The sequence below is a fragment of the Streptosporangium sp. NPDC002607 genome (assembly GCF_053592655.1).
The window spans coordinates 1-56,398 of record NZ_JBSFWD010000043.1 but is presented as its reverse complement, the minus strand read 5'-3'; the positions used below and the strand labels follow the sequence as shown (position 1 = coordinate 56,398).

52 protein-coding genes (1 of these 52 cut by a window edge) are annotated in these 56,398 nt (G+C 70.3%); 18 read left to right on the top strand and 34 right to left on the bottom strand.

Annotation, left to right across the window (positions count from 1 at the left end):
- The 6 genes from ACWD3H_RS35745 to ACWD3H_RS35720 form a co-directional block, all read right to left on the bottom strand.
- On the bottom strand, positions 1-718 hold the 5' portion of the coding sequence (locus ACWD3H_RS35745) for a sulfite exporter TauE/SafE family protein (protein ID WP_451958152.1). 47 nt of this gene lie to the left of the window's left edge; only the first 718 of its 765 coding nucleotides appear in the window; it begins with the start codon at positions 716-718; the stop codon falls past the left edge of the window.
- Positions 715-1,317 carry a rhodanese-like domain-containing protein gene (locus ACWD3H_RS35740; RefSeq protein ID WP_451958151.1) on the bottom strand — a complete coding sequence of 201 codons (603 nt, stop codon included), beginning with the start codon at positions 1,315-1,317 and terminating at the stop codon, positions 715-717. The genes ACWD3H_RS35745 and ACWD3H_RS35740 overlap by 4 nt, the downstream gene beginning before the upstream one ends.
- Complete coding sequence (locus tag ACWD3H_RS35735; RefSeq protein ID WP_451958150.1) at positions 1,314-2,711, bottom strand: MBL fold metallo-hydrolase; 1,398 nt, start codon at positions 2,709-2,711, stop codon at positions 1,314-1,316. Before ACWD3H_RS35735 ends, ACWD3H_RS35740 begins: the two co-directional genes overlap by 4 nt.
- A 266-nt stretch (positions 2,712-2,977) precedes the next feature.
- The gene (locus ACWD3H_RS35730) at positions 2,978-3,247 is read right to left on the bottom strand and encodes a metal-sensitive transcriptional regulator (RefSeq protein ID WP_030914234.1); all 270 of its coding nucleotides are present in this window, start codon (positions 3,245-3,247) and stop codon (positions 2,978-2,980) included.
- 60 nt (positions 3,248-3,307) lie between these two features.
- Entirely contained in the window at positions 3,308-4,627 is a 1,320-nt protein-coding gene (locus ACWD3H_RS35725; protein ID WP_355569708.1) for a phosphoribosyltransferase, read from the bottom strand.
- A gap of 332 nt (positions 4,628-4,959) precedes the next feature.
- The gene (locus tag ACWD3H_RS35720) at positions 4,960-5,340 is read right to left on the bottom strand and encodes a hypothetical protein (RefSeq protein ID WP_451958149.1); all 381 of its coding nucleotides are present in this window, start codon (positions 5,338-5,340) and stop codon (positions 4,960-4,962) included.
- A gap of 200 nt (positions 5,341-5,540) precedes the next feature.
- On the opposite strand from ACWD3H_RS35720, the gene ACWD3H_RS35715 reads away from it, so the two are divergent.
- Positions 5,541-5,972 (top strand): pyridoxamine 5'-phosphate oxidase family protein, encoded by a 432-nt coding sequence (locus tag ACWD3H_RS35715; RefSeq protein ID WP_350926016.1) that lies wholly within the window; start codon positions 5,541-5,543, stop codon positions 5,970-5,972.
- Between the two features lie 4 nt (positions 5,973-5,976).
- Positions 5,977-6,150, top strand: coding sequence for a hypothetical protein (locus ACWD3H_RS35710; RefSeq protein ID WP_355569717.1), 174 nt, complete (start codon positions 5,977-5,979; stop codon positions 6,148-6,150).
- 119 nt (positions 6,151-6,269) lie between these two features.
- Here the strand turns inward: ACWD3H_RS35710 and ACWD3H_RS35705 are convergent, their stop codons facing one another.
- The 7 genes from ACWD3H_RS35705 to ACWD3H_RS35675 form a co-directional block, all read right to left on the bottom strand.
- Positions 6,270-7,874 (bottom strand): fatty acyl-CoA synthetase, encoded by a 1,605-nt coding sequence (locus ACWD3H_RS35705; protein WP_451958148.1) that lies wholly within the window; start codon positions 7,872-7,874, stop codon positions 6,270-6,272.
- A gap of 299 nt (positions 7,875-8,173) precedes the next feature.
- Entirely contained in the window at positions 8,174-9,871 is a 1,698-nt protein-coding gene (locus tag ACWD3H_RS35700; RefSeq protein WP_451958147.1) for a GAF domain-containing protein, read from the bottom strand.
- Between the two features lie 70 nt (positions 9,872-9,941).
- Complete coding sequence (locus tag ACWD3H_RS35695) at positions 9,942-10,496, bottom strand: hypothetical protein (RefSeq protein ID WP_451958146.1); 555 nt, start codon at positions 10,494-10,496, stop codon at positions 9,942-9,944.
- 185 nt (positions 10,497-10,681) lie between these two features.
- On the bottom strand, positions 10,682-11,533 hold the full coding sequence (locus tag ACWD3H_RS35690; RefSeq protein ID WP_355559485.1) for a universal stress protein: 852 nt from the start codon (positions 11,531-11,533) through the stop codon (positions 10,682-10,684).
- 182 nt (positions 11,534-11,715) lie between these two features.
- Positions 11,716-12,753 (bottom strand): zinc-dependent alcohol dehydrogenase family protein, encoded by a 1,038-nt coding sequence (locus tag ACWD3H_RS35685; RefSeq protein ID WP_451958145.1) that lies wholly within the window; start codon positions 12,751-12,753, stop codon positions 11,716-11,718.
- Positions 12,754-12,812: 59 nt separating this feature from the next.
- The gene (locus ACWD3H_RS35680) at positions 12,813-13,664 is read right to left on the bottom strand and encodes a universal stress protein (RefSeq protein ID WP_451958144.1); all 852 of its coding nucleotides are present in this window, start codon (positions 13,662-13,664) and stop codon (positions 12,813-12,815) included.
- Positions 13,665-13,739: 75 nt separating this feature from the next.
- A complete protein-coding gene (locus tag ACWD3H_RS35675) occupies positions 13,740-14,630 on the bottom strand; it encodes a universal stress protein (protein ID WP_451958143.1) in 891 nt (296 codons plus the stop codon).
- Positions 14,631-14,926: 296 nt separating this feature from the next.
- Between ACWD3H_RS35675 and ACWD3H_RS35670 the strand changes: the two genes are divergently transcribed.
- Together ACWD3H_RS35670 and ACWD3H_RS35665 are read left to right on the top strand one after the other, a co-directional pair.
- Positions 14,927-17,029 (top strand): glycoside hydrolase family 65 protein, encoded by a 2,103-nt coding sequence (locus ACWD3H_RS35670; protein WP_451958142.1) that lies wholly within the window; start codon positions 14,927-14,929, stop codon positions 17,027-17,029.
- Positions 17,030-17,140: 111 nt separating this feature from the next.
- Positions 17,141-17,782 (top strand): response regulator transcription factor, encoded by a 642-nt coding sequence (locus tag ACWD3H_RS35665; RefSeq protein WP_355559500.1) that lies wholly within the window; start codon positions 17,141-17,143, stop codon positions 17,780-17,782.
- A gap of 12 nt (positions 17,783-17,794) precedes the next feature.
- On the opposite strand, the gene ACWD3H_RS35660 is transcribed toward ACWD3H_RS35665, so the two are convergent.
- Positions 17,795-19,495: a sensor histidine kinase gene (locus ACWD3H_RS35660; protein ID WP_355559502.1), complete on the bottom strand. Its 1,701-nt coding sequence runs from the start codon at positions 19,493-19,495 to the stop codon at positions 17,795-17,797.
- 156 nt (positions 19,496-19,651) lie between these two features.
- Between ACWD3H_RS35660 and ACWD3H_RS35655 the strand changes: the two genes are divergently transcribed.
- Positions 19,652-20,515 carry a universal stress protein gene (locus ACWD3H_RS35655; RefSeq protein WP_451958141.1) on the top strand — a complete coding sequence of 288 codons (864 nt, stop codon included), beginning with the start codon at positions 19,652-19,654 and terminating at the stop codon, positions 20,513-20,515.
- Between the two features lie 196 nt (positions 20,516-20,711).
- Here ACWD3H_RS35655 and ACWD3H_RS35650 read toward each other — a convergent pair whose 3' ends face one another.
- Together ACWD3H_RS35650 and ACWD3H_RS35645 are read right to left on the bottom strand one after the other, a co-directional pair.
- Complete coding sequence (locus ACWD3H_RS35650; protein WP_355559508.1) at positions 20,712-21,260, bottom strand: dihydrofolate reductase family protein; 549 nt, start codon at positions 21,258-21,260, stop codon at positions 20,712-20,714.
- 103 nt (positions 21,261-21,363) lie between these two features.
- The gene (locus ACWD3H_RS35645) at positions 21,364-21,960 is read right to left on the bottom strand and encodes an NADPH-dependent FMN reductase (RefSeq protein ID WP_350925988.1); all 597 of its coding nucleotides are present in this window, start codon (positions 21,958-21,960) and stop codon (positions 21,364-21,366) included.
- Positions 21,961-22,110: 150 nt separating this feature from the next.
- On the opposite strand from ACWD3H_RS35645, the gene ACWD3H_RS35640 reads away from it, so the two are divergent.
- Entirely contained in the window at positions 22,111-25,419 is a 3,309-nt protein-coding gene (locus ACWD3H_RS35640) for a BTAD domain-containing putative transcriptional regulator (RefSeq protein ID WP_451958140.1), read from the top strand.
- A gap of 164 nt (positions 25,420-25,583) precedes the next feature.
- Here the strand turns inward: ACWD3H_RS35640 and ACWD3H_RS35635 are convergent, their stop codons facing one another.
- The 7 genes from ACWD3H_RS35635 to ACWD3H_RS35605 form a co-directional block, all read right to left on the bottom strand.
- Positions 25,584-26,678: a TIGR04500 family putative peptide maturation system protein gene (locus ACWD3H_RS35635; protein ID WP_451958139.1), complete on the bottom strand. Its 1,095-nt coding sequence runs from the start codon at positions 26,676-26,678 to the stop codon at positions 25,584-25,586.
- Positions 26,679-26,680: 2 nt separating this feature from the next.
- A complete protein-coding gene (locus tag ACWD3H_RS35630) occupies positions 26,681-27,667 on the bottom strand; it encodes an MvdC/MvdD family ATP grasp protein (RefSeq protein ID WP_451958138.1) in 987 nt (328 codons plus the stop codon).
- Between the two features lie 204 nt (positions 27,668-27,871).
- A complete protein-coding gene (locus tag ACWD3H_RS35625; protein ID WP_451958137.1) occupies positions 27,872-28,030 on the bottom strand; it encodes a hypothetical protein in 159 nt (52 codons plus the stop codon).
- Positions 28,031-28,401: 371 nt separating this feature from the next.
- Positions 28,402-29,688 (bottom strand): ArsB/NhaD family transporter, encoded by a 1,287-nt coding sequence (locus ACWD3H_RS35620; RefSeq protein WP_355559526.1) that lies wholly within the window; start codon positions 29,686-29,688, stop codon positions 28,402-28,404.
- Positions 29,685-30,146, bottom strand: a complete 462-nt coding sequence (locus ACWD3H_RS35615; RefSeq protein ID WP_355559529.1) for a CBS domain-containing protein — start codon at positions 30,144-30,146, stop codon at positions 29,685-29,687. The genes ACWD3H_RS35620 and ACWD3H_RS35615 overlap by 4 nt, the downstream gene beginning before the upstream one ends.
- Before the next feature lie 44 nt (positions 30,147-30,190).
- Positions 30,191-30,457 (bottom strand): hypothetical protein, encoded by a 267-nt coding sequence (locus tag ACWD3H_RS35610; RefSeq protein ID WP_350925982.1) that lies wholly within the window; start codon positions 30,455-30,457, stop codon positions 30,191-30,193.
- Positions 30,458-30,491: 34 nt separating this feature from the next.
- Positions 30,492-30,836, bottom strand: coding sequence for an SPFH domain-containing protein (locus ACWD3H_RS35605; protein WP_355559532.1), 345 nt, complete (start codon positions 30,834-30,836; stop codon positions 30,492-30,494).
- Positions 30,837-30,971: 135 nt separating this feature from the next.
- On the opposite strand from ACWD3H_RS35605, the gene ACWD3H_RS35600 reads away from it, so the two are divergent.
- Positions 30,972-32,009: a HAMP domain-containing sensor histidine kinase gene (locus tag ACWD3H_RS35600; RefSeq protein ID WP_355559535.1), complete on the top strand. Its 1,038-nt coding sequence runs from the start codon at positions 30,972-30,974 to the stop codon at positions 32,007-32,009.
- Positions 32,006-32,656, top strand: a complete 651-nt coding sequence (locus ACWD3H_RS35595; RefSeq protein ID WP_350925976.1) for a response regulator transcription factor — start codon at positions 32,006-32,008, stop codon at positions 32,654-32,656. Before ACWD3H_RS35600 ends, ACWD3H_RS35595 begins: the two co-directional genes overlap by 4 nt.
- Positions 32,657-32,705: 49 nt before the next feature.
- Here ACWD3H_RS35595 and ACWD3H_RS35590 read toward each other — a convergent pair whose 3' ends face one another.
- Positions 32,706-33,707: an Acg family FMN-binding oxidoreductase gene (locus ACWD3H_RS35590; protein WP_355559538.1), complete on the bottom strand. Its 1,002-nt coding sequence runs from the start codon at positions 33,705-33,707 to the stop codon at positions 32,706-32,708.
- Between the two features lie 3 nt (positions 33,708-33,710).
- Entirely contained in the window at positions 33,711-34,217 is a 507-nt protein-coding gene (locus ACWD3H_RS35585) for a CBS domain-containing protein (protein WP_451958136.1), read from the bottom strand.
- A 404-nt stretch (positions 34,218-34,621) separates the two neighbouring features.
- Between ACWD3H_RS35585 and ACWD3H_RS35580 the strand changes: the two genes are divergently transcribed.
- From ACWD3H_RS35580 to ACWD3H_RS35570, 3 genes are all read left to right on the top strand, one after another.
- Positions 34,622-35,293 carry a pyridoxamine 5'-phosphate oxidase family protein gene (locus tag ACWD3H_RS35580; RefSeq protein WP_451958135.1) on the top strand — a complete coding sequence of 224 codons (672 nt, stop codon included), beginning with the start codon at positions 34,622-34,624 and terminating at the stop codon, positions 35,291-35,293.
- Positions 35,294-35,472: 179 nt separating this feature from the next.
- The gene (locus tag ACWD3H_RS35575) at positions 35,473-37,482 is read left to right on the top strand and encodes a catalase (protein ID WP_355559546.1); all 2,010 of its coding nucleotides are present in this window, start codon (positions 35,473-35,475) and stop codon (positions 37,480-37,482) included.
- 83 nt (positions 37,483-37,565) lie between these two features.
- The gene (locus ACWD3H_RS35570) at positions 37,566-38,585 is read left to right on the top strand and encodes a sporulation protein (protein WP_355559549.1); all 1,020 of its coding nucleotides are present in this window, start codon (positions 37,566-37,568) and stop codon (positions 38,583-38,585) included.
- A gap of 89 nt (positions 38,586-38,674) precedes the next feature.
- On the opposite strand, the gene ACWD3H_RS35565 is transcribed toward ACWD3H_RS35570, so the two are convergent.
- Positions 38,675-40,174 carry an MDR family MFS transporter gene (locus tag ACWD3H_RS35565; protein ID WP_355559573.1) on the bottom strand — a complete coding sequence of 500 codons (1,500 nt, stop codon included), beginning with the start codon at positions 40,172-40,174 and terminating at the stop codon, positions 38,675-38,677.
- Between the two features lie 147 nt (positions 40,175-40,321).
- On the opposite strand from ACWD3H_RS35565, the gene ACWD3H_RS35560 reads away from it, so the two are divergent.
- Complete coding sequence (locus tag ACWD3H_RS35560; protein WP_355559551.1) at positions 40,322-40,918, top strand: TetR/AcrR family transcriptional regulator; 597 nt, start codon at positions 40,322-40,324, stop codon at positions 40,916-40,918.
- Positions 40,919-41,005: 87 nt separating this feature from the next.
- Here ACWD3H_RS35560 and crcB read toward each other — a convergent pair whose 3' ends face one another.
- From crcB to ACWD3H_RS35545, 3 genes are read right to left on the bottom strand one after another with little or no spacing between them, the layout of a single operon-like run.
- A complete protein-coding gene (gene crcB / locus ACWD3H_RS35555; RefSeq protein ID WP_355559554.1) occupies positions 41,006-41,380 on the bottom strand; it encodes a fluoride efflux transporter CrcB in 375 nt (124 codons plus the stop codon).
- A complete protein-coding gene (locus ACWD3H_RS35550; RefSeq protein WP_451958134.1) occupies positions 41,377-41,718 on the bottom strand; it encodes a DUF190 domain-containing protein in 342 nt (113 codons plus the stop codon). The genes crcB and ACWD3H_RS35550 overlap by 4 nt, the downstream gene beginning before the upstream one ends.
- Complete coding sequence (locus ACWD3H_RS35545) at positions 41,715-42,146, bottom strand: FluC/FEX family fluoride channel (protein ID WP_451958133.1); 432 nt, start codon at positions 42,144-42,146, stop codon at positions 41,715-41,717. Before ACWD3H_RS35545 ends, ACWD3H_RS35550 begins: the two co-directional genes overlap by 4 nt.
- Positions 42,147-42,432: 286 nt before the next feature.
- Here ACWD3H_RS35545 and ACWD3H_RS35540 point away from each other — a divergent pair, with 286 nt between their 5' ends.
- Positions 42,433-43,347, top strand: a complete 915-nt coding sequence (locus ACWD3H_RS35540; RefSeq protein ID WP_451958132.1) for a DMT family transporter — start codon at positions 42,433-42,435, stop codon at positions 43,345-43,347.
- Between the two features lie 38 nt (positions 43,348-43,385).
- Here the strand turns inward: ACWD3H_RS35540 and ACWD3H_RS35535 are convergent, their stop codons facing one another.
- Together ACWD3H_RS35535 and ACWD3H_RS35530 are read right to left on the bottom strand one after the other, a co-directional pair.
- Positions 43,386-44,822 carry a DJ-1/PfpI family protein gene (locus tag ACWD3H_RS35535; RefSeq protein ID WP_451958131.1) on the bottom strand — a complete coding sequence of 479 codons (1,437 nt, stop codon included), beginning with the start codon at positions 44,820-44,822 and terminating at the stop codon, positions 43,386-43,388.
- A 94-nt stretch (positions 44,823-44,916) separates the two neighbouring features.
- Entirely contained in the window at positions 44,917-45,888 is a 972-nt protein-coding gene (locus tag ACWD3H_RS35530) for a GlxA family transcriptional regulator (protein ID WP_451958130.1), read from the bottom strand.
- A 102-nt stretch (positions 45,889-45,990) separates the two neighbouring features.
- Between ACWD3H_RS35530 and ACWD3H_RS35525 the strand changes: the two genes are divergently transcribed.
- Positions 45,991-46,122: a hypothetical protein gene (locus ACWD3H_RS35525; RefSeq protein ID WP_451958129.1), complete on the top strand. Its 132-nt coding sequence runs from the start codon at positions 45,991-45,993 to the stop codon at positions 46,120-46,122.
- 42 nt (positions 46,123-46,164) lie between these two features.
- On the opposite strand, the gene ACWD3H_RS35520 is transcribed toward ACWD3H_RS35525, so the two are convergent.
- A complete protein-coding gene (locus tag ACWD3H_RS35520) occupies positions 46,165-46,347 on the bottom strand; it encodes a hypothetical protein (RefSeq protein ID WP_451958128.1) in 183 nt (60 codons plus the stop codon).
- Positions 46,348-47,013: 666 nt separating this feature from the next.
- Here ACWD3H_RS35520 and ACWD3H_RS35515 point away from each other — a divergent pair.
- A complete protein-coding gene (locus ACWD3H_RS35515) occupies positions 47,014-48,123 on the top strand; it encodes a hypothetical protein (RefSeq protein WP_451958127.1) in 1,110 nt (369 codons plus the stop codon).
- Between the two features lie 422 nt (positions 48,124-48,545).
- Here ACWD3H_RS35515 and ACWD3H_RS35510 read toward each other — a convergent pair whose 3' ends face one another.
- On the bottom strand, positions 48,546-51,443 hold the full coding sequence (locus tag ACWD3H_RS35510) for a BTAD domain-containing putative transcriptional regulator (protein ID WP_451958126.1): 2,898 nt from the start codon (positions 51,441-51,443) through the stop codon (positions 48,546-48,548).
- A 208-nt stretch (positions 51,444-51,651) separates the two neighbouring features.
- On the opposite strand from ACWD3H_RS35510, the gene ACWD3H_RS35505 reads away from it, so the two are divergent.
- Both ACWD3H_RS35505 and ACWD3H_RS35500 read left to right on the top strand, forming a co-directional pair.
- Positions 51,652-52,611 carry a M23 family metallopeptidase gene (locus ACWD3H_RS35505; protein WP_451958125.1) on the top strand — a complete coding sequence of 320 codons (960 nt, stop codon included), beginning with the start codon at positions 51,652-51,654 and terminating at the stop codon, positions 52,609-52,611.
- An 80-nt stretch (positions 52,612-52,691) separates the two neighbouring features.
- Positions 52,692-54,131 carry an N-acetylmuramoyl-L-alanine amidase gene (locus ACWD3H_RS35500; RefSeq protein WP_451958124.1) on the top strand — a complete coding sequence of 480 codons (1,440 nt, stop codon included), beginning with the start codon at positions 52,692-52,694 and terminating at the stop codon, positions 54,129-54,131.
- 84 nt (positions 54,132-54,215) lie between these two features.
- Here the strand turns inward: ACWD3H_RS35500 and ACWD3H_RS35495 are convergent, their stop codons facing one another.
- Entirely contained in the window at positions 54,216-55,100 is an 885-nt protein-coding gene (locus ACWD3H_RS35495; protein WP_451958123.1) for a hypothetical protein, read from the bottom strand.
- Between the two features lie 368 nt (positions 55,101-55,468).
- On the opposite strand from ACWD3H_RS35495, the gene ACWD3H_RS35490 reads away from it, so the two are divergent.
- Positions 55,469-56,293: a putative protein N(5)-glutamine methyltransferase gene (locus ACWD3H_RS35490; protein WP_451958122.1), complete on the top strand. Its 825-nt coding sequence runs from the start codon at positions 55,469-55,471 to the stop codon at positions 56,291-56,293.
- The last annotated feature ends 105 nt before the right edge of the window (positions 56,294-56,398 follow it).

The window sequence follows — 56,398 nt, the reverse complement described above, 5'->3', positions numbered from 1 at the left end:
CGAGGTAGGCGAACCAGCGGCGCAGGCGCTCGGCGTCCAGGTGACGGCCCAGGCGGGCGGCGGCCAGCGACCCGATCACCGCGGCCACCGTGAAGGCGCCGATGACCGTGCGGTCCAGGTCGGCGCCATCGGCGTGGGCGACGAACCCCGCCGCCGAGTTGACCACCACGATGAGCAGCGAGGTGCCGACCGCGGCCGTCATCGGCAATCCCAGCGCCAGCACCAGGGCCGGGATGATGAGGAACCCGCCGCCGACGCCGAACAGGCCGGTCAGCGCGCCCACGGCCGCGCCGGCGGCGACGGACCTGGGCAGGCAGCTGCGCCAGTTCACCCCGCCGCCGGGCAGCGCGCAGGCCCCGCCGGCCGGGGCGTCGCCGGCCAGCATCCGCCAGGCGGCCACCACCATGAGCGCGGCGAACCCGATCAGGATCGCCTGCGGGGGCAGCATCCTGTTGATCGCGGCGCCCCCGAACGCGGCCAGGGCCCCGGCGCCGCCGAACGCCACGGCAATGCGCCAGCGCACCTGTCCCGCCCGGATGCGAGGCAGCACGGCGGTGGCCGAGGAGACGCCCACCACCAGCAGCGAGGCCGGCACCGCCGAGGCCGGCGGCAGGCCCACCCCGTACACCAGGGCGGGCAGCGCCAGGATCGATCCGCCGCCGCCCAGCAACCCAAGCAGGATGCCGATCAGCGCGCCCAGGCCGAGCGCCGCCGTCAAGAGGTCGCCTCCCGTTGCGCCAATTGGCCCAGCACCGCCTCCAGGCCGGGCCGGCGGGGGCCCCGGTTGTAGGGGAGCCTGGCCAGCAGCATGCCCATCGCGCAGGTGTTGGAGAGCGCGGCGAAGGTCAGCCCGCCACCGATCGCGGCGGCGAGCCATTTGGCCGGTGGGAACAGCGTGCTGGCCAGGATCGAGGTCAGCACGAGGGATCCGGCCACCAGGCGCACCTGGCGTTCCAGCTCCCAGCGGGCCCGGCCGGTGCGGAGCGGCGCGCCGGCCCCCTGCCAGGCGAGGATGCCCCCTTCCAGGAGGCGCGGGGCCGCCTGTCCGGCTCCGGACAGGGCCGCCGCGGCCTGCGCGGCGCGCTGCCCGGAGCGGCAGACGAGCACCACCTGCTCCCACCGGGGGCCGTCGAGGTGGGCGCGCAGCCGTTCACGGTGCTCGCGCAGCAGATCCAGCGGCACGTTGACCGAGCCGGGGATGTGGGCGGTCTCGAACTCACCGGGGGTGCGCACGTCGATCAGCCGGGGCGCCTGCCCGGAGTCCATCAGCCGGCGCAGGGCGGCCGTATCCAGCGTGGCGGGTGTGTCGCCGGTCATGAGGTCTCCTCGATGCTCAGGCCGCTTTCGGCCGCCTGGGAGTAGTCGTCGTCGATGTGCACGACCCGGCGGCCGGCACGGGCCAGCAGGCTGCTCGCGGCGGCGGCCCGGTAGCCGGAGCCGCAGTGCACCCACACCGTCCCGTCCGGGATCTCGGCCAGGCGGTGCGGTAGTTCGGGCAGCGGAAGGTGCGTCGCGCCGTCGATGTGCCCGGCGCGCCATTCGTTGCGCAGCCGTACGTCCAGCACGACGTCGGGGGCGGGCAGATCGCGCACGTTACGGCCGTCGCGCACGGCGGCCAGTTCGGCGAACGTGGCGACGGTCAGCTCACCCAGCCTGGCGCCGTCGCCACCGGCCCACTGCTCGGGGGTACCGGTCGCGGCGGCGGCCGGACGGTCGATGCCGATGCGCGCCAGCTCGCGCTGGGCGGCGGCCACCTGCTCCGCCGATTCGCCCAGCAGCGTGATGGGCGCCCCCCAGGGGGCCATCCAGCCCAGCCAGGTCGACATCGGGCCGTCCAGGCCGAAGCTCAGCGTTCCGGCCAGGTGCCGCTGGGTGAACGCCTTGCGCGAGCGCAGGTCCACCACCCATTCACCGGCGTCGATACGCGCGCGCAGCCCGGCGGCGTCGGCCCGCCTCGCCGGGGTCAGGTCGACCAGCTCCGCACCGGCGGTGTTCCTGGCGCCCATGTGGGCGTAGTAGGCGGGGTAGGCGTCCAGCCCGGCGAGGGTCTGGGTGACGAAGTCGTCGGCCTCCAGCCGCAGCGCCGGGTTGGCGCCACGCTCGCGTCCTATCGTCGAGGATGAGGCGTCGGTCTGGGTGGCCGAGCAAAAGCTGCCGAACCCGTGGGTGGGCCAGACCTGCGTACCGTCGGGCAGCAGGTCGGCCAGCCGTCGCACCGAGGCGTGCTGGTGCTGGGCCAGGACGTGGGCGTGCCGGGCGCCGAGCAGGTCCGTGCGGCCGGTGGTGCCGAACAGCAGCGACCCTCCGGTGAACACTCCCGTCGGCCCGCCGGGACCGCCGAGCACGTAGGACAGGTGGTGGAAGGTGTGCCCGGGGGTGGCCACCGCGGAAAGGCGCATCGACGGTGACAGCGCCATCTCGTCGCCGTCGCTCACCGGCACCCGGTCGAAGGCGACCTCGTCGGCCGCCGCCACCAGGTAGGCCGCGCCCGTCAGCCTGGCCAGGGCCGGCCCGCCGGAGACGTAGTCGTTGTGCAGGTGGGTCTCGGCCACGTGGGTGACGCGCACGCCCAGCCGGCCGGCCAGGGCCAGGATCCGGTCGATGTCCCGTTGCGGGTCGACCACCAGCGCCACCCGCCCGTCGTGGGCCAGGTAGCTGCGGTCCCCCAGCGAGGAGGTCTCCACCACCACTGTCTCGATCGTCGTCATCATCGCCTCTCACTTCGTCGTTGTTGTCTTCGCCGGGTTGTTGTCTTCGCCGGCAGGTGAGGACCGGCCGGGCCCGGGTTTCAGGCCGGTCGGCGAGCTCCCGCCGGATGTGTGTCCGGCGTCGCCGCGGCGGCCCGCCCGGGGCCGCGTCACGGAGGGCGTTCACACCACTTCGGTGCGAATATACCCAGGGGGGTATCCTCCGGACAGAAAAATGGCACGCCTCCCGTCACGCCCCGCCCACCGCGCGACGGGCGGGGCGTGACGGGTCACGACAGAGCCAGGAACAGTTTCTCCAGCCGCTCCTGGCTGATCGGCGGCTGCTCGCCGCGCTCGCGCGCCATCTGGCACTGCTGCATGCCCGTCGATATGATCTTGAATCCGGCCCGGTCCAGCGCCTTGGAGACCGCCGCCAGCTGGGTCAGCACCCGCTCGCAGTCGTCCCCGTTCTCGATCATCGCGATCACTCCGCCCAGCTGCCCCTGGGCCCGCTTGAGTCGTGTCAGCGCGTCCGACAGGACCGTCGCGTCCATCTCCATCCCGCCTCACCTCCGCCCTCAATATACCCCCGGGGGTACATGGGCGCGGTGTGAAAGACCTCACGCCGGCGGTCCGAAGTGACCGATGAACCAGTCGCGGGCGAGGGCGGCGACGCTTTCGAGTGCCCCTGGCTCTTCGAACAGGTGGGTGGCGCCGGGGACGATCTGGAGCAGGCTCTCGCAGCGCAACCGTTCCTGCGCGGCCCGGTTGAGGTCGAGCACCATCCCGTCGGCACCTCCCACGATCAGCAGGGTCGCCGCCCGCACCTCGGGCAGCCGCGGCCCGGCCAGATCGGGCCGCCCGCCCCTGGAGACGACGGCGGCGACCTCGCAGCCCGGCTCCGCCGCCGCCCACAGCGCGGCCGCCGCTCCGGTACTCGCTCCGAAGTAGCCGACAGGAAGGCCCGCCGCCCAAGGTTGATCGCCCAGCCAGCCGGTCACCCGGACGAGCCTTTCGGCCAGCAGCCCGATGTCGAACACGTTGCCTCTGTCGGCCCCCTCCTCCAGGGTGAGCAGGTCGAACAGGAGCGTCCCCAGACCGGCGCCGTTGAGCACGCCGGCCACGTACCGGTTACGCGGGCTGTGCCGGCTGCTACCGCTGCCGTGCACGAACACCACCACTCCCCCGGCACCGTCCGGGACGACGAGCTGACCGGGCAACCCGACCTGCCCGGCGTCCACCAGGACCTCCTCGTCGAGGCCCGGCGCATCGGAGGTCGCGCTCCCGTCGCGCTCCCCCGCCGCGGACGCGGCCCTTCGGAGCAGCTCGGCCACCTGCTCATCGGTGGTCTGGGAAAAATTGATGTACCAGACGCCGACCGCCAGAAGGCGTTCCGGTGTCCGCAGGCAGACCACCTCGTCGGCGACCTCGCGCAGGCTCGCGATCGTCTCCGGTGACCCCACCGGCACCGCCAGCACCACCCGTGAGGCGCCCCGCGCCCGGGCGACCTGGCAGGCGACACGCGCCGTCCCCCCGGTGGCGACCCCGTCGTCCACCACGATCGCCGTGCGGCCCGTCAGGTCCACCGGAGCGCGGTCGCCGCGCAGTTGGCGCGCGCGGCGCAGGACCTCGGCCCGCTCGTACTCCTCCACCTCGGTCGTCTCCGCGTAGGTGAGCTCCGTGAGCAGCACGATGTCGTGATTGATGACGCGGACCCCGCCCTCCCCCACGGCACCGAACCCGAGTTCCGGCTGGAACGGCACCCCGAGCTTGCGGACCACGATCACGTCCAGTGGCGCGTCAAGGGCCCGCGCCACCTCGAACGCCACCGGCACGCCGCCCCTGGGCAGACCCAGAACGACCACTTCTTCATCAGCACCGACAGACCCGCGTAACCGCTCGGCCAGCCGCAGGCCCGCATCCTGACGATCGGCGAACACCACGCCCCCCTTCCGACGCCCCGCGCACCTCCGCTCACCTGCGGAGCCTCGAGATCACGTCCGCGCCCGGCTTCGCCGGGCAACCGGCCGCTCATCGGTCGCCGCGGCCCTTCTCACAGCCGACGGCGAGACCTCACCCCCAACAGCCAATGTCAGCCGCCGGGGCATCCCGGCGCCAGGGCTGAAGGCCCCGGTTCGCAAGGGCGAAAGGTCCCGGTTCGGAGTCCCATATAGGAGAACAACCGGCCAGGCGGACCCATTTCACGAGTATCGGCCCGCTTCCCAACCGCTGTTGGAGCGCCGCTCCCCCGGGGATCCACGGGGATGAAGGCTCAGGACACGATGCCGCCCTCGCGCTCTTCGAGCACGCGGCCGTTCTCGTCCACGATCAGGTATTCGAGCTGGCGGCAGCCGATGCCCACCTCGTCACAGGCGGCGATCAGAGCCCTCAGGCGGGCCTCCGCCTCGGCGACCGTCGCCGTGAGGGTGCCGGACAGCAGATAATAGGGCTCCTGATCACGGGCGTTCGGGAGGTGAACCCCGGGCTGGGCGTAGATCGAGAGGATCTCGCTGTCGTAGTCGATCTCCCAGCCGAAGAAGTGGAGCGCGACGCGGACCGGGCCACCCGCCCAGACCTCCAGAACGCGCGCCACGGTCATGTGGTCGTCACCGTCCAGAACCCCGGCGTACTCGACGTACTCGATGTCGGCCATGGTCACGATTATCACACTAGGGAGAGACCGGCCAGATGGAACCGGGACGCCGGCGAGAGCTCGGGCGGCCTGGAGACGAGGGCGCCGGGACGGCAACGGCGCCGGACGCGCACCGCGGACCTCCCCGAAGGCCGAACACCGCCAATGACAGGACTTTAGCCCCTAACGTCCCCGGTACGCCGACGGGCAGCCTGGGAGGCATGAAGCTCGACTCGGCAGGCCTTGAAGTGCTTTCCCGGCCGGAGTGCCTCGAACTCCTGGGCTCGGTCTCGATCGGACGGATCGTGTTCACCGACCGTGCCCTTCCGGCCGTGCAGCCGGTCAACTTCGTCCTCGACGGCGAGACGGTGGTGATCCGCACCACCATCGGCTCCAAGCTCGCCGCGGCGGCCCGCGACGCGATCGTCGCCTTCGAGGCCGACGACTTCGATCCGTCGGCGCGCACCGGCTGGTCGGTCACCGCGGTGGGGCCCGCGCGAGCCGTGTACGAGTCGCGGGAGATCGAACGCCTGGCCCGGCTGCCCCTGACCACCTGGGCACCGGCAAGCCGGGACCACTACATCCTGGTGCAGACGGGCCACCTCACCGGCCGCCGCATCTCGCCCAGGCCCGTCGACGACCAAGCCCGGTGAGGCCGTGTTCGACCGGCGTCCGGTGACCGTCACCGACGAGATGGCGATCGTCCAGGGGAGCACCGCCTACCCGGACCCCACATACAGCGACCTGTGGGTGATCCGGCTTGACGCCGATGACCGCTGCCGCGAGTTCACCGGGTGCCGGATGGAACACCCCGCCCCCACGGCAGGGTGAACCGGCCGGGCGCGGCCGGTCTTCCGAGGTGGCGGGCGCGCACCCGGCCGCGCCGGCGAGCAGCGCCGTACGGGCGGCCGGGTGCGTGCCGCCCGTACGGCGGATGACGTCCCGGGGTCTCAGCGTCTGGCGCCCGCGTCGGCGATCCGGTCCGCGAGCTCACCGTGCCGCTCCCGGAGTTCACGCTTGAGGATCTTGCCGCTCGGGTTCTTCGGGAGCGCGTCGACGAACGCGAACGCCTTGGGAACCTTGAACGGCGCCAGCCGCTCACGGGCGTGCGCCCGCAGCTCCTCCTCGGTGACGGCCGCACCGGCCTTGGCCACCACGATCGCGACGACCGCCTCGATCCAGCTCGGATGCCTGACCCCGACGACCGCCACCTCGGCGACGGCGGGGTGTTCGTAGATCGTCTCTTCGACCTCGCGGCTGGCGACGTTCTCCCCGCCGGTCTTGATCATGTCCTTGATCCGGTCGACGACCGTGAGGTAGCCCTCCTCGTCCATGGTCCCCAGATCGCCGGAGTGGAACCAGCCGCCGCGGAACGCCTCGGCGGTCTTCTCCGGGTCGTCGAGGTATTCGAGGATGGCGTGCGGGCTTCGGTGGACGATCTCCCCGATCTCGCCGGCGGGCACGTCCCTGCCCTCGGCGTCCACGACACGGGTCTCCACGTTCAGGGCGGCCTGACCGGCGGATCCGGCCTTGCGGATCTGGTCCTCGGGCTGGAGCATGACGGCGACGGGCGCCATCTCCGTCTGGCCGTAGAAGTTCCACAGGCGCACGCCGGGCAGCCGCTCGCCGATCTCCCTGAGCACCTCCACGGGCATGATCGCCGCTCCGTAGTAGCCCTTGCGCAGCGAGGAGAGGTCGCGCCTGTCGAAGTCCGGGTGGCGCAGCAGGGCGATCCAGACCGTGGGCGGCGCGAAGAACTTGGTCACCCGGTGGCTCTCGATCGCGGCGAGCACCGTGGCCGGGTCGGGTCCGGGCAGGATGACGCTGGAGGCTCCGAGCTGGATGTCGGGCACCAGGAAGCAGTGCTGCTGCGCGCAGTGGAACAGCGGCATCGAGTGCAGTTCGACGTCGTCGCGGTCCATTCCGCCGTCGATGACGCAGCTGCCGTACTGGGCGATCAGCGCGGCATGGGACAGCACCGCGCCCTTGGGGCGCGACTCGGTGCCCGAGGTGTAGAGGATCTGGGCCGGGTCGTCCGGCGCGATGGGCACCGCGGGCTCGCGGGAGTCCCGGTGGTCCAGCAGGGCCGAGAACGGCTCCCAGGCTCCGGTCGCCTCGCCGTACACGATCCGTGTCCGCAGGCGGTCCGTCGCCTTGATCGCCTCTTCGGCGACCGGGAGGAGCTCATCCTGCGCGATCAGGGCGACGGCGGAGGAGTGGCCGACGACATATCCGACCTCCTCGCCCCTGAGCATGAAGTTGATCGGCACCAGTACGGCACCCGCCCGGGCGACGGCGAAGATCGTCTGGACGTACGCGACGCTGTTGCGCGAGAGCACCGCCACCCGGTCGCCGGGGCCCACCCCTCTTTCCAGGAGCGCGTTGGCGATCCTGCCGGCGTCCTCGTCGAGCTGGGCGTAGGTACGGCTGCTCACGCCGTCCGACACGGCGAGCCGGTGGGGATGACGCCGGGCGGACCGGCGAAGCAGGTCGGCCAGCGATTGACGGCGGGCGAGCGCGACATCCGCCCGCTCCGAGGCTCCGGCAAGAGACATGGGCTTCTCCAGAGTGTCTGCTACAGACAAAACTTCTGGTAAGCGTAGCGATATCCGCCCTTTCGCGGCGCGCAGAGGGCTTTGACCGGCGACTACCACCCGGCAGACTCTTCGATCAGCGGACGGTTCAGCGCAGGTTGAACAGTCGGGCGCCGGTCTGCTTGAGGCGGTTGCCCTCGGCGTCCCAGGCTTCGACCTTCAGGCTGACCGCGCCCTTGGTTCTGACCGGCCGCGGCGGCTTTCCCGCAGGCGCGAGCCGAAGGACCGCAGGACGGGGCCCAGGGCGCCGTGGCGCGCGACTAGAGCGGTACGCTCCAGGTCAGGCTGGTGCCCCCGGTCTCCGGCGAGACGATCTCGAAGGAGCCGCCGAGCAGGGCCGCCCGCTCCTGCAGGTTGCGCAGGCCGCTGCGCCTGCCGTCGCCGGCCAGCCCGACGCCGTCGTCCCGCACGACGAGGGTGAGCCGGTCGTCCAGCGCCTCGACGGAGACGTCGATCCGCCCGGCCCTGGCGTGCCGTACCGCGTTGGACAGGGCCTCGCGCAGCACCGCCAGCAGATGGTCGGCGACCTCGGGCGGCACGCGGTTGTCAAGCTGCCCGTCCATCCGCAGGCCGGGCATGAAGCCCAGATGACCACGGGCGCCTTCCACCATCTCGACGATGCGGGCGCGCAGGCTGGGGGCGCCGTCCCCGCTGGGCGTCTGAAGGGCGAAGATGGTGGAGCGGATCTGGCGGATGGTCTCGTCGAGCTCGTCGATGGCGCCCTTCAGGCGGCCGGAGGCCTCCGGTCTCTCGACCAGCCGGACCGTGCTCATCAGCGTCATGGCGACGGCGAACAGCCGCTGGATGACCACGTCGTGCAGATCCTTGGCGATGCGGTCGCGGTCTTCGAGCAGGCCCAGCCGTTCGGCGTCCTTGCGGCTCTCGGCCAGCTCCAGCGCCACCGCCGCCTGGGCGGCGAAGGCGTGCAGGGTACGCAGCTCCGACCGGACGAACGGGGTGCGGCCCGAGCGCTTGCCGAGTGACAGCACGCCGCGCGCGACACCCGCCGCACCCAGCGGGACGGCCCCCACCGGGCCCATCGGCAGATGATCGGAGAACACGCTCCGCAGTCCGGCCTCGTCCAGATCGTTGACCATGAGGGGCTCGCCACCGGCGAAGGCCCGTCCGGCCAGGGAGCCGGCGACCTGGATCTCCACCTGCTCCAGTTGCCCGGCGTTCTCGCCGTCGGCGATCGCCACCCGTAGCAGTTGCCCGCCCGCCTCCGGCAGCAGGATCGCCACGACGTCCGCGCCGGTCATCTGACGGGCGCGCCTGGCCATCAGGGTGAGGACCTCCTGGGGGTCCGCGCCGGACAGCAGGCTGGTGGTGATCTCCGAGGACGCGGCCAGCCACGTCTCCCTGCGGCGGGTCTCCTCGAACAGGCGGGCGTTCTCGATCGCCACACCGGCCGCGGTGGCCAGCGCGACGACGATCGCCTGGTCCTCCTCGTCGAACTCGCCGCCGCCGCGCTTCTCGGTGAGGTAGAGGTTGCCGAACACCTCGTCGCGCACCCGGACCGGCACCCCGAGGAAGGAGCCCATGGGGGGATGGCCCGGGGGAAAGCCGTAGGACTCGGGATGGTCGGAGATGCGCGTCAGGCGCAGCGGTCGCGGCTCCTTGATCAGCAAACCGAGCAGGCCGAGGCCGTGCGGCCAGTGCTCGACCCTGGCGATCTCCTCCTCGCTGAGCCCGACCGGGATGAACTGCACCAGCGTGTTCTCCTGGCCGACCACGCCCATCGCCCCGAAACCGGCGTCCACCAGCCTGGTCGCGGTCTCGACGATGCGGCGCAGCACCGTCTCCAGGTCGAGGTCGCTGCCGACCGCCACGACCGCCTCGAGCAGGGCGTGTACGCGGTCGCGGGTGGCGAGGACCGCTTCGAGCCGGAGCTGCAGCTCCGACAGCAGTTCATCCAGCCGCATGTTCGGAAGCAGGGGGTGGGAGTCGGTGTCTGCCATGTCCGGGAGTCTCGCACCAAGACGGCAAAACGCCCACCCCGATCACGGGGTGGGCGTCTCGGTGGCCCGGTTACCGCAGGACGGGGTAGTTCCGCACCAGGGAGGTGTTGCTCCACCACCTGCCGATGCCGAGGGTGTCACCGGCGCCCGCCATCGCCAGCCCGGCGAGCACGACGATGTAGACGATGTGGTCGTCCATGAACGGGTTGGTGGCCAGGGGCAGCTCGGCGGCCCACATCAGGATCAGCATCAGGCCCCCGGCGACGGCGGCGATCCGCATGCCGGCCCCCAGGATGAGGGCGACGCCGACCCCGAGCAGGCCGAGCATGAACAGCCAGTCGACCCAGGCCTGACCGGCCAGGCCGGAGAAGAGGCCGCCGAGGGCGTTCTCACCGGTGCCCTTGAGGAACCCGGTCGTGGGGCTGCCACCGGCGATCCAGGCGCGGTCGGCGGGGGTGGCGAACCCCCAGCCGAAGGTCTTGTCGAGGAACGCCCACAGGAAGATCCATCCGATCGAGATGCGCGCGATCGCCCAGACGTAGTCGACCGGACGCGTCGCCGCCGGAGAGGTGACGTTCGTGGCGGACTGCTTGGAGGGAACGTCCCGACCGTGCGTGGTGGCCATGACGGCCCCTTTCGGTAGTGTTTCGCGGTCTCTGTTGTGTCTTCATCACATCGTTTTCCGGGGCCGCCGCGCAGTGCCGTACGGCTCGCGCCCGGGCTGCGAAGGTCATCGCGTTCATGGGACCTTCGGCCTCTCGCCCTCGTCGAACCCTGGCAGGGTCCCGCCAGGACCCTGCCAGGACCCTGCTAAGACCTGACGACGGCGACGGAGCAGCGGGCGTGGTGCAGGACACCCCGGCTGACCGAGCCCAGGAACAGCGAGCCGAGGGCACCGCGGCCGTGGGAACCGACGACGAGCAGGTCGCAGGTGTCGGAGGCGTCACTGAGAGCCTCGACCGCGTGGGCGCGGCGCACGTCCTCGATCACCTTCACCTCGGGGTACCTCTCCCGCCACCCGGCGAGCCGGTCCGTCATGACCTTGTCATGGGCGGCGCGGAACTCGTCCATGTCATAGACGATCTCCGGGGCGTAGATGTGCACCGGCACCTGCCAGGCGTAGAGGGCGCGCAGGGTGCTGCCGCGCAGCCTGGCCTGCTCGAAGGCGTAGGCGAGGGCGGGCTCACAGGCGTCGGAGTCGTCGAGGCCGACCGTGATCTCGCCGTGTGCCCCGTCCCGGCCGGGACGGACGACGACGACCGGGCAGTGCACGTGACCGGCGACGTGGATGCTGACCGAGCCGATCACGGCTCCGGCGAACCCGCCGAGCCCCCTGGTGCCGACGACGACCTCCGTGGCGTCCTTGCCCTGCTCGCGCAGGACCAGCGACGGCGGTCCCTCGATCAGCGTGGTGGTCACCTCGATGCCGGGCTGCCGGGAGCGGGCCGTCTCCTCCGCGGCGGCCAGCACCTTCCGGGAGGACTCGGTCACCGCGTCCTCCCATTCGGGGGCGGGAAACTTGGGGATGTCGTTCGGCCAGCGCTGCACGGCGGTGACGATGCGCAGCGGCAGGCCCATCCGGGCGGCGTCGTCGGCCGCCCACTCGATGGCGGCGGTCGCGTTACCGGAGCCGTCGGCTCCAACAATGATCAGATTAGACATGGGTCCTCCTTATTCCCATCTGACCTTCGCCAAACCTGCCGCGCCCAGGGCCGGAAGTCCCTTCCGGCCCGCGTGACGGCAGGGCCTTTCGTCACCCGCGGCGGAACCGGACGGCGCTGTGGCGTCGAGGACACGCGACAGGAAACCCCGTCTCCCGGCGCCGGTGACGTCCGCCGAGCGGGTCAGCCGCGGGTGAGCACCACCTTGAGTGCCCCGGTCTCCTGCGGGTGGGAGAACACCTCGTAGGCCTTCTCCATGTCGTGCAGCGCGAAGCGGTGGGTGACGAACCGGCCGCCGTCCAGCAGGCCCGCCTCGAGCATGCTCAGCAGCGTCGGCGTGGAGTAGGTGTCGACCAGGCCGGTGGTGAAGGTGAGGTCGCGTGCCCACAACTCCTCAAGATGCAAGGTGACGGGCCTGCCGTGCACGCCGACGTTGGCGACGTGGCCACCCGGCCTGACCAGGCGGGCGCAGAGCTCGAAGGTTTCCGGCACGCCGACGGCCTCGATGGCGACGTCGGCGCCCAGGCCGGCGGTCAGCTCGGCCACCTCCTCGGCGGGATCACCGCCCGCGCCGATCACCACGTCGGCGCCGAAGCGGGTGGCCGCCTCCAGCCTGGCCTCGGCCAGGTCGACGGCGATGATGCGGCTGGGGCTGTAGAGCCGGGCGGTGGTGATCGCGGCCAGGCCGATCGGGCCCGCGCCCACGACGACCACCGTGTCGCCGGGGGCGACCCTGCCGTTGAGCACACCGACCTCGTAGGAGGTGGGCAGGATGTCGGCCAGCATGAGCACGGCCTCGTCGCCGATCCCCTCGGGCACGAGATGGGTCGAGGTGTCGGCGAAGGGAACGCGTACGAACTCGGCCTGCGTCCCGTCGATGTGGTGGCCCAGGATCCAGCCGCCGCCGCCCAGACACTGCCCGTAGGAGCCCGTACGGCAGTAGCGGCAGCGCCCGCACGCCGAGACGCACGAGACCAGGACGCGGTCGCCTGGCTTCAGCGCGACCCCGGCGCCGACCTCGGTGACCGTGCCGACCGCCTCGTGTCCCAGGATCCGGCCCGGCTCGACGGCCGGCACGTCCCCTTTGAGGATGTGCAGGTCGGTGCCGCAGATCGTCACCGCGTCGACGCGGACCACCGCGTCCGTGGGCGCCTGGATCTCCGGCTCGGGGACCTCCTGCCACGATCTCCTGCCGGGACCCCGATAGACCAGCGCTTTCATGATCCACCCCTTCGTCTCTCGCCGCCGGTAAGCGGATGTCGCCCTCTCCGGCCGTCCGGTCAGGTGTGCCGGGGTGTCACGACCAGCGGGCAGACGGCGTGCTGCAGCAGCGAGTGACTGACCGAGCCCAGCAGCAGCCCCGCGAGGTCCCCGCGGCCACGTGACCCCACGACCAGCAGATCGGCCTGTGCCGAGGCGTTCTTCAGCACATCCACCGGATGCCCCTGCTCCACCTGCTCGGTGACCGTGACATCCGGATAGCGCTCACCCCAGCCGGCCAGCGCCTCGGCCAGCAGCCGCCGCTCACCCTCGGCCGTCTCCTCGGCGGACGCCAGGGCGAACGGCCCCCCACCGATGACGGGCTGGTTCCAGGCGTGCACCGCCCGCAGGTCGGCACCGCGCAGGGACGCCTCGGCGAAGGCGAACTCGATGGCCGACACGCCTGCCACGGAGCCGTCGACTCCGACGACCACCTCACCGCCCGACCGCGCGGGCGTCGTCCGTATGACGGCGACCGGGCAAGGGGCATGCCCGGCCACGCCCAGCGCGACCGACCCCAGCAGCATGCCGGAGAAACCATCCCGGCCGTGACTGCCGACCACCAGGAGGTCGGCGTCCCGCGCGGCCTTGATCAGGACGTCCCTGGGATCGCCGGGCAACAGCGACGACTCCACCTTGACCCGGTTGTCCTCCTTGCGGGCCCGGTTCAGCGCGTCCGTCAGCATGGACGTGGCCCCGTCGCGCATCCATCGGCCCACGTCGGCGTACGGAGCGTCCTCGGTCATCTCCAACGGCCAGGCCACCATGACGTGCACGACGCGCAACTCGGTGTCGTGTAGCCCGGCCTCCCGCACGGCCCAGCTCACGGCCTCAAGCGCGGCCTGTGAACCGTCGACTCCCACCAGGATCATATTGTTCCCCCTTCGAACCTCCGGCCGCCCCCGCGGCAGAAGCCGATGCAGCTCTCCTACCCTCGTGGCCTCCGGTCACCCAGATGGGGCGCGCGGCCCCCGACCGGTGGGCCTGGTTGATCTGACGACCGCGACGGGGCAGCGAGCATGGTGGAGAACCTCACGGCTGACCGATCCCAGAAGGACCGAGCCGACGGCGCCGAGGCCGCGAGAACCCACCACGAGCAGGTCCGCCCGCGTCGAGGCGGCCAGCAGTGCCGGCACCGGGCGCGCACGCGTCACCTCCGAGACGACCTCGACCGCGGGAAACCGCTCCCGCCAGCCGGCCAGCCGCTCCTCGGCCACCCGGCGCTGTGCGCACCGGATCTCTTCGCTGTCCCCGCCCGCCTCCGGCGAGAACGCATGAAGCGGCGTCTGCCAGGCGTAGACCGCGCGCAACCCACATCCGCGTAAGGCGGCCTGCTCGAAGGCGAACCCGAGAGCGGGTTCGCACTCGGCGGAACCGTCGACACCCACGACCACCTCGCCGTACGCCTCGGCACAGCCATGCCTGACGACCACCACCGCGCCGCGTACGTGGCCCGCCATCCGGATGGGAACCGAGCCGAGCGGCGATCCGGCGAAACCGCCCAGGCCGCGGTTGCCGACCACCAGTTCGACCGCCGTTTCCGCCTGCCCGCACAGAACGTCGGACGGCGTTCCCTCGATCAGCTCGGTGGTCACCCGGACATCCGGCCTCCGCTCCATCGCCGCCTTGGCCGCTTCGGTGAGCACCTGCTCGCCGAAGCACGCCAGCCGGCCGGGCCGGCCCGGTGCGGGAAACCCAACAAGATCGTGCGGCCAGCGGTCCATGACGTGAACGATCCGCAGGGACACCCCCCGGCGGACGGCGTCGTCGACCGCCCACTCCAGGGCCGCGGTGGCGGCGGCCGAGCCATCCGTTCCGACAGCGATCGATTCGGTCATCACTTCCCCCGCAGCCCATCGGATCGCGGCACCGGCGCTCCCCCACAGGGGCGATCGTCCCTGGGCAGGGGGACCTTTGTCCCCTCCCGTGCACAATGCCCGACCTTCCGACGAAGGTCCCTGCGCCATAGGGCCGATCAGCCCTAAAACCGCCGTGAAAAGTGCCGTACCGTGCAGACGGAAGGGAGTACCCATGACTCTCCCGGCAGTCAGGGCAAGCCACTTCGCCTCCGCTCCCATCACCGGCGTCGGCCTCGTCACCGATCTGGCACAACCACAACTTCACGGGAGAAGACGTGAACCCCTGGCTCCTCATCTATGACGGCTTCGACCCCACCCAGGAGGGGCTGCGAGAGGCGCTGACGACGCTCGGCAACGGCTACTTCGCCACCCGGGGCGCCGCGCCGGAGTCACACGCCGACGGGGTGCACTATCCCGGCACCTACGTCGCCGGCTGCTACGACCGGCTCGTCTCCCAGATCGCGGGACACCCGGTGGAGAACGAGGACCTCGTCAACGTGCCGAACTGGCTGTCCCTGACCTTTCGCGCCGAAGGCGGCGACTGGTTCGCTCCCGGCAACGCCGAGATCCTGGCCCACCGCCACACGCTCGACATGCGCCAGGGAACTCTCACCCGATTCCTGCGGATACGCGACTCCCAAGGCCGGATCACCCGAGTGGAACAGCACCGCCTGGTCTCGATGGACGACCCACACCTGGCCGCCCTCACGATGACGATCGTTCCGGAGAACTGGAACGGATCGCTGGAGATCCGCTCGGCCCTGGACGGGCGCGTCACCAACGCCGGAGTCGCCCGCTACCGCGAGCTGGACGGCCGGCATCTCGTTCCGATCTGCGGGCACGCCGCCCACGGCGTGATCGAACTACTGACCCGCACCGCCACCTCCCGCGTGGAGATCGCACTCGCCGCCCGCACCACACTGGCCGACGGGCGCTGTCACGCCGGCGTCGAGGAGGGCTGGGTCGGCGACGACCGCACCGTCGAGGTGAAAGCCGGCGACGAGGTCACCGTGGAGAAGATCGTGGCCCTCTACACCTCCCGCGACAGGGCGATCGCCGAGAGCGAGGCCGCCGCGAGAAGCGCCGTCGTACGCGCGGGCTGCTTCTCCACCCTCCTCAAACGGCACGCCCGGGCCTGGGACCGGTTGTGGCAGCGGGCACACGTCACCGCCCAGGACACCGAGGTGCAGCAGATCCTCAACCTGTACGTCTTCCACCTGCTGCAGACGGCCTCCCCGCACATCGCGGAACTCGACACCGGCCTACCCGCCCGGGGCCTGCACGGCGAGGCCTACCGGGGCCACGTGTTCTGGGACGACCTGTTCGTCATCCCCTTCCTCGCCCCACGCCTGCCCGAGATCACCCGGGCACTGCTCAGGTACCGGTGGCGCCGCCTGCCCGAGGCACGCTGGGCCGCCCATGCCGCCGGATACGCCGGAGCGATGTTCCCCTGGCAGAGCGGAAGCGACGGCCGGGAGGAGACACCACGCCTGCACTTCAATCCCCGCTCCGGCCGCTGGCTCCCCGACCGCTCACACCTGCAGCGCCACGTCGGCCTGGCCGTCGCCTTCAACGTGTGGCAGCACTACCAGGCGACGAAGGACACCGCCTTCCTGGCCGGTTTCGGCGGCGAGTTGCTGCTGGAGGTGGCCCGCTTCTTCGCCTCACTCGCGACCTGCGAGAAGGGGCGCTACGCGATCCGCGGCGTGATGGGCCCGGACGAGTATCACGACGGCTACCCCGACCGGGCCGAACCCGGACTGGACAACAACGCCTACACCAACGTCATGACCGCCTGGCTGATGCGCCGGGTCCTGGACATGATCGGCCTGGTCGGCCCCGAGGGGGTCGGCCAACAGGAGATCGAACTGTTCACCGCCCTGACCCGGCGAATACGGGTGGACTTCCACGAAGGGGTGATCAGCCAGTTCGAGGGATACGCGGGCCTGGAGGAGCTGGACTGGGCCGCCTACCGGAAGGAGTACGGAGACATCCGGCGGCTGGACCGCATCCTCGAAGCCGAAGGCGACACGCCGAACCGGTACAAGGCCTCCAAACAGGCCGACGTGCTCATGCTCTTCCATCTGCTCGGCGAGGAAGGGCTCGACGAGATCCTGACCGGCCTTGGCTACGAATGGAACGCCGCAATGGCCAAGAACACCGTGGACTACTACCTGGCCCGCACCTGCCACGGCTCGACGCTGAGCGCCGTCGTCCACGCCGGAGTACTGGCCCGCCTGTGCCCCGGCGCCTCACACCCCTTCCTGACGGAGGCGCTGAACAATGACGTGCGAAACCTCCAGGCGGGAACCACCTCCGAAGGAATCCACCTGGGAGCGATGGCCGGGGCGGCCTGCCTGTTCGAGGCAAAAACCTGATCACCGGCCCTCGCCGCCGGCTCGGCGCCGAAGACATCGGGACCGCTCACCGCACGACGGCAGGGACCCTCGTCCTTACCGCCGGCACTCCGGGAAGGATAACCTCAGGACATGATTCGCGTGTTCCTGGTCGACGATCACGAAGTGGTACGGCGCGGCGTGGCCGCACTGCTGGAATCCGAAGGCGACATCGAGGTGATCGGCGAAGCGGGAACCGCCGAGTCGGCGGTGGCCCGCATTCCAGCACTACAACCGGACGTCGCGGTTCTGGACGTGCGCCTGCCCGACGGCAACGGGGTGGACGTGTGCCGTGAGGTCCGCTCCAAAATGCCGGGACTGGCCTGCCTGATGCTGACCTCCTTCGCCGACGACGAAGCCCTGTTCAACGCCGTGATGGCGGGCGCCTCCGGCTACGTGCTCAAACAGATCCACGGCTCGGACCTGGTCGGCGCGGTACGCACGGTGGCGGGCGGCGAATCGATGCTGGATCCGCAGACGACCTCCGCCATGCTGGCGCGACTACGCGACCAGGCCGTCAAGAAAGACCCCCTGGCCGCCCTGTCGGACCAGGAACGCCACATCCTGGAACTGATCGGCGAAGGCCTGACCAACCGGCAGATCGGCGAGCGAATGTACCTCGCCGAGAAAACAGTCAAGAACTACGTCTCCAACCTGCTGTCCAAACTGAACATGCAACGCCGCACCCAGGCCGCCGCCCTGGTGACACGGCTGAAGACCAACCACCCCGAATGAGCGGACCTTCGGCTAGGTGAGGGACGCGCTCCAGATCAGGCGGGTCCCCGCCTCCGGAGAGGACTCAACCGAGAAGGACCCGCCAAGCCGTTCGGCCCGCTCCTTGAGATTACGCAACCCACTGCGCCTGCACCCCCCGGGCACCCCGGCCCCGTCGTCCACCACGGTGAGAACGAGCCGATCGCCTTCGATCTCAACGGTCACCTCGGCCCTGGAGGCCCTGGCATGCCGCACGATGTTGGACAGAGCCTCCCGCAGAGCGGCCAGCAGGTGCTCCGCGACCCGCTCCGGCACGCCGCCATCCAGCGGCCCCTCCATCATCAGGCCCGGCATGAAACCCAGATGGGCCCGCGCGCCCTCGACCAGTTCCACGATCTGCGTGCGCAGACCACGACCGCCTTCCTGAAGAGGAGCCTGCAGGGCGAAGATCGTCGAGCGGATCTGCCGGATGGTCCTGTCCAACTCGTCGATCGCGTTACGCAACCGCTCAGAGGCCTCAGACCGCTCCACGAACCGCGCGGTGCCCATCAGCGTCATGGCGACGGCGAACAACCGCTGAATCACCACATCATGCAGATCCTTGGCGATCCGGTCACGATCCTCCAGCAGGCTCAGCCGCTCGGCGTCCACCCGCCTCTCCGCCAACTCCAGGGCGACCGCGGCCTGCCCGGCGAAGGAGTGCAGGGTGCGCAACTCCGCCTGGCTGAACGGGACACACCCCGGATGCTTACCCAGCAGCAGCACACCCCGCACCCCTCCCGCCGCGCCGATCGGCACCGCGGCCACCGTACCCGGCAAGACACGGCCGGTGATCACGGTCAGAATCTCCGCCTCGGCCGAATCGGTGACCATAAGCGGCTCACCGCTGGTGAAGGCCAGACCGGCAAGAGAGTCGGCGACAGACGTCTCCGCATGAACCGCCTGCTCACCACCCGGCCCGTCGGCGACAACCGCTCGCAGGACCTGCCCGCCCTCCTCGGGCAACAGGACCGCGACGAGATCGGCACCGGCCATCTGCCGCGCTCGCCGCGCGATCAACGTGAGCACCTCTCCCGGCTCCGCCCCCGACAGCAGACTGGTGGTGACCTCCGCCGAGGCCTGCAGCCACATCTCCCGCCGCCGGCTCTCCTCATACAGCCGGGCGTTCTCGATCGCGACACCGGCGGCGGTGGCCAGCGCGGTCACGATCGCCTCGTCCTCGTCGTCGAACTCCCCTCCCCCACGCTTCTCCGTGAGGTAAAGATTTCCGAAAACCTCCTCACGCACCCGGATCGGCACCCCCAGAAACGACCCCATCGGCGGATGGCCGGGCGGAAAGCCGTACGACTCCGGATGATCACAGATGCGAGCCAGCCTCAGCGACTGCGGTTGCTTGATCAGCAGGCCGATCAGGCCAAGGCCGTGCGGCCAGTGCTCGATGCCCGCGATCTCCTCCTCGCTCAACCCCACCGGGACGAACTGAACGAGTGTGTTCTCCTCACCGATCAGCCCCAGAGCGCCGTAGGTGGCGTCGACAAGGGAGATCGCGGTCTCCACGATCCGGCGCAGCACGGTCTCCAGATCAAGCTCACCGCCCACCGAGACGACCGCGTCCAGCAGCGCGTGCACCCGGTCACGGGTGGCAAGCACCGCCTCCAGACGCACCCTCAGCTCCGACAGCAGCTCGTCCAGCCGCATGTGCGGTACCAACGCGCCGGGTTCGAACTCCCCCATACTGCGAAGTCTCGCACCCCGGCACGGGACGTGCGCTCCCCCACCGGGCACCCCGCTTCAAGATCGAAAAGCATCGGGCCAGCGGAGACACGGTTCCAAGGCGGGTACATAGCCTCCATACGGGCGCGACCCGGCTTCCGTCCCAAGGTGGTGCTCATGGCAGAACCCGTCATCGTCGGCGTCGACGGCTCGGACTCCTCACTCCAAGCCGTGACCTGGGCCGCACGAGAGGCCACCCTGAGAAACGCGCCCCTGCACCTGGTACACGTCACCCTCCGCTGGGCCTACGACGTCCCCCTCGTCCCGCAGCCCGCCCACTGGGGACCCGCGGCGGAGTCCGCCTCCCGGAGGCTACTGCGCCATGCCTCCGAGCGGGCCCTCGCCACCGCCCCCACCGTGACGGTCAGCACCGAGATCGCCGATGGCGCCACCGCAGAGGCGATCATCGCCGCGGCCGAAACCGCACAGATGATCGTTGTCGGCAGCCGGGGCCGCGGCGGATTCGCCGGGCTGCTGCTGGGCTCGGTCAGTCGCGCCCTCGCCGATCGATCCCCCTGCCCGGTGGTGGTCGTGGGCCAACCCCGCACCGAGCACGGCACCGAGATCGCCGTCGGCGTCACCGGACGCCCCGGCCAGGAACACATCCTGGAGTTCGCCTTCCACGAGGCCATGCTGCGCGGCCTCCCCCTGCGGATGGTGCACGCCTGGATCCATCCGGCCGTCAGGGCACCCGGCGACATGCAACCGCTCGTCTTCGACCTCGAAGGTGTCGGTCAGGAAGAGGCGCGCCTGCTGGCCGAGTCCATCGGTGGCTGGCGGGAGAGGTTCCCCGACGTGCCCATCGTCGAGCAGGTGGTACACGAACACCCGACCAGAGCACTCATCGACGCCTCGGCCTCCGCCGAACTGGTCGTCGTGGGCGCCCCCGGCTCCGCGTGGCTCCTCGGATCGACGGTGCACGCCCTTCTCCCCCACGCCCACGCGCCCGTGGCCGTCATCCAGCACGCGCGCCGGGTCTGAGCTCTCGCTCCGTACTGTCGTGCCGGTCGATGGTTTGTCAGGTTTTTGGTTATTTAACCTTGAGCAGCGCCTTTACAATGTAGATCGCTAAATATGGCCATTCTGCCCGATACGGTCGCGCGGAACGGCCGTCTGGAACGTCAGACCTGCCGCCCCGGCCAGGAGAGCAGGGCCGTCTCCCCTGGCCGGGGGGCGTTCAGCCGGCGCTCGCCGGCCGGTAGGTGAGGATGACGACTCCCGAACCGAACGTCGCGGTGTCCGTGAGCTCCAGGGTCGCCTCGGTGCCCTCACGGAACAGACGCTCCCCCTGGCCGCGGACGACCGGGTAGAGCCAGATCCGGTACTCGTCGAGGAGGCCGTGCTCCATGAGCGTGTCGGTGAGCCGGCCACAGCCCCAGATCAGGATGTTCCCGCCGAGTTGCTCCCTCAGCTTGGCCACCTCGGTGACGAGGTCGTCTCCGTGGATGATCGTCGAGTTGTTCCACTCGGCCTTCTCCAGGGTCGAGGAGACCACGTACTTGGGAATGCTGTTCACCCGGTCGGCGTAGGGGTTGCCGCTCATCGACGGCCAGGCCTGCGCCATGCCGTCGTAGGTGGCCCGTCCCAGCAGGAGGGCGTCGGCGGCGAAGAGCAGGCCGAGGGCGTACTCGCCGCTCCCCGCGTTCGCGTACTGCATGGACCACAGGTGGGGGTTGTCGATGAAACCGTCGAGCGTCGCGTAGGTCGAAGCGATGATCTTACCCATTGGTGTCTCCGTGATTCCGGCGTTCGGCGAACGCGCTGTTGTGTGAAACGCCCCGCTGTTCTCCGCGGCGCGAGGGATTTCCTACGGTCGTGTCCTGCCTGGTTCAGACGGTGTAGGGACGTCTGGCGCGGGCCTCGCGTAGTGCGTGGGCCCACCAGGTCAGCTGGTCCAGAGTGGTCTTGACCGCGGTGTCGCACGGCGCGCCGGCTCTGGGCCAGCTGCCGTCGGCGGCGAACTGCTCCCAGTAGCGGGGCAGCGCGACACCGTCGCGGATGGCCACCGCGTGCAGCTCGGTGAACACCTCACGCAGCTGCGCGGCGGCCAGCAGACCGCCGGAGTCGTTGCCGTAGGAGACGAACGCGACGGGCTTGGCCCGCCACTCCGGGTAGAACCAGTCGATGGCACTCTTGAGCGGAGCGGGAAAGCTCCGGTTGTACTCGGGAGTCACCACCACGAACGCGTCGGCATCGGCCAGGCGCGGCGCCAGCGCCGCCACCGGGGCGGGTGGCGCCTCGTCCTCGGCCATGAGCGTGCCGGGCAGGGCGACCTCGGCCAGATCGATCAGGTCGATCTCCAGATCGGCCCGCCTGCGCGCCCGCGCCACGAACCAGGCCGCCACCGTGGGGCCGAACCGGCCGCGACGGGTGCTGCCGACGATGACCGCCACCCTCAACCGGTCGCTCTCGTGCGTCTCCGCCATCTCCGGCCTCCTTCGCCTCCGTGTCCGGCTCGATGTGCTCCACCCTGCCTGGAGGGACTTACGGTCTTCTTCTCGCGGACCTACCGTCGGCTGTTGTGATCGACACGAACCCGGTAAGCCGTTCCTCTATGTCGGGTTATCGTGTCGATCATGCGTTTTGGGATACTGGGGCCACTGGCCGTCTGGACGACGGACGGACGGTCCGTCACGATCCCCGGGGTGAAGGTCCGCGCCCTGCTGGCCGACCTGCTCCTGCACGAGGGACGCCCGGTGCCCGCCGACCGGCTGATCGACGACCTGTGGGGCGAGGACCCGCCGGCCAATCCCGCAGGCGCTCTGCAGGTCAAGGTCTCGCAGCTACGGCGCGCGCTGGAGGACGCCGAACCCGGTGGCCGGGAGCTGGTCGCACACCACCCGGCTGGATATCTGCTGAAGGCCGACACCGACGCCGACGGCTTCCGATCGCTGGTCGCCGAAGTGGGAAGGACCGGCGACCCGCGGGCCAGAGCGGCGCTGCTCACCGACGCGCTCGCCCTGTGGCGCGGCCCCGCCCTGGCCGACTTCGCCGACGAACCCTTCACCGGCCCCACCGTCGCGCGCCTGCACGAGGAGTTGCTCACCGCCCGCGAAGAGCACGCGGAGACCCGCCTCACCCTCGGTGAGCATGCCCGGCTCGCCGCCGAACTGGGCGATCTGCTCACCCGGCATCCCCTGCGAGAACGGCTGCGCGCCGCCCACATGCGCGCCCTCTACCGCTCCGGACGGCAGACAGAGGCGCTCCGCAGCTACGAGGAACTCCGCGACCACCTCGCCGACGAGCTCGGCCTCACCCCCGGCGCCGACCTCGGCGCCCTGCATCGGGCCATCCTCACCCAGGACCCCGCCCTCGACCCGCCGGCACCACCCACCGGCGCCGCCGGACCCGCCACCAACCTGCCCACCCCTCTCACCCCCCTGATCGGCAGAGAGCACGCGGCCACCGAGCTCCGCGCCCTGCTGGGCGCCAACCGCCTGGTCACCCTCACCGGTCCCGGCGGAGTGGGCAAGACCCGCCTCGCCGTCAAAGTCGCCGGGCGCCTGACCGGCCCCTCCCCCGAGTCGCCCGCCGTCCCCTTTCCCGACGGCGTGTGGCTGGTCGAGCTCGCCTCGCTCGACCGGTCCGGGGCGTCGGACGCGGTGTCCCGGCTCGCTGAAACGATCATGACGGTGCTGGACATCCGAGCCCCCCTGGCCCCATCGGAGCCGACGTCACCTCGGGACCGGCTCACCGGCGCCCTGCGCTCCCGGCGGCTGCTCCTCGTGCTCGACAACTGCGAGCACCTCGTCGAACCGGCCGCCGAACTCGTCCGGCACCTGCTTGAGGCCATCCCCGCGCTGCGCATCCTCGCCACCAGCCAGGAACCGCTCGCACTGACCGGCGAGGTGATCTGGAACGTCCTGCCCCTGGACACGCCCCGCCTCACCGAGACCGACCTGCCGACACTGCGAAAAACCGGTTCCGTACAGCTGTTCGTCGCCCGGGCGTCCGCCGCCGGCGGAGATTTCACCCTGGACGCCGACACCGCCCCGGCGGTCGCGACGCTCTGCCGCCGCCTGGACGGCATCCCGCTGGCCCTGGAACTGGCCGCCACCAGGGTCCGAGCCCTGGGAGTCCACAACCTCGTCGACCGCCTCGACGACCGCTTCCGCCTCCTGGCAGGCGGGCACCGCGGCGCCCCACCCCGCCAGCAGACCCTGCACGCCATGATCGACTGGAGCTGGGAGCTCCTTACCCATCCGGAACGTCTCACCCTCCAGCGCCTGGCCGTTCACACCGGCGACTGCACCCTGCACGCCGCGGAGAACGTCTGCGCCGCCGGGGACCTCGCCTCCGCCGACGTCCCCGACCTCCTGGCACGCCTGGTAGACCGCTCCCTGGTCACCGTCGTCCACACCGCCGACGGCCCCCGCTACCGTCTCCTGGAATCGGTCGCCGCCTACTGCGCCGAACATCTCCGCCGGACAGGCGAGCTCGAACGCCTGCGACAACGCCACCGGCGCCACTACACCGACCTCGCCGAACAGGCCGCGCCGCACCTGTACGGACACCGGCAGCAACGCTGGCTGCACCGCCTGGACACGGAGACCGCCAACATCCGCACCGCGCTCGACACCGCCCTCGGCGCGAAGGACGCGGCCGGCGCGCTACGCCTGGTCAACGCGATGGCCTGGTACTGGTTGCTGCGTGGACGGCTGACCGAAGCCCGGCGATCCCTGGCCTCCGCACTGGCCCTCGCCGACGAGGCGTCCGCCTCCCGGACCTCCGCGCTCCGCGCCGGTGCGCTGGCCTGGGAGACCGGGATCGGTTTCCTCCACGGTGACGTCGCGGACCGAGAGGATCGCCGCCGCGCGGCCCTGTCGATGTACGAGGACGCGGGCGATCCCGCCGGGCGTGCCAGGGCCGAGTGGTTTCTGGCCCACACCGGCATCGACCTGGGCGACCTGTCGGTCGCGGAGGACCTGCTGGACCAGGCGCTGCCGGCCTTCCAGGCGGCCGGTGACCGGTGGGGGACGGCCGCGGCCCTCGCCACCCGGGCCAAGCTCGCGCACGTACGAGGTGACCTGGCCGCGCTCGGACGCGACGGCGAACGGAGCGCGGAGCTGTTCGGCGAGCTCGGCGACCGCTGGGGCAGGCTGGAGGCCACCGGCTGGCTCGGCGCTCTGGCCGAGATGACCGGTGATCTCCAGCGGGCCGACCGGCTGCACCGGGACGGCCTGCACATGGCGGAAGAACTCGGACTCTGGCCCGAGGTCGCCGGACGGCTGGCCTGGCTCGGCTGGACCGCCCTGCAACGCGGCGACTACGCCCAGGCCAGGGAGACCTGTGAGCGGGCACTACGGCTGGCGGCCGAGCAGGGCCACCGGACCGCGCAGATCTTCGCCACGATGGGGCTCGCCTTCGCGGCCCGTAGGGAGGATCTTCTCGATCTCGCCGAGACCCACCTGCGCGACCTGCTGAACGGTGCCCCCGAGCAGAGCGCGGAGGAGACTCCGCCCCCGTACCTCCCCATGATCATGAGCGAGCTGGGATTCGTCGCCGAGCAGCGTGGCGACGCCGCCGCGGCCCTCGCCTCGCATCTGAAGTCCATCGACCTCGCGGCCAGATTCGAAAGCTCCCGTGAGATGCCAGGCGCCCTGGAGGGCCTGGCCGGGGCACTGACCCTCGCCGGAGACCACGACGGCGCCGCCCTGCTCCTGGGTGCGGGGGCCGCGGCCCGCGCGTCGGACTCCCCGCCGCCTCCCACGGAACGCGGCGACATCGACCGGATCACCACGCGGGTGCGTGAAGCGCTGGGCGCGGACCGCTTCACCGCCGGGTTCGAACGCGGCGGCACTCTCACCTCTCCGGAGATACGGTCCCTGCTGGCCCCGCCACCGGCCACGCCCGAGACGGCCGCGGCACGACCGCACCCGGAGTGAGCCCCGGCCTCGGACCGGGACGGTTTTCCGGAACATGGTCCTCGCGAAACGGACGAGCAGCTCGAAATGGCCGTCCGGAACCGGCGTGGACGGGGGAGGTCGGGCGGGGACCCGGTATGACGGGGCGCAGGGAGCGTCCAAGGACGCTCCCTGCGGGTGTCCCGTCAGGTGCGCAGGCCGGCGGTGAGCTCGTCGGTGCGGGCCCGGCTGCCCCAGAACCACTCCACGTGGGCATGTCGCCGTTGCTCCGCCAGCCAGTCATCGAAGATCCGCGTTTCGACAAGCCCGCGGGTCACCTCGTCGAGCACCGCCGGTTCCACGGCCAGTACGTACCCGACGTAGAAGCCGCCGTCCGGGAGTCTCGCGGGTCCGAGCACCTCCCCGGCCCGCGCGTCCGACGCCGCGGTGCCGAAGAGGGCGACCAGGTCGTCTCTGCCGTTCCCCTCCATCCGGCAGGTGGCCACCCCCTCCAGCACCGCCTTGACCGCCAGCGCGACGGGATCGGCTCCCGTCTCCCCGGCGCCCTCTCCGGCCCCGGCCGGTCGTCCGGCACGCAGAAAAGCGGCGGCGGCCTCAGCATGACCGGGGTCGGCGTACCGCAGCCTGACGACGCGCAACCGGTCGAACTCCTCGCGGTGGGCGGCGAAGAAGTCCTCCACACGCCCCTCGACCATGTCCCGGCGCAGGGCCGCCACCGCCGCCTCGCTCGCCACGATCTCCTCCAGGCGGGCATGGCTCAGGCCGTGCTCGGCCATCCACTCCCGTACCGCCTGTGCGGTCAGCAGCCCCCGGGCCCGGCGGAAGGCGTCCATGGCCTCTTGAAGCCGGTCAGTGGAGAGGTTCTGGTCGCGGACGTCCACAGCCTGCCCGACCAGGGCGGTGTTCACCAGACGCCTGGCGAGAGCGACATCGTCCCACAGCACGTCGAGCACCGAGACCACCTGCTGCATCGTGATGTCGATGCCGTTGACGCGCAGGACGAGCTGCTCACCGGAGCGCTGGCCTCCCCGCAGCGGCCAGGGGATCACCCGGTCCGGCGCGAAGGCCAGCGAGACGCTCCCCTCGGACGAGGGGAACAGCAGGTCGTAGTGGTACTCGTCGGTGGCCGCCTCGCGCTGCCACAGCAGCCGCATCCTCGTCTCCGGATACCGGGCGCGCAGTTCCGGCAGTCGCTCCCTGGCGTGCTCCGGCGACACACCGTCCAGCCCGCGCAGCCATTCCAGGGCGTCTCCCAGGAGATCGGGAGGTGTGGTCGGCATGGTCAGGCTCCTTCCAGTAACAGGTCGCAGACGGCCTCGCTGATCGGCAGACCGGTCAGCCTCTCGATCCACAACCACTGCCCCTCGGGGTTGATCTCCAGGAACACATACCGGCCGTCCGGGGTCAGGACCAGGTCGAAGGCTCCGAAGGCGAGCCCGAGACGGTCCGTCATCGCCAGGCACCGGCGAGCGACCTCGTCCGGAAGCCGGTGCACGTCGTGCGGGGTTACCGCGAGGTCGTAGCGGCGCCAGTCCACCCTTGCCTGGTTGCTGTTCTGCGAGTGGATCTCGGCCGCGAACACCCGCCGGCCGACGACGGTGACCCGCAGTTCCAGCCGCTTGGGCACATACTGCTGCGCGATGACCGGGCAGAACCGCAGGGCCTCCGCGTACGCCAGATCGCGGGCCGAGACGAAGTCGCACTTGCGGATGACCGTGTGGCCCTCCGCGAGGTTCTCCACCCACGGCATGCCCAGGGGCTTGGTGATGATGTGCCCGTCATGGCGGTTGTGAAAGTCCCACAGGGCGTCCGCCTGGGTCGCGATCAGCGTCTCCGGGATCTCGAAGCCCAGTTCGGCGGCCAGGATGAGCTGGGATGGCTTGTGCCCGGCCCGCTGGAGCATCGACTCCCGCGCGGGCACCGTACGGCACGGCAGGTGCTCCCAGAGGTCAGTGATCAGGTTCGCGCTCTCCTGGGCGGTGTAGGCCGCCACCGAGGGGTCGGTGATCGCCGGGTGGGCCTGCGGTGGTCTCGGGCGTCGCCACCACAGGGCGGTCAGCGAGTCCAGGTCGAGCGTGCCGGACTCGGTGTGCAGCAGCCGCCGGGCGAGTCCGCGAGTGGTGTACGCCAGCTCGACGTGGGCCCGGGTGAGGTAGTCCCCGTTGTCGAAGACGGTGGTACGGGCACCGCGTCCGGCCAGCAGGTGCCGGACGCGGTCGGCGTGTGGGTCGTGGTCACAGGTGAGGACGAGAACATGCGGGGGTGACACGGATCTCCTTGGAGAGCGGGCCTGCGCGCGGGTGACGGGCCACCGGGGAGAACAGGCCGCTCCGGACCCTGGGTGGCGGCGTCACCGGATGAGGGGACGGCGCACGTCCCCGCGTCCGGTGGACGGCGGCTACGGCCGGCTACACAGGCGACTGCTCGTTACCGGTCGACGTGGCAGCCGCCGGGCGGTTCGATGTAGCCCCTGTCACCCGCGCCGGTCGAGGGCGCAGTAGCCGGGCGGGTCCAGGTAATACATCGTCACCTCGCACATCTGACCGCCGCTGACGACGCTCAGCTCGCTCTCGTCCAGCTCCATGCCGACCGAGGTGATGTCCCCGAGTTCGGTACGCGGTGTCGTGTTCATGGGACGTTCCTCCTTTCCTTTTCGATGTGGGAAAGTGATGTCTCGCCCCATGCTGCGGATCTTGTCTTGCAGGTGACTTGGGAGCGACTGCGGGCACGCGGCCACGCCTCCTCAACAGGCGGTTTCCCCCGCGCCCTCCCCTGCCACGAGATGGGCGAGCGCCGCCACAGCCGCGGCCGGTCCCGGCGGGTCGATCTCCCCGCGCCCCGGTACCCGGTCCACAATGCTCTCGGTGGCGGCGGGCAGGACAGCCCGAGCCCCTGGCCGCCCGCTCCACCACCACGAAGTGCCTGGCCCGCCAGTGGGTGATGGCCGGCAGACCGGTGAGGTGCTCACCGTTGAAATCCCCCTCCCGTAGGAGGGGGAGGATGTCACATGAAGTAACGCAGCCAGACGTACGCCCAGGCCATGAGCGTGCTCAGCACCGTCACCACGATTCCGTACTTGGTGAACTGCCAGAAACTGATCGGGTGACCCGTCCGCGCCGCGATCCCGATCGCGACCACGTTCGCGCTGGCCGCCACCGCCGTACCGTTGCCGCCGAAGTCGGCCCCCAGCGCGAACGCCCACCACAGCGCCTGTCCGGTCGCCGCGTCGGGTGCCTGCGCCACGATCCCCTCGACGATCGGTGCCATCGTCGCGACATACGGGATGTTGTCGAAGAACGCGCCCAGCACGCTGGAACCGAACAGCAGCGACGTCGCCGCGAGGAAGTAGTCGTCGCCGACCGCCTCGATCGCCCACGTGCCCACCGTCGCGATCACGCCGGTCTCGACCAGACCCGCGACCATCACGAACAACCCGATGAAGAACACCAGCGTCGGCCACTCGACTTCCGACAGCACCTCGGAGACCGAGACCCGCGACAGCAGGAGCATCACTCCCGCTCCCACGAGCGCCACGATGGACGGCTCGATGTGCAGCACCGCGTGCAGCCCGAACCCCACCACCACCGCGGCGAGCACCGCCAGGCAGCGCACGAGCAGCTTGGGATCGGTGATCGCCCGCCGCTCCTGCAGTGCCATCACCGCGGCGACGTGCTCGGGGTTGTACTGGAAGGACCCTCTGAACAGCACCTTGGTCAGCAGCACGAAGGCGACGAAGACGACGACCACGACGGGCGCCATGTGCACCAGGAAGTCGTTGAACGTCAGTCCCGCCCTGCTGCCGATGATGATATTGGGCGGGTCTCCGATGAGGGTCGCCGCACCGCCGATGTTGGAGGCCAGCACCTCCGCGATCAGGTACGGCTGGGCCGGAATCCGCAGCCGGTCGCACACGACCACCGTGACCGGCGCCACCAGCATGATCGTGGTGACGTTGTCGAGGAAGGGCGAGGCGATGGCGGTGATCACCATCAGCATGACCATGAGCCGGTAGGGATCGCCCTTGGAACGTTTCGCCGCCCAGATGGCCAGGTAGTCGAAGATCCCTGTCTGCTTGATGATCCCTACGATGATCATCATCCCGAGTAGCAGGAAGATGACGTTCCAGTCGATGCCCTCGTGCTCGGAGAAGAACACCTCGGAGCCCGGTATCAGCCCCAGAACCGCCATCGCGCCCGCGGCGACAAGGACCACCTTGACCTTGTTCACCTTTTCGGTGGCGATGAAGAAGAACGCGACGAGGAAGATCCCTAGGGCGAGCAGCGCGCTCAAGACTCACCGAGGCCGAAGACGGCCAGGCTGGTGAGAAGCCGCTCCAGGGTGATCGCCCCGGCCAGCGAGCCGTCACGTTCCACCACTGCCACGATCGGACTGCGTATCCTGGCCATCAGCGCGGCCACCTCAAGGAGGTTCGCGTCCACCGGGACGGTCACCGGCCTGACGTGCTCGCGCGGCAGGCAGTCACCGACCGTGCGATTGCCCAGGTCCTGCCAGAACTGGTCCGCGTAGGCCTCGTCGATGGTCCTGGCCAGCGCGGGATCCTCCTGGTAGGAGCCGGGCACGGCCAGCCTCAGCACCTGGGTGCCCGGAAGTACCAGCTTGGGCCGCGAGCGGTCGTCCACGATGATGAGTCCGGGCAGGCGGCCGATCACCATGACCCGTACGGCCTTCGCGACGGAGTCACTCGTGGTGACCGTCGGAAGGCTCACCGCGATGTCGCGCGCTTGCATGGCACCTTCCTGTCGGGTGAGATGGCGCACCGCGGGCGGCGTGCTCACGGTGTCCCTCCTGCGATCTCGGCCATCCGCTGTTCGAGAATGGCCAGCCTGTCGTCCACCGACCGGCTGTGCAGGACCTGGGCGATCTGGTCTGCCTCGTCCTGCGCCAGGTGGATGGCCTGCGAGGGCTCATCACCCCCGCCGTACACCAAGATCCGCCGGGATCCGTTCCTGTCCACCATGACCGCCAGGTTCTGGCCGTCTCGGGTGACGAAGTGGAACAGGACCCCTTCACCGGGCACAGTCGTACGTGTGATGTTCATATCGGTGGTCACTCCCTTCCACTCGAAGCCGCGGTCACGAGGCGAGTCGTTCCGCCCAGCGGATCAGGTCCTCCTGGAGTCGCACCTCGACACGGGCGAGTGCCACGAGCGTCACCTCGACGCCCCAGTGGCAGGTCCCGTCATAGGCGTCGCCGGCGAGATCGACACACCGGGACAGCCGCGACAGATCGCGCTCCCCGACGTACCGGCGGATCTCGGCTTCGGCTGCGGCCAGCATGGCGGCGCCCGGCGAACCCGGATAGGAGGCGCACGCCGCGGGATCGGTGACCAGAGCCCGGGCGACCGCGTTGACGGTTATCGTGACACCGTCACGGGTGGCGGCTTCCAACCAGAGGATGCCGACATCGTTGGTACTCATCGCCTCTCCTGCCTGTTGGTGTCCGCCGCCCCTCCATCCCATCGGTGTCGCGGCTCTGTCACCATCAGGGCCAGCACCCATCTGATCAGGGGTGGAACGTGCAGAGGCGGCACGAGAAGATGGGAGACGCCCCCCATGGACAAGCCGTTCGGCGGCCGGGAGGCTGATGAGATGAGCGAGCGCCCCGAAAAGGTGACAGGAACGCGCAGCCCGGCGCGCATCCTGTTCAAACGCCTGTTCGTGATCAACGGACTGGTCTTCACGGTCGGCACGCTGGTGCTCGCTCTCTCCCCCGCCACCGTGTCCTCGCCGGTGCTGCTGACCGAGATCCCGGTGCTGACGGTCGGCCTGGCGCTGATACTGGCCGCCAACGCGCTGCTTCTGCGCACCAGCCTGGCCCCGCTCGAGGCGCTCACGGCCCTGATGCAGCGGGTGAATCTGCTGCATCCGCTGGACCGGCTGCCCAGCGACGGCAACGGCGATCTGACCCATCTGATCGACACGTTCAACGCGATGCTGGACCGGCTGGAGGCCGAGCACAGCGCCAGCAGCGCCCACGCCCTGGCCGCGCAGGAGGGCGAGCGACGGCGCATCGCCCGCGAACTGCACGACGAGATCGGCCAGAGCCTCACCGTGGTCCTGCTGAGCCTCAAACACGCCGCCGACCGTGCACCCGACGATCTACGCGAGGAACTGCGCGGGGTGCAGGAGAGCGTCCGCGCCAGCCTGGACGAGGTGGGGCAGGTCGCCCGCCGCCTGCGCCCCGGCGTGCTGGAGGATCTCGGCCTGCAGAGCGCCCTCAACGCGCTGAGCAGCGACTTCTCCCAGAGCAGCGGCGTTCCCGTGACCCGCAGGGTCGATCCAGAACTGCCCTCGCTGAGCGAGGACGTCGAACTGGTCATTTACCGCATCGCCCAGGAGGGTCTGACCAACGCGGCCAGGCACGCCTGCGCCTCCCGAGTCGAGCTGTCCCTGACCGCGGGGCCCAGCGGCCTGGAGTTGCGCATCACCGACAACGGCCGCGGTGGCGTGCGCCAGGACGGGGCGGGGATCCGCGGGATGCGCGAGCGCGCCATGCTCATCGGCGCCCGCCTGACCGTGACCTCTCCCCAGGGCGGCGGCACCGACGTCCGGCTCACCGTGCCGGCCGAGAACAAACAAGGAAGCCGATGAACCCCACCAGGATCCTGCTGGCCGACGACCACGCCCTGGTCCGCCGCGGGCTGCGGCTGATTCTGGACGCCGAGCCCGACCTCACCGTGGTGGCCGAGGCGGCCAACGGCGCCGAGGCGGTGGAGGCGGCCGTACCTGAGGCGGTCGACCTGGCGATCCTCGACATCGCGATGCCACGGATGACCGGCCTGCAGGCGGCCCGCGAGATCTCACGGCGCGCGCCCGGCATCCGGCTGCTGATCCTGTCGATGTACGACAACGAGCAGTACTTCTTCGAGGCGCTCAAGGCGGGGGCCTCGGGGTACGTGCTGAAGTCGGTGGCCGACCGTGACCTGCTGGAGGCGTGCAGGGCGGCGATGCGAGGCGAGCCGTTCCTGTATCCGGGCGCCGTCACCGCCCTGATCCGGCACTACCTGCAGCGCGACAGGCTGGGAGAGGCGATTCCGGAGAGCATCCTGACCCCGCGCGAGGAGGAGATCGTCAAGCTGATCGCCGAAGGCAACTCGGCCAAGCAGATCGCCGAGACCCTGTTCATCAGCGCGAAGACAGTCGATCGGCATCGGGCCAACATCCTGCAGAAACTCGGCATGCGCGACCGGCTCGACCTCACCAGGTACGCCATCCGCGCGGGCCTGATCGAGCCGTGAGGGCATCGGAGGACCTGGCCGCCCCCGCCGCTCCTTCGTGACCTTCGGATCAGCCCGGCCCGCGTTCTTCCAGTACATCGGTGACCGGCCGCCGGATGCCCTCGCTCTCGTCGGAGGTGAAGCCCAGGCGCATGATCATCTGGGGGTGCTCGCCCGACAGCAGTTCCTGGCGCAGGAACTCCCGCAGGTGGAACATCTCCAGCGCCTGGGTGTGGAAGGCCGCGCTGACGTCGTAGGCGGAGGCGTGCAGCAGGACCCGCTGCAGCGCCTGGCCCGCCGCGATCCAGTCCTCGCGGGAGTCCCCCGGCGTGGTCAGCACCGCCACGGTTCCGGTGGAGGCGGAGCGGAACTGGTCGGCGTCGTCGCCCCAGGGGTGACCGTGGGTGTAGTCGCGCTGGGCGAAGTGCGGACGGGTCCGTCTGGGCTCGCGCGGGTAGCCCCGCGCCGGAACCCCGTCCGTGCGGGGGCTTCCCGGCGGCTGGGCCCAGCGGATCATCTCCAGGGTGAGCAGCCGGTTCTGGGACTGCACGTCCTCGGCGGCGCAGGTGAGCGCGGCGAGCACCCGGACGGCGGCCTCGGACCTGATCGGCGTCAACCGGGCCCCCTCGGCGCTCGCCTGGCAGACGAACGCCTCGATGAGACGGTCCGCCACGGGCACCTCGGTGAATCCGGCGCGGTGGGTGCGGCGGCGTTCGATCTCGGCGTACAGCAGCCGGGTGTGCTCGTCCGGGGCGACGGCCGCTCCCATCCGTACCGTCGCCAGCAGGGCGGGACGGTCGGGGTCGGGCAGCACGCGCATCTGCGGTTCGCAGCCGAGCACGCGCAGCGCGAGCCGCACGTTCATCAGGGCGGCGCCGCAGCTGATCAGCATTTCCCGGCCCTCGGGATCGCCGAGCCGTAGTTTCCGCTCGCTGTCGGCCCGCAGGGCGATCTCCTCACCGTCGACGGCGAAGGACCACGGTTGAGTATTGTGCACCGATGGTGCCCACACGGCGGCCTGGACCGCCGTGTGGATCGCCGAGGTGATCTCCTCGGTGGTGCGAGCGATCATGACTCAGCCTCCATCACGGGTAAAGGAATCGTCAGCCCCGTGGGACCTGGGCAGGACGGGGACCAGGCGGAACATCCCCGTCATCAGCTCCGGCGGCTCCTCCTCCTCGGTGATCAGGCCGGCCACGGCCCGCAGCACGTCGGTGACGGTCACCATGCCCACCAGCCTGCTGGACTCCCCCAGCACAGGGATCGCGTCGACACCGGCGCCGATCATGGCCGCCGCCGCGTCGACCAGGCGCGCGTCGAGGGTGGTGTGCGGGCAGCGATGCTCGGCCAGCAACGAGTGGACCTGAGCGCGCGACTGCTCGACCGGGCCGCCTGACCAGCGGGCGGCGAGATCCTCCTGGGTGAGAACACCGCGCAGGCAGCCGTTCCGGTCGACGACCGGCAGGTGATGGACACCCGCGCGACGCATGATCTCCCAGGCCATGAGCGGGGACTCGTCGGGTTCGACGACGACCAGCGTCCGGCTCATCACCCGTGCCACCCTGAGGCTCTGCACGTCCATCACGCCTCACCCCGGGCATGGCGTGTCGTCGAACCCGGCACGGCGTCGTCGCCGGCCCACCAGGAAGGCGAGCCTTCCGTACCCGCCACCACCTGCGCTGTCATCTTCTCCCCCTCCGCCTCTCCCCTCCATCAGACCGGTTCCCCACGTTCTCCGCAGTGGCCGAAAGACCTGCTCGCCGGGGACTTCCGGCCCCCATCTTCGTACCCTGCCCGTGGTGGAATACCGGCTGAGGGGAACATCCCCGCGAGGGCGATTCACCCCGAGGCGGCCCGCCGCCCCGCCGGGTACTGTTTTCCTCTCGGAAGGGGAGAGGGGCGGTGGCCGAAAAACCCGCAAAGCCCCTGCACGGTCAGATTGACGATGCCAGATCTTTGCTCGTTCTGTTCTAATGGGAGATTTTGATGACCGAACATATGGCAACCCCGGGCGACCTGGGCCGCCGGCTGGCCAGGCGACGCGAGGAGTTGCAGCTGAGCCGCGAGCAACTGGCCGACCGGGCCGGCATCGACCCCGGATATCTCGGCTATCTGGAGGAGACCGCCGCCTCCCCCACCCTCGACACCGTGCGCAAACTGGCCACCGCCCTGAACACCGACATTGAGGAGCTCCTCGGCGCGACGATGAACCTGCCCTCCGGGCACGGCCGCCCCGCCCCCCACGCCCACCTGGAGAAGCTGCAGCCCGAGGAGTGCCTGCGGCTGATCTCCCCCGGCGGTGTCGGCAGGGTTGCCTTCGAGGAGCCCGCGGGACTGACGATCCTGCCGGTCAACTACGTACTGCACGACAACTCGGTGATCGTCCGCACCGCGGTCGGCGGTCCCCTCGACAGCAACCTGCGCACCGGCGTCCAGGGGGTCGAGTTCAAGATCTCATTCGAGATCGACCGGATCGACGACGCCGCCCGCGAAGGATGGAGCGTGCTCATCCGAGGTGGCGCCCACCACGTCTCCGCCGACGAGCAGGCCGAGGCCGCCGCCTCGGGAGTCGAGCCATGGGCGGGCGGCGACCGCGAGCTCTATCTCAGGATCATCCCCAGCGAGATCACCGGACGGCGCATCCGGCACACTTCGTGACAACCGGCAGGACATTCGCCCGCCGCCGAGTCGGCGGGCGGTACCTCCGTGCCCTATCGGCGCCGCCCGGGAGAAAACGGCCCATCCGCTTACCGTGGCCAGGCTGAGCAGCGCGGATATCCACTCGGCAGCTGGGCAACAGGTGATTGTTCGATGGCCAGCTACTCAGGAGCACGGATATGTCAAGCGAGGAGACGGCGAAGAGCCGCCAGCTCGACCGGTACCGCGTCAACGCAGACGACGGCCCGCTCACGACCGACCAGGGCATTCGCGTCGAGGACAGCGACAACTCCCTGAGAGCCGGAGTGCGCGGCCCGACGCTGATGGAGGACTTCCACTTCCGGGAGAAGATCACCAGGTTCGACCACGAACGCATCCCCGAGCGCGTGGTGCACGCCAGGGGCGCCGGAGCCTACGGTTACTTCCGGCTCCATGACTCGCTGGAGGAGTTCACCTCGGCGCGTTTCCTGTGCGACACCTCGCTCACGACTCCGGTGTTCGTCAGGTTCTCCACGGTGGCGGGCTCACGCGGCTCGGCCGACACGGTGCGGGACGTGCGCGGTTTCGCGACCAAGTTCTACACCGAGCAGGGCAACTTCGACCTGGTCGGCAACAACTTCCCCGTCTTCTTCATCCAGGACGGCATCAAGTTCCCCGACTTCGTGCACGCGGTCAAGCCCGAGCCGCACAACGAGATCCCGCAGGCGCAGTCGGCCCACGACACCTTCTGGGACTTCGTCCAGCTCCAGCCGGAGACACTGCACATGATCATGTGGCTGATGAGCGATCGGGCCATCCCGCGCAGCTACCGGATGATGCAGGGCTTCGGAGTGCACACCTTCCGGCTGGTCAACGCCGAAGGGCGCGGTACGTTCGTCAAGTTCCACTGGCGGCCCGAGCTCGGTACCCACTCGCTGGTGTGGGACGAGGTACTGCGCCTGCAGGGCAACGACCCCGACTTCAACCGGCGTGACCTGTGGGACACGATCGAGGCCGGTACCCCGGCGCGCTGGGAGCTGGCCGTGCAGCTCGTGCCCGAGGAGCGGGAGCACGAGTTCGACTTCGACCTGCTCGACGCGACGAAGATCATCCCAGAGGAGGTGGTGCCGCTGCGCCCGGTGGGCACGCTGGTGCTCGACCGCAACCCCGACAACTTCTTCGCCGAGACCGAGCAGGTCGCCTTTCACGTGGCCAACGTGGTGCCGGGCATCGACTTCACCAACGACCCGCTGCTGCAGGCCAGGCTGTTCTCCTATCTCGACACGCAGCTCATCAGGCTCGGTGGCCCCAACTTCGCGCAGATCCCGGTCAACCGGCCGGTGGCCACGGTCAACAACGACCAGCGCGACGGTTACCACCAGGGCGCCGTCCACACCTCCCGCACCAGTTACTCGATCAACTCGATCAGCGGCGGCTGCCCCATGGCCGGGGACGGCTACGTCCACTACCAGGAGCGGGTGGACGGACGGAAGATCCGCGAGCGCAGTCCCAGCTTCGCCGACCACCACGGTCAGGCCCGGCTGTTCTGGAACAGCATGTCGGGCTGGGAGCGTGACCACATCGTCGCGGCCTTCCTGTTCGAGCTGGGCCATGTGCGGCGCAAGCCCATCAGAGAAGGCGTCCTCGCCCAGCTCGCCGGTGTCCACACGGAGCTGGCCACCCGGGTGGCCCAGGGGCTGGGCCTGCCGGTCCCACCGGCCCAGGACGGTCATGACCTGGCCTCTCCCGCGCTGAGCCAGGCCGCCCAGCCACCGGCCGGTATCGCCACCCGCAAGGTCGCGATCCTGGCGGCCGACGGAAGCGACGCGGACGCCCTGGCCCCGGTGCGGCAGGCGCTCGAAGACCGGGGAGCGATCTGCGAGGTGCTGGCGCCGCACGAGGGTCAGGCCGGACCGCTGAGCGTGGACCGTTCTTTGGGAACGGTCTCCTCGGTGCTCTACGACGCGGTCCTGCTGACCGACGGCGCGGCCCTGTCAGCCGTCGGGAACGCCGTCCACTTCGTCAGGGAGGCTTTCAAGCACGGCAAGGCCATCGGCGCGGTCGGCTCGGGCACGACGCTGCTGGAGGCCGCGGCGCTCCCCGGATCCCCGGGGGTGGTCACCGGAGGCGACGGCCTCAGCGAGGCGTTCGCCGAGGCGATCGCCGTCCACCGCCACCACGACCGCGACATCACCGGCTTCGCCGCCTGACTGCGGCAGAGGCCGGGAACCCAGAACGCCTGGTGATCGTTTGCTCTTCGGTCACGTTCAACGGACAAGCAGGAGAGGAAGCCGTGATCTTCAAACGGATGCTGGGAGCCTTCGGTGTCGGGGCCCCGTCGGTGGACACCGTCCTGTCCACCCCCCGCGTGCAACCCGGCGGGCTGCTGCGCGGCGAGGTAAGGATCAAGGGCGGCGACTTCGACGCCGACATCGAGTACATCACGCTTGGCCTGGTCACCCGGGTGGAATCTGAGCACGGCGAGGGTGAGCAGATCGGCCTGATGGAACTTCACCGTACACAGGTCTCTGGACCGTTCCGGCTGCGCAGCGGAGAGGACAGGACCGTCCCCTTCCAGTTCCCCGTCCCCTGGGAGGCACCGATCACCGAGATCGCCGGACAGCACCTGCACGGCATGGGCATGGGGGTGCGCACCGAGCTGGCGATCGCCGCGGCGGTCGACAAGGGCGACATGGATCCGGTCGAGATCGAGCCGCTGGCCTCCCAGGAGGCGTTCCTGCGGGCGTTCTCCCAGCTCGGCTTCCACTTCAAGAGCGCCGACCTGGAGCATGGCCACATCTACGGGGTGAGCCAGCAGCTGCCGTTCTACCAGGAGATCGAGTTCTACCCGCCGCCCGCCTACTCCGGTCAGATCAACGAGGTCGAGCTGACCTTCATCGCCAACCCCGGTGGGCTGGACATCGTCCTGGAGGCCGACAAGCGTACCGGCGGCTACGGCTCCGGCGGTGACGCCTTCGGCCGCTGGCAGACCAGCCACCAGGAGGCGGCGCACCGCGACTGGGCCTCGGAGATCAACGGCTGGCTGGCCGCGCTGTCCCAGTACTCGCACGGCGGCGGCGGTCACTACGGCGGCCACGACCCGTACGCCCACCAGGGCGGCCACGCCCCGTACGCCCACGGCGGTGGCCACGACCCGTACGCCCACCAGGGTGGTCACCACGGCGGTCACGGCGGTCACAGCGGTCCGGGAATGGGAGCGGTGGTGGCCGCCGGCGCAGCCGGCCTGGTCGGCGGCTACGTGGCCGCCGAGCTGGTCGAGGAGATCTTCGAAGACGAGGAAGAGGAGGAGTGACCGTGCCGGGTCCCGCCCGGTGAGCCCGGGCGGGGCAGGACGGTGACGGCCCGCCCCGCGACCTCGCGGGGCGGGCCGTCGTCCTCCACTCAATCCGCCAGGTCCACGGTGTCGCGCAGCCTGGTCGGCTTGAGGAAGAGCACGGCGACGACGCCCACCGCGGCGATCGCGGCGGAGATCAGGAAGATGTGCCCGGTGGCATCGCCGTACGCCGCGCGCACGACGGTCCTCGCGGCTTCGGGCAGCGCCTCAAGGTTGAGGGTGCTGCCCCCGGAGCCGGACGGCCGGATGCCCGCCTTCGCGAAGCCCTCGGCGATACCGGTGGCCACCCGGCTGGCCAGGACCGCGCCCAGCACCGAGACTCCGATGGTGCCGCCCAGCGAGCGGAAGAAGGTGATGGCGCCGCTGGCGGCACCCAGTTCCCGCAGCGGGACGACGTTCTGGATGACCAGCACCAGGTTCTGCATGGACATGCCGACGCCGATGCCGACCAGCATCATCGCGGCCGAGATGAGCACCAGCGAGGTCTCGTGGTCGATGAGGGACAGGCCGAGGAATCCGAGGGTGAGCACCACGGAACCCGCCACGATGTACGGCTTGACCTTGCCGCTCTTGGACACGAGCCGCCCGGAGATCGTGGAGGAGAGCAGCACGCCGAACATCATCGGGATGGTCAGCAGCCCGGCCTGGGTGGGGCTGTAGCCACGACCGATCTGGAAGTACTGCCCCAGGAAGACCGCTCCGCCGAACATCGCCATGCCCACCGCGAGGCTGGCCACGATGGCCAGAGCGGGGGTGCGCCTGCGGACGATGTGTATCGGCACGACCGGCTCGCTGACCCGTGACTCCACCCAGGTGGCGACGGCCAGGATCAGAATCCCGCCGCCGGCCATGACCGCGGTCTGCCAGGAGATCCAGTCGAAGGAGTTGCCGACGAAGGTGATCCAGATGAGCAGGACGCTGACGCCCGCGGCGATCAGCGTGGCGCCCGCGTAGTCGATCTTGACATTCGGGCGGCGGACCGAGACCACCTTGAGCGTCTTGTGCAGCAGGACGAAGGCGATCGCCGTGAACGGCACGGCGATGAAGAAGCACCAGCGCCAGCCCAGCCATGAGGTGTCGGCGATCAGGCCGCCGAGGAGCGGGCCACCCACGGTGGCCACGGCCATCACCCCGCCCAGATAGCCGTTGTAGCGTCCCCGCTCCTTGGGGCTGATCATCGCGGCGATGATGACCTGGACCAGGACCTGCAGGGCCCCCATACCCAGGCCCTGGATGGCGCGGAAGGCGATGAGCTGGCCGGCGTTCTGTGCGAACCCGCAGGCCAGCGAGCTGAGCATGAAGATGACGATGGAGATCTGGAGGAGCAGCTTCTTGCTGAACAGGTCCGCCAGCCGGCCCCAGATCGGGGTGGAGGCGGTCGCGGCGAGCAGTGACGCGGTGATCACCCAGGTGTACTGGGACTGGGTCCCGTCGAGCGCGCCGATGATCTGTGGCAGCGCCACCGACACGATCGTGCCGCTGATCATCGCGACGAACAGCACCAGAAGCAGGCCGCTGAGCGCTTCGAGAATCTGCCGATGAGTCATCGGCTCCGTGCTTTGCGGCATGACCGCTTGGGTGCTCACACGACCTCCACGTACGGGTAACTGGAACAGGCCATGACACCATACATGCCCATTGAGAAAGTTTGCCCACTGGGCATATATGGTGTCAGGCGTTAGGCTGTCCGTGTTATGCAGATCACAATGGGGTTGCGCGAGCGCAAGAAGGCCGAGACGCGGCAGGCGGTTCACGAGGCCGCGCTACGGCTGACCGTGGAGCACGGCCTGGACCACGTCACCGTCGAGGCCATCGCCGACGCCGCCAACATCTCGCGACGAACCTTCTCCAACTACTTCGCCGGCAAGGAGGACGCCCTCCTCTACGGCGACGAGCAGCGCGTCCGCCTGCTGCTCGAGCGGGTCCGCACCCGCCCCGCAGAGGAATCGGCCTGGCGGGCGCTGCGCGGAGCGGTACACGATCTCTACAGCGAAGTGGGCGGACCGGAAAGGGAGTGGGTGATCCGCGCCAGGCTCGCCAAGAGGCACCCCTCGCTCCTGGCCAGGCAACTGGCCAACCACGCCAACCTCGAACGCGAGCTCGCCCAGGTCATCGCAGAGCGCGGCGGCGACTCCGAGACCAGCGCCCGATCTCGGGTGATGGCGGCCGCCTTCCTGGTCTCACTGCGCATCGCCACGCACATGTGGACCGACGAGTACGAGACCCGAACCCTGCGCGAGGTCATGGACGACGTCTTGGACGAGATGGCTCGCCCCTTCGACGGGGAGTGAACCGCGTCGGTTCCCGCGCCGCTCTCGAAGACCCGGCCGCCGATGGGGGCCGCCCGTACGAAGTTCCCAGGCCTTCGTACGGGCGGCTCACCCGAAGATCGCCTGGGCGAGGGTGAGACCGGCGAACACCGCTCCCAGGCCGGCGACGATCGAGGCGACGACGTTGGCGACGGCGAAGAACACCGCGCCGGTCTCGGCCAGCCGCAGCGTCTCGTAGGAGAACGTCGAGTACGTGGTCAGCGCCCCGCAGAAGCCGGTGCCCAGCAGCAACTGCACGCCGGTGCCCGCCGCCCCGGACAGCGCGGCCCCGGCCAGGACGCCCAGGATCAGCGAGCCGGCCACGTTGACCGTGAAGGTGCCCCAGGGGAAGACCGTGTCGTGGCGTGCCTGCACGGCCCGGTCGGTCAGGTAGCGCAACGGCGCGCCGACCGCGCCGCCGAGCAGCACCAGCAGCCAGTTCACTGCGCCCGTCCGTCACGGGAGCGAACGACCTCGACCTCGTCCAGAACGGCCAGGCTCTCGGTGAGCAGGTCGTCCAGCCGGGGCAGGAAGGCGCGGATCCGCTCCTCGGTATCGATGATCACGATGGTCACCGGCAGGTCGTCGGTCATCGACAGCAACCGGGTGGTGTGCACGATCGAGGTGGTTCCGAAACCCTCCACGCCGCGGAAGACCGATGCCCCGGCCAGCCCGGCGGCATGGGCACGGTGCACGATCTCGCTGTACAGGGGGCGGTGGCGCCAGGTGTCGGTGTCGTCGGTGAAGATCGTCAACCGCAGCGCCCGTCCAGGCGGGATCATCGCATTCTCCTCACCAGGAGCCGGCGGGTGGCCCACGCGCCGGTGACCACCGCGGCCAGGGCCGCCAGGAGCGTCGCCGCCAGGTAGCCGAGCGCCAGGCCGGTCCTGCCACCGGAGACCAGGCGCTCGATGTCCAGGCAGTAGGTGGAGAAGGTGGTGAACCCGCCCAGCACTCCGGTGGCGAGGAACGGCCGCACCCAGGCCGGTGCCGTCCACACCTCGGTCAGCACCACCAGCAGGACCCCGATCAGCAGGCAGCCCACCACATTGACGCAGAACGTGGTCCACGGGAAGGAGCCGGCCGCGGTCGGCCACAGCAGGGCGGCACCGTAACGGGCACCCGTGCCGATCGCGCCACCGGCGGCGATCATCGCCAGGACACCGTAGTGCGAGCGACGCGGCCCGGGGGGATCGACTGGCTCGGTCACTGTCTCGAACCTCGCCTGTTTCGAGCGCATGCCTCTCCCTACACGCGGTGGATGCCCGGCACGACCTATCGGCGAGTAGGGACCGCCGACGGCAGCGGGGTGCCGCGCCTCGGGGACGGGCGGGCCGCACCGGCACGGATCCTCGGCCCTGCTCAGCCTAGCGCGATCACGTCCCGATCACCGTCACCGCCGCTCAGGACACCGTGTGGCAGGACCGTCCAGCCGCCGAAGGTACCCGATAACAGGGATGAAGTCCCATAGGTCACAATGATCGCCGGAGGTGGTGATGGTGATGCGGCGCGGGGTCGCGGCGATCCTGATCTCGGCGGCGGCGTTCGGGCTCATGCCCGTCTTCGCCTCCTTCGCGTACGGCACGGGGATGTCGGTGACGACGCTCCTCATGCTGCGGTTCGCGATCGCGACGGCGGTGTTCCTCGGATGGCTGGGAGTGCGCGGCAGGCTCGGGCGGCTGACCGGACGGCAGTGGGCGACCCTCGCGCTGCTGGGCGGCGGCATGTACGCGGCCCAGTCGCTGCTCTACTTCACGGCGGTCCAGCGCATCTCGCCGGCCCTCGCCGTACTGCTGCTGTACCTGTATCCGGCGCTCGTGTCCATCCTGTCGGCGGTGGTGGAGCGCACTCGCATGAGCTGGACCGTCGCCGGGCCGATCCTGGTGTCACTGGCCGGGCTGACCCTGGTGGTGGGCCGTCTGGACACCGGCCTCGACGTTCCCGGTCTGCTCGCGGCGGTCGGGGCCGCCGTGGCCTACGCCCTGTACATCATCGTGGGCAGCCGGGTCTCCGCCTCGCTGTCCCCCTCGGTCACCACGGCCTACCTGTCGATGTTCGCCACCGGCTCGTTCGCGCTGCTCGGGCTGGCATCGGGCGGGCTGGACCTCGGCTTCGCGCCGGCGGGCTGGGTCTGGGCGACGGCGGTGGCGCTCGTGTCGACGGTGCTCGCGATCGCCCTGTTCTTCGCCGGGGCCACGACGCTCGGCCCGGTACGCGCGTCGATTCTCAGCATGCTGGAGCCCGTCGTGACGGTGCTCGCCACCTGGCTGCTGCTGGGCGGGACCCTGACCTGGCAGCAACTCGCGGGGGGCGCGGTGGTGCTGGCCGGCGCCCTCTGGGGCATCCTGGCGAGCTCGGCCCGCGGCACCTCCCCGGCTGCGGAGAAGACCGCCGTGGAGGCGTCCTCCTAGCACCCGCAACCGGTCGGACAGCACTTCTTGTAGCGTGCCTACCGCGCCGGCGTCGTCCCCGGCCCGCCCCTGCCAGAACGCGAGACTGTGCCGGCCGTACGGCGGCGGAGCAGGCGCGGTATGGCGACGGTGAGCATGCCGACGCCGACGGAGACGGCCAGGGCGACGACGAAGATCACTGTGGGACGCCAAGGCCAGCCGGCCCCGGAAAGGCGCAGCTGTCCGACGGGATATTCGGAGAACTTGGCGGTGGTCCGGGCCGTGGCGCTGTCGGCATGGGCGGCGAGGTCACGGAGCATCGGGTCGAAACCGAACTCGCCGTCCCGCCGGCCGCCGCCGGGCAGTTCCGGTGTGAGACTCCGTCCTGACACCCAGCTCGCCAGGGCGGGCGTCAGGTCGCCGCGCACGCCCGGAACCACGAACCGGTCCACACGCGGCACCGCCGTCCCCGCTGGTTCGGTGAGCAGGACCACACCGTGCCGCGTGGTGACCGTTCCGGTGGCGCTGATCGGGATCGCGCGGGCGCTGAAGGAGACACCGGAGTAGACCTCGAACGCCGCGGCGGCGTCGATCTCTCCCACTCCCTCCACCAGCCCGATGCCGATCGTGGGGCGCCACCAGGGGAACGCCGCGTTCAGCACGTACGGCAGGTCGGACAGGGCGAGGTGGTTCGGGGTGATCGCGGTGGAACCGTCCAGACTCCAGCCGGGATAGTGGAGCGCGCTCCCGATCCGCTGGGCCTCCGCCGCGCCCGCGAACCGCTCGACCAGGCGTAGCGCGCCGACGGTGCCGGAGGTGATGCCCGCCGTGGTGGTGATCGCGCCGTCCTCCACATAGCGTTCGCCGCTCTGCCACCGCACCTTGGGGTGGTTCCGCTTCAGGGAGCCGATGTTGGCCCAGAAGGAGGTCGCCTGGCGATTGTCGAGCACACCGGCGGCCGCGAGGAGTTCCGAGCCCGCGCAGACGCCCAGCAGGCGGGCGCCGTACCGGGACCGCGCGGCGATCCACTCACGCAACGGCTTCTCCGCCGTGCCGGTGGGATCGATGACGGCGGGCACCACCACCACGTCCGGTTCGGAAACGGCGCCTGTCCCGACCTCTTCCAGGGTGTGGTCGGGCAGCAGGTGCAGGCCGCCGGAAAGCGGGGACGGGGTTCGCCGGGCCGCGACGGTGTAGACGGCGAATCTTTCCGACCGGGCGAAGACCTCGTAGGGGGCGAGAACGTCGGCGGAGACCGAGCCGGCGTTGCTGACCACGATCGCGACAGTGATCCGCCCGCCGGGTATCGCCTTGGGGGCCGGCCAGCCCCGGGCAGGCGGGCGCTGATCAGACAGGGGGTAGCTCTGGCCCATCACGGTGGTGACACCGGCGGCGCAGATCCCGCCCAGGGAGGCGAGGAACAAGGCGGCGCCCAGCAGGACACGCCCGATCCGGCGCACGACGGGCATGGTCAGACCGCTGTGGACAGGGGACACAGGAGGCTCTCTTCTGTGACGGCCATTGAGGCATAGCGAAATCACGGCAGCGCGATCGGCGCCGTGAAAGGGGAATCAGGGTGAGGTATGCCGCTCAGCGCGCGTGCTTGCGCGCCGCGGACGGGGGCATCCCGTACCGGGCGGAGAACAGGCGGCGGAAGTGCCGGACATCGCGGAAGCCACAACGGCTCGCTACGGCATCCACGCCGAGGTCCGTGTCGGCCAGCAGCCTCGAAGCCCGTTCCAGGCGCAGTTGCTGCTGGTATTCCAGGGGGCTGATGCCGATCGACGTGCTGAACGCCCGGCTCAGACCGCGCGGGGACAGGTGTGCCACCACGGCCAACTCGGCGAGGGTGTGCGGGGTGTCCAGGTGCTGGGCGAGATGGTCCTGTACGCGGTGGACGGCCGGATGCAGGTGCGAACGGTGCTGGAGAAAGGGACTGATCTGGGTCGCCGAACCGTTTCGCCGCAGATAGACCACCAGTTCCCGGGCGACCGCGGCGGCGAGGGCGGGGCCGTGGTCGCGTTCCACCAGCGACAGCGCCAGATCGATCCCGGCTGAGATCCCCGCGCTGGTGCTCACCGGGCCGTCGTGGACGTACAGCACCCCGTCCTGGACCCGGGCCGCCGGGTATCTCTGCCGCATCGCCTCGATGAGCGACCAGTGGGTGGTGCACCGGCGTCCGTCCAGCAGCCCTGCCTCGCCCAACGCCGCCGCGCCGCTGCACACCGACGCTATCCGGGCCCCGCAGCGCTGTGCCGTACGCAGCCATTGCGTCACCGAGTCGGGAACCAACGGCTCGCCCGGCTGAAGATCCCTCAGCCGGGGTCCCGGCACCAGCACCAGGTCACCGGGCTCGGTCGGCAGCAGACCGCCGAGTCCGGCCAGCCTCAGTCCCTGTGCCGACACCGCCTCTTCGGTATCGGACACGAACTCCAGCCGGTAATCGGCACCCAGATGCGCCGCGGTGTCGAAGACCTGCGCAGGACCACCCAGGTCCAGCAGGTTCACGTCCGGCAGGACCAGCACCACCACCCGGCCCGTACTCGTCACTCGCTCACTCACGGCGCCTACGCTAGACCGCCCGCACCGTGATCCGGGAGGGCTGTACGTACTGTGCACCGGACGGATCGGGCACTCGTCGATCCGTCCGGTGCGTAGTCGGTGATGAGCGTCGTCCTGCTCGGCCCGGCCTTGGTGCTGTTCCCCTTCGGCCTCGTGGCGGAATCCTGGGCGATGAAGATCGGAGCGGGCGCGCCGGTGGCGGTCATGACCGGAGGATCCATACTCAGCCGGTGAAGCGCCGGTCAGGCCGGTGCGGCCCGGTTCGAGGTCGGCCGCTCAGCGCTTGTCGCGGTGGTGGTCGAGCAGGCGGATGAGCAGGCTCATGGTGGCGGCGCCGGCGGCTCCGCCGCTGAGCAGGGCGGTGGGCCAGGCGGTGCCGGCGGCCAGGGCGAGCGCGCAGGCGATGGCCGTCACCAGCGCGGTGGTGGTCAAGGTGAGAAGCACGGGTACAGAGAACATCGGGGTCGCTCCTGAGGTGGCGTCGCCGGGGATCCGGCGGTCTGGTCATCGGCCCAGAACGCGATGAGCTCGGTCTCGGTGAGCTCGTCAGCCGGGCGGTCGGGCGGAATACGTCCGGTGGTCAAGGCCCACACCGTCACCAGCAAGGTCAGTAGCTGGTCGTCGTTGTGAACCCACGGCGGGGGTGGGGAGCCCGGCCGGGTGCCGGTGACGCGGAGAAAGGCAGGCGAAGCAGTCAGGGCGTGCGCCACGGGCTTTCTCCTTCATCGTCGGCACTGAGGGGTGCGATCAACGATGAAGGTGCCGCCATCCGGGCCGCTACCGGTTCAAACATGTCCGGAAGAGACCGGATAAATACCCTTTTGTAAGGTGCAAAATATCTACGTTCTCGACGCCGATATCCCTTCGTCCCGGCCTGGCGGGCAGGATTTTCGGCGTCCTTCGGGGCGGTCCGACTCCATCCGGTCTCATCCGGACCCATCCGGATCGCTCCGATGTCATCCGGACTCATCCGGATGCCTCCGGACTGTGTACTTACAGGTCAACGGCCGTTAATCCCGGACGAAGCGGAATATGCGATCTCCCTCAGCCTGGCCGCCGATTAATGCCAATATGACTCCCGCTACTACTTGTAGATCACGGATCACTCATTTCCGGCTAAGGGCGATGGCTGAACAACATCGTGTCGCGGCGCTACGCGCCTTCGTCGATCAGCTCAACGAGCTGCGTGGCCTGGCCGGCTCCCCGGCGCTGTCTCGACTGCACACGCTGTCGATGCGCATTCCAGAGAACAACGAGGGCAGGGGGCTGGCGCCAAGCACTACCCACGACATCCTGACCGGCAAACGCAAACGCGCCCCGGCATGGGCGTGGGTGGCGTCCTTCGTGGCCGCCTGCACGGTGGCCGCCGAGCAGACCGGCCTGGATGTGCAGGCCATGGGCGACACCCAGGCCTGGTATCAGAGCTGGCGAGCCGCCCATGACGCCCGGCCCGATCCACCGGCTGCGCCCACCGAGCCTGCCGCGCCGGCCCTCACCACGCCGCCGCCGGGACCGGCCTGCGTCCCGTTCGCCGCCTCGCCCTCACCCGCGCAACGGCCCGAGGCCGAGCAGGTGCCGCCCGCGCCGACGCTCCCCGCGCGGCCGACGGGCAGGAGAGCACCGCGCCGGTCGAGCACCACGATCGTGTTCGCGCCGCTGCCGGCGGCCCGGCAGCGGTTGTTGCGGATCTACGGCAGGACCGGTACCCGCCTGCTGACCCACAGCGAGGCCGGCAACGGCGATGACTGCATGCGCCTGGCCGTCATCGCGCTGCTGAAAGGCTGGCCCCAAGAGGCGCGCCAGTGGCTGCGCCAGGCCGGCGACGCCGCTCACCCCGCCGCGCCGGGCCTGTTCGATGACCCCGACCGCCTGCAGGTGGCTGCCGAACTCGCCTACCGCTACGGCCACCACTACCAGTGCTCGGATCCGAACAAGCTCAGCGTCGCGATGTTCTTCTACCGGCTGGCCAGCGACTGTGGCCATGCCGAGGCCGCCTATCGCCTCGCGAGGATTCACCGGGCCAAGGACGAGGACTGGGCGGCCGCGAGTTTGTTCAGCCGCGCGGCCGGCAACGGCCACCCCGAGGCCGCCGCCGAGTTCGACGGCGCCTCCGAACAGCTCACCCAGCCTCCGTGGAACGCCGAGGGCGCGCTGCCCATCGGCCTGATCGAAGAACAGGAACCCGCTACGGAGCCGCCCTCGCCGGCCGGTGACCCTCCCACGGAATTCACCTGAGGCGGCTTGAAGACCACCGGCGCCGCCCATCACCTCGGCCACCGGCAAGCGACACGGTGAGACGGTGAGAACGACGTCGATGCCCGTCACGAAAAGACAGGCAGGCTCGAACCGGCCTAAGCCGACGATCAGGATCTTGTCCCTTCCCCTCGGACGAGGGCGGTTCTTCTGCAGCGACCGACCTCCACCAAAGTGTCTATCAGTGATCACTTTGTCACTTCAGGTGAATTCCTTGATTTCTCTGATTCTTCAAACCGCACTTTCATCCCGAAACGGCCGTCCTCACGACATCGGATGGCATGGGCTGGCTTTCGGCTTCGACAAGACCCCCGAGAGCCACCTCGCCGGCCTTCAGCTACACAGGGCCATCTTGTGGATCCGAAGCCTTCAACACATCTGAAGATCCGAATTCCGTACCGGCCCTAGTTCGGTACGTCCCGAGCACCGGCGCCCACGGCGAGGTCGGCGCCTCCCCGTAGTTCGCGGCGGAGCACGAGGGCGTGGCGGAGGTAGTTCCGCGCCAGGCGGGTACGGCCCGCCGACCGGTGCAGCTCGCCGAGCGTCTGGACCGTGGCGGCCTCCCCGCTCCGGTCTCCGAGCCGCTGGAAGATCAGCAAAGAGCGCTCCAGCTGGTCGGAGGCGTGCGACCGGTCACCGCGGACCACCTGCAGGCCGCCCAGCCCCTGCATGGCGTAGGCCCCGCAGTGCAGGTCGCCGAGGCCTTCGAAGATGTCCAGCGCACGCCCCTGGAAGCGCATCGCCTGGCCGGGGTCCGCCCCCAGATCGTGCAGCCGCCCGAACTGCATGGACACGCAGCCCTCGCGATGGGAGTCGCCGATCTCCCTGGCCAGCCGCAGCGCCGCGTCCAGCCAGTTCGAGGCCTGCCGCAGGTCGCCCGAGGCCAGGCAGGCCCGCCCGATGGCCTGCCGCGCGTAGGCCTCGCCGCTCTGGTCTCCCATGGCGAGGAACATGGCCAGAGCCTGCCGGAAGTACCCGAGCGCCCGGAGATTCTCGCCGCAGAACTGGTTGACCGCCCCCAGCCCGCAGATCGAGGTCGCCTCCCCCCGCCTGTCCCCCAGCTCGTGGAAGATCCTGAGGGATCGCCGGAACATCTCCGTCGCCTCGGCGTAGCGGTCCTGGTAGAGACTCACCTGGGCCAGGCCGCGGAGCATGGCCGCCTCGCCGTGGCGGTCCTTGGCCAGGCCCGCGGCCTCCAGGGCGATCCGGTGGGTGGAGCGCCACTCGTCGAAGTGGCAGCGCAGGTCGAAGTAGGGGACGAGTGCCGCGGCGAGCCCCCACGCCGATCCGGCCAGCCCGGCGTCGGCGGCGAGGCGTACCGCCCCCACCAGCGCGTCGTGCTCGGCGTCGAACCAGGACAGCGGGTCTGCGGTCAGGCGGCCGAGGGTGTCCTCCGCCAGGTGCCAGCGGGTGGCCGAGGCCGAGGTCAGGCTGAAGAGCGTGGTCGGCAGCCGCGCGGTCGCGCTCTCGGTGGTGGCCGTCCACGCGCCGAGCACCCTGATGAGCGCGTGCCGATCCGAGGCGCCGCCGGCCTTCTCCCTGGCGTTGCAGCGGACCAGGTCGTGCAGCCGGTAGCGCGGCTGGCCGATCGGGTCGGTCCCGACCAGCTGGAGCAGGTTCGCGTCGACCAGGGCATCCGTCACCTCGTCGGCCCGGTGCCGGCCCAGCGCGGCGTCGACCACCCAGCCGGGCAGGGACTGCGGGCCCAGGAGGCCGAGCGCACGGAAGGCACATGCCGCGTCCTCGGGCAGCAGCCGGTAGCTACGGTCGAGGCTGACCCGCACTCCCAGATCCCCGGCGCACAGCTCGCTGAGCCGGTTCGACTCGACCTCCAATCGCTGCCGCAGCACTCCGAGCGACCAGCCGGGCCGCCCCGCCAGCCGCGCCCCGGCGATCCTGACGGCCAGCGGCAGGTGGCAGCAGGCCGTCAGGATCGCCGAGGCGGCCTCCCTCTCCTGTTCCAGCCGCTCGGGCCCGACGATCGCGGCCAGGAGGTCCTCTGCCTCCCGCGGCGACAGGACGTCCAGTTCAAGCTGGAGCGCCCCGGGCAGTTCGGTGATCCTCCGCCGGCTTGTCACGAGCACCGCGCAGCCGTTGCCCGGCAGCAGCGGCCGTACCTGGGCGGCGCCTGCGGCGTCGTCGAGGAAGACGAGCATCGGGCGCTCGGCCAGCAGGGACCGGTAGAGCGCGGCACGTTCGCGTTCGGTGCCCGGCAGGTCCGCCGCATCGGCGCCCAGCGCCCGCAGTGCCTCGGCCAGCAGCTCACCGGGGTCCGCGGGCACCGGGTCGGTCCCACGGAGATCGAGGTAGAGCTGCCCTGCCGGATATCCGGCCCGTACGGCATGCGCGCAGTGCAGGGCCAGCGCCGACTTGCCCACACCCGGTGCCCCCGTGACCACGATGATCGAAGGCGGTCCGGCCGACGGGCGCTCCGCGAAGGTCAGCGCCCGCGTGAGGAGGACGACGCTCTCGGCCCTGCCGGTGAAGTCCGGCACGTCAGGGGGGAGTTGCCGGGGAGCGGCGAGAGCCGGAGGGTGGCCCGGCACGACCACGGTGGGCAGGGGTTCTCCCGCCAGGATGGCCGAGTGCGCCCGGCGCAGATCCGCGCCGGGTTCGACGCCGAGCTCGGTGACCAGCTGCCGCCTGACCGTGGTGTAGGTGTGCAGGGCCTCGGCCTGCCTGCCACTCCGGTGCAGGGCGAGCATCAGCTGCCGCCAGAGGTCCTCGCGGAAGGGATGCTCCTTCAGCAGCCCGCGCAGCTCGCCGATCGCGCCTGCGTGGTCGCCCCGCTCCAGTCTCAGGGCGACCAGTTCCTCGGCGGCGCCGAGCCGTGCCTCCGCCAGCGACTGCAGGCGGCCGTCCCAGAGCGGGCTGCCCGGCAGCTCGGCGAGCGGTGTTCCGCGCCACAGCGCGAGCGCCCGGCGGAGCCGGTCGAAGGCCTCGTCCGTACGGCCCGCCGCGCGCGCCCTGGCGAGCAGGTCCTCAAAAAGCAGCACGTCGAGCTGCTCGGGTGCCAGCTCGATCACGTAGCCGGGCGGACGGGCCTGGATCCGCGCGCCGGCCGCCGCCAGCACGCCCCGGAGCGAGCTCACGTAGGTGCGGAGGTTCGCCTGGGCGGACCGTGGCCGCTGCCGGGGCCACAGCACCTCGACGAGGAGGTCCGCGCCGACCACGCGGTCCGCGTTGAGCAGCAGCGACGCCAGCAGGATCCTGGGCTTCGTACCGGCGATGCGGAGAGACCGTCCCGAGCTCCGGACTTCGAGGGCACCGAGCACGTTGAACGTAGGTTGATCGACCACCATGACCGCATTCACTCCTCTTGTGGAGGCGCTGCAACCATTCATCGGGCTGTGTTGTACGGGTCGGATAGGCCTTTATATCGATTTTGGATGATTTTTGTATCGCTAATCCGGACCCTGGACCCCGGCAAGAGCCTTTCGGAGAGAACTAACAGACAGTGCACGGCACCGGTCAGGGCTCGGCCCGCCGTGCCTGCGGGAAAGGATCCGCATGAGACTCAACGGGGTACTCACGGCGGGGTTCGCCCTGCTACTCGGTCTCGCCGGCGGCGCCGTCACGGCACCGGCCGCCGGCGCGGCGGCACTGGGGGACCCGGCGCCGGCCAACAGCGCGGCGGACCCCGCGCCGAGCGACGAGATGAGCATCCTGGCGACCAACTTCCAGCTGCCCTTCCCCTGCGGACAGGCCTGGACGGGCAACTCCAGCGCCAGCAGCGCGCACCAGTCATGGGAGATCGACTTCAACCGGGGCAGTACCGCCGACGCCGACCTGGGCGACACCGTGGTCGCCGCGGCGGCGGGCACGGTCTCCATCTCCGCCCACCAGGGATCGACCAACGGTTTCGGGAACCTGGTCAAGATCGACCACGGCAGCGGCTGGTCCACCTACTACGCGCACCTGAACTCGCGCTCGGTGAGCGCGGGTGCCACGGTCTCCCAGGGCCAGAAGATCGGCACGGTCGGCAACACCAGCAAGCCCGGTAACAACATCTCGCCCCACCTGCACTACGAGGTCCGGCTGGGCACCAGCTACCCGTCCAACATTCAAAAGGCCGTCTTCAACGGGTCCACGTTCGGCTACCCCGCCCAGACGGTGACCTCCAAGAACTGCGGCGGTTCCACCAACCCGTACACCCCGCAGGAGGTGTGCGGTTCCGGCTACGACGTGATCGACTCCGCGGCACTGGGGTCGGCGGGCACCGTCTACCTGCTCTACAACGGCTCCAACGGCTACAACTGCGTGACCACGATCAAGAGCAGTTCCATCGGCACCGCGACGGCCACCAGCGCCTACCTGGAGGTGCAGGGCAGCACCCGCGTCACCGACTCGGGCAACTTCGCCTACTACGCCGGCCCGATACGCGCCTCCGGAGCCGGCAAGTGCGTCAAGTGGGGCGGCAAGGCGGGCTCCACCGGCTACGACAGCCCCTTCGAACACTGCGGCAGCTGATCTCCACCTAAGGGGCCGTCTCTGTCTCCACCGGGCGGAGACGGCCCCTTCGACGCCCCCCATCTGCTTGAGGAGAATCTGTGAAGGCCCGACTCCGCCGTTCAGCCGCGCTGCTGGCCGGCTCGCTCGTTCCCCTGGTGCTCCTGGCCGGCCGGCCCGCGAGCGCGGCTCCCCCCGACCCTCTGGCCGACGCCTTCACCCGCGCGGCCGCGACCTACGAGGTGCCCCGCGACCTGCTGGTCACGCTCGGCTACGCCGAGACCCGTCTCGACGGGCACGGGGGTGAGCCGAGCGCGAGCGGCGGCTACGGGATGATGCACCTCGTCAGCAACCCGACGGTCCACTCCCTGGAGCAGGCCGCCCAGCTGACCGGGCAGCCGGTCTCGGCGCTGAGGACCGACGACGCGGCCAACATCGCGGGCGGCGCCGCGGTGCTGCGCGCCCACGCCGACGCGCTCGGACTGGACGCCGCCACCCGCGAGGACGCCGGGAAGTGGTACCCGGCGGTGGCCAGGTATGGCAACGCCTCCTCCCCCCAGGTGGCCCGGCTGTACGCCGACACCGTCTACGAGTTGCTCGCCTCGGGTGTCAGGGCCACGACGCCGAACGGCACCGTGACCGTCCGGCCGCAGGCGGTGCGACCCGACCGGGGCGCGTACGCCAAGGCGCCGGACCTGGACAGGACCTTCGCGGCCGCGGCCGTGGACTACCCATCGGCCCACTGGGCGCCGGCCCACTCCACCAACTACGCCGTCTCCAACCGCCCGTCCGATGACGCGATCGACCGCATCGTCATCCACGTGGCCCAGGGTTCCTACGCGGGAACGATCTCCTGGTTCCAGACCGGGCCCAGGGCGAACCCGACCTCGGCACACTACGTCGTCCGATCCTCCGACGGCGACGTCACGCAGACGGTCCGCGAGAAGGACAGGGCCTTCCACGCCGGTAGCTACAACAGGCGATCGATCGGCATCGAACACGAGGGCTTCGTCGACAACGCCTCCTGGTTCACCGACGCGATGTACCGCTCCTCGGCCGCGCTGACCCGCGCCATCGCCGACCGGTACGGCATCCCCAAGGACCGCGCCCACATCGTCGGGCATGTCGAGGTACCGGGAGCCGACCACACCGATCCCGGGCCCAACTGGAACTGGACCAGGTACATGCAGTTCGTCACCGGCGACACCGGCGGCGGCAACCCGCACACCCCGCAGGAGGTGTGCGGTTCCGGCTACGACGTGATCGACTCCGCGGCACTGGGGTCGGCGGGCACCGTCTACCTGCTCTACAACGGCTCCAACGGCTACAACTGCGTGACCACGATCAAGAGCAGTTCCATCGGCACCGCGACGGCCACCAGCGCCTACCTGGAGGTGCAGGGCAGCACCCGCGTCACCGACTCGGGCAACTTCGCCTACTACGCCGGCCCGATACGCGCCTCCGGAGCCGGCAAGTGCGTCAAGTGGGGCGGCAAGGCGGGCTCCACCGGCTACGACAGCCCCTTCGAACACTGCGGCTAGATCCGTCGCGGACGTGACGGGGAAGCGGGGCCGTGCTGACCGGGGCCGGCCCCGCTTCCGGTTTCGCGGCTCGCGATCGCCAGGTCAGATCCTGACGTTCCGACGCAGGATGTCGATGGCGCGGACCGTGGTGTGGCCGCGCCAGTCGAGGGAGCCCGCAGGCGAGATCCTGGCGTAGTCGACGGTCCAGCCGCCGTCCTCCTGTTGCAGACCGGCCAGGCGGTCGAGGTCGGCGGAGATCACCTCGGGGGCGAACAACTCCCGCGCCGGCCCGCCGGGGTAGGGGGCGAAGTCGAGCGGATGCAGCGTCTCCTCCTCGGTGCCGCCCTCGACGTGCACCCGGCCGTCGGCGGGAAGGTACCTGCCGAGGCGGCGCAGGAGACCGGCCGCCTCGGGCAGGCGATCGTGCACGACGTCCAGGAACCGCACCGCGAAGGCCAGCACGTAGGCGGAGGGCGCCTCGACCGCCTCGATCTCGGTCAGGCAGTACCTGGTGGCCCGCTCCAGCCAGGAATGGGCGGCCACGGCGGGATCGTGGACGGCGACGCGGTGCGCGACGGCGGCGGACACCGCGGTGATCTGCAACGACGACACCGAGGGGTCGGCATCCCGCCACCAGGGGGCGCAACCGGCGGTGCCGGTCAGCGGCAACACGAACGGCAGGCCCCCGTCGGGCAGGGACACCGACTCCAGCCAGTCGCACAGCGCCACGGCCCGCGACGTGGTGGCAGGGGCGATGTCCTCGAACACCTCGAAGGCGTGCGCCGCGGCCCCGGTCTGGCTCTCGCTGGAGCGCAGGTCGGGCTCCAGGCCCCAGCCGTAGCCGCCGTCGGGGTTGCGATAGCCGTCCAGGGCGGCCAGCACGGCGGCGGGGTCCTTCTGGCCCATCAGCACCTCGAAACGGCGGCGGTCCAGGACACGCGCGTGCGTGGCCATGAAGGCGTCCGCCGCGGCAAGGTCGACGTTCATCTGAGTTCTCCCGGTGTGCGATGGCGGTGAAACGGGAGGCCGGGCCGGTGAGGGGTGGCCCCCGGCTCCGGCCGTGGGCCGCGGATCAGGCGTTCATCCTGCTCCGGCCGCCGAGCCGGCGTCTTGCAGGAATCGGTCACCGGGGCGACACGCGGGCGGCGGGATCCGCTCCCTTGCTGTTCCGGCTCAACATAATGTGTTTGCGCCGCGCTCCGGCTCGGATAGTGTTGCCGTCTCCAGCAATGGACCTATCGAGGAGGTGAGACCCATTACCGCTGTGTCAGGTCGGGTGCTCTCATCTCACGACCGTGCGGTTCACCGGGCATAGGTGACCGGGAGAGCACCCTTCGGCATCCCGAAAGGCTCTCGTGTCTTTTCCTCTGTCCCCTTGCCTCCAGTCCGCCATCGTCACCAGGCTCCGGGCCGCCGGTTGCGTGTTCGCCGAGGACGAGGCGGGCCTGCTCATCTCCACGGCACGGACTCCGTCCGACCTCACCGCCATGGTGGACCGCCGGGTCGCCGGCCTGCCTCTCGAACACGTCCTCGGCTGGGCGGAGTTCTGTGGCCTGCGGATAGCCGTGGACCCCGGAGTCTTCGTACCCCGGCGGCGCACCGAGTTCCTCATCCACCAGGCCGTCGCCGTCCAGGAGCGACAGGCCCCCGTCCGGACGCAGGTCGTCGTCGACCTGTGCTGCGGCTCGGGCGCGGTGGGCGCCGCACTGGTCGCGGCGCTGGAGCGGGTCGAGTTGCACGCCGTCGACATCGACCCCGCCGCGGTGCGGTGCGCCCGCCGCAACGTCGCCGCCACCGGCGGTCAGGTGTACGGGGGTGACCTCTACGCACCGCTGCCCGGCACGCTGCGGGGGCGTGTCGACCTCCTGGTCGCCAGCGCGCCCTACGTACCCACCGAGGCGATCGGGCTGCTGCCCCCGGAGGCCCGCATCCACGAACCCCGGGTGGCACTCGACGGTGGCGAGGACGGCCTTGACGTCGTACGGCGCCTGGCCGCCGCGGCACCACTGTGGCTGGCACCGGACGGCCATCTGCTGGTCGAGACGAGCGAACGCCAGGCGCCGCGGACCGTCGAGGCCTTCACCCGCAACGGGCTGATCCCAAGGGTGGCCGGTTCCGACGAGTTGGACGCCACAGTCGTCATCGGAACCAGGCCCACCTCCCGGCCCCTGCGCCGATGAGCCCGGGCGAGGCAGCAGCGTGACGATCTGGCGGGCGCGGGCGAAGGCCGCCTCCTCGGATTCCGTGCAGATGTGGGCCACTCCGGACTTCCGGCCGTGCGCGTC

Excerpts from the sequence above, each read along its gene's own strand:
- ACWD3H_RS35740 (WP_451958151.1), bottom strand. The coding sequence starts at position 1,317 with ATGACCGGCGACACACCCGCCACGCTGGATACGGCCGCCCTGCGCCGG.
- ACWD3H_RS35735 (WP_451958150.1), bottom strand. The coding sequence starts at position 2,711 with ATGATGACGACGATCGAGACAGTGGTGGTGGAGACCTCCTCGCTGGGG.
- ACWD3H_RS35730 (WP_030914234.1), bottom strand. The coding sequence starts at position 3,247 with ATGGAGATGGACGCGACGGTCCTGTCGGACGCGCTGACACGACTCAAG.
- ACWD3H_RS35720 (WP_451958149.1), bottom strand. The coding sequence starts at position 5,340 with ATGGCCGACATCGAGTACGTCGAGTACGCCGGGGTTCTGGACGGTGAC.
- ACWD3H_RS35715 (WP_350926016.1), top strand. The coding sequence starts at position 5,541 with ATGAAGCTCGACTCGGCAGGCCTTGAAGTGCTTTCCCGGCCGGAGTGC.
- ACWD3H_RS35705 (WP_451958148.1), bottom strand. The coding sequence starts at position 7,874 with ATGTCTCTTGCCGGAGCCTCGGAGCGGGCGGATGTCGCGCTCGCCCGC.
- ACWD3H_RS35700 (WP_451958147.1), bottom strand. The coding sequence starts at position 9,871 with ATGGCAGACACCGACTCCCACCCCCTGCTTCCGAACATGCGGCTGGAT.
- ACWD3H_RS35695 (WP_451958146.1), bottom strand. The coding sequence starts at position 10,496 with ATGGCCACCACGCACGGTCGGGACGTTCCCTCCAAGCAGTCCGCCACG.
- ACWD3H_RS35690 (WP_355559485.1), bottom strand. The coding sequence starts at position 11,533 with ATGTCTAATCTGATCATTGTTGGAGCCGACGGCTCCGGTAACGCGACC.
- ACWD3H_RS35685 (WP_451958145.1), bottom strand. The coding sequence starts at position 12,753 with ATGAAAGCGCTGGTCTATCGGGGTCCCGGCAGGAGATCGTGGCAGGAG.
- ACWD3H_RS35680 (WP_451958144.1), bottom strand. The coding sequence starts at position 13,664 with ATGATCCTGGTGGGAGTCGACGGTTCACAGGCCGCGCTTGAGGCCGTG.
- ACWD3H_RS35675 (WP_451958143.1), bottom strand. The coding sequence starts at position 14,630 with ATGACCGAATCGATCGCTGTCGGAACGGATGGCTCGGCCGCCGCCACC.
- ACWD3H_RS35665 (WP_355559500.1), top strand. The coding sequence starts at position 17,141 with ATGATTCGCGTGTTCCTGGTCGACGATCACGAAGTGGTACGGCGCGGC.
- ACWD3H_RS35660 (WP_355559502.1), bottom strand. The coding sequence starts at position 19,495 with ATGGGGGAGTTCGAACCCGGCGCGTTGGTACCGCACATGCGGCTGGAC.
- ACWD3H_RS35655 (WP_451958141.1), top strand. The coding sequence starts at position 19,652 with ATGGCAGAACCCGTCATCGTCGGCGTCGACGGCTCGGACTCCTCACTC.
- ACWD3H_RS35650 (WP_355559508.1), bottom strand. The coding sequence starts at position 21,260 with ATGGGTAAGATCATCGCTTCGACCTACGCGACGCTCGACGGTTTCATC.
- ACWD3H_RS35645 (WP_350925988.1), bottom strand. The coding sequence starts at position 21,960 with ATGGCGGAGACGCACGAGAGCGACCGGTTGAGGGTGGCGGTCATCGTC.
- ACWD3H_RS35640 (WP_451958140.1), top strand. The coding sequence starts at position 22,111 with ATGCGTTTTGGGATACTGGGGCCACTGGCCGTCTGGACGACGGACGGA.
- ACWD3H_RS35635 (WP_451958139.1), bottom strand. The coding sequence starts at position 26,678 with ATGCCGACCACACCTCCCGATCTCCTGGGAGACGCCCTGGAATGGCTG.
- ACWD3H_RS35625 (WP_451958137.1), bottom strand. The coding sequence starts at position 28,030 with ATGAACACGACACCGCGTACCGAACTCGGGGACATCACCTCGGTCGGC.
- ACWD3H_RS35615 (WP_355559529.1), bottom strand. The coding sequence starts at position 30,146 with ATGCAAGCGCGCGACATCGCGGTGAGCCTTCCGACGGTCACCACGAGT.
- ACWD3H_RS35610 (WP_350925982.1), bottom strand. The coding sequence starts at position 30,457 with ATGAACATCACACGTACGACTGTGCCCGGTGAAGGGGTCCTGTTCCAC.
- ACWD3H_RS35605 (WP_355559532.1), bottom strand. The coding sequence starts at position 30,836 with ATGAGTACCAACGATGTCGGCATCCTCTGGTTGGAAGCCGCCACCCGT.
- ACWD3H_RS35600 (WP_355559535.1), top strand. The coding sequence starts at position 30,972 with ATGGACAAGCCGTTCGGCGGCCGGGAGGCTGATGAGATGAGCGAGCGC.
- ACWD3H_RS35595 (WP_350925976.1), top strand. The coding sequence starts at position 32,006 with ATGAACCCCACCAGGATCCTGCTGGCCGACGACCACGCCCTGGTCCGC.
- ACWD3H_RS35590 (WP_355559538.1), bottom strand. The coding sequence starts at position 33,707 with ATGATCGCTCGCACCACCGAGGAGATCACCTCGGCGATCCACACGGCG.
- ACWD3H_RS35585 (WP_451958136.1), bottom strand. The coding sequence starts at position 34,217 with ATGGACGTGCAGAGCCTCAGGGTGGCACGGGTGATGAGCCGGACGCTG.
- ACWD3H_RS35580 (WP_451958135.1), top strand. The coding sequence starts at position 34,622 with ATGACCGAACATATGGCAACCCCGGGCGACCTGGGCCGCCGGCTGGCC.
- ACWD3H_RS35575 (WP_355559546.1), top strand. The coding sequence starts at position 35,473 with ATGTCAAGCGAGGAGACGGCGAAGAGCCGCCAGCTCGACCGGTACCGC.
- ACWD3H_RS35565 (WP_355559573.1), bottom strand. The coding sequence starts at position 40,174 with ATGACTCATCGGCAGATTCTCGAAGCGCTCAGCGGCCTGCTTCTGGTG.
- ACWD3H_RS35560 (WP_355559551.1), top strand. The coding sequence starts at position 40,322 with ATGCAGATCACAATGGGGTTGCGCGAGCGCAAGAAGGCCGAGACGCGG.
- ACWD3H_RS35550 (WP_451958134.1), bottom strand. The coding sequence starts at position 41,718 with ATGATCCCGCCTGGACGGGCGCTGCGGTTGACGATCTTCACCGACGAC.
- ACWD3H_RS35540 (WP_451958132.1), top strand. The coding sequence starts at position 42,433 with ATGGTGATGCGGCGCGGGGTCGCGGCGATCCTGATCTCGGCGGCGGCG.
- ACWD3H_RS35525 (WP_451958129.1), top strand. The coding sequence starts at position 45,991 with ATGAGCGTCGTCCTGCTCGGCCCGGCCTTGGTGCTGTTCCCCTTCGGC.
- ACWD3H_RS35520 (WP_451958128.1), bottom strand. The coding sequence starts at position 46,347 with ATGTTCTCTGTACCCGTGCTTCTCACCTTGACCACCACCGCGCTGGTG.
- ACWD3H_RS35515 (WP_451958127.1), top strand. The coding sequence starts at position 47,014 with ATGGCTGAACAACATCGTGTCGCGGCGCTACGCGCCTTCGTCGATCAG.
- ACWD3H_RS35510 (WP_451958126.1), bottom strand. The coding sequence starts at position 51,443 with ATGGTGGTCGATCAACCTACGTTCAACGTGCTCGGTGCCCTCGAAGTC.
- ACWD3H_RS35505 (WP_451958125.1), top strand. The coding sequence starts at position 51,652 with ATGAGACTCAACGGGGTACTCACGGCGGGGTTCGCCCTGCTACTCGGT.
- ACWD3H_RS35495 (WP_451958123.1), bottom strand. The coding sequence starts at position 55,100 with ATGAACGTCGACCTTGCCGCGGCGGACGCCTTCATGGCCACGCACGCG.